At 43.9% G+C, this 57,671-nt stretch carries 47 protein-coding genes, 1 tRNA gene, 2 pseudogenes and 1 other annotated feature (1 of these 51 only partly in view); of the genes and pseudogenes, 7 read left to right on the top strand and 43 right to left on the bottom strand.

Translation table 11 applies throughout. The annotated features are described in order from the left end of the window. Nucleotides 1-161, top strand: the end of a protein-coding gene (ygeW, locus tag KQI91_RS14325; protein ID WP_216393440.1) for a knotted carbamoyltransferase YgeW. Its footprint begins 1,033 nt before the window's first position; 161 of the gene's 1,194 nt are visible here — the last part of the coding sequence; its start codon lies beyond the left edge, outside the window; the stop codon is at nucleotides 159-161. Between the two features lie 25 nt (nucleotides 162-186). Next, nucleotides 187-1,131, top strand: coding sequence for a carbamate kinase (gene arcC, locus KQI91_RS14320; protein WP_216393439.1), 945 nt, complete (start codon nucleotides 187-189; stop codon nucleotides 1,129-1,131). A 150-nt stretch (nucleotides 1,132-1,281) separates the two neighbouring features. On the opposite strand, the gene KQI91_RS14315 is transcribed toward arcC, so the two are convergent. Then, entirely contained in the window at nucleotides 1,282-2,643 is a 1,362-nt protein-coding gene (locus tag KQI91_RS14315; protein WP_216393438.1) for an MATE family efflux transporter, read from the bottom strand. A 313-nt stretch (nucleotides 2,644-2,956) separates the two neighbouring features. On the opposite strand from KQI91_RS14315, the gene KQI91_RS14310 reads away from it, so the two are divergent. Further along, complete coding sequence (locus tag KQI91_RS14310; protein WP_055055641.1) at nucleotides 2,957-3,256, top strand: BMC domain-containing protein; 300 nt, start codon at nucleotides 2,957-2,959, stop codon at nucleotides 3,254-3,256. A 38-nt stretch (nucleotides 3,257-3,294) separates the two neighbouring features. Further along, on the top strand, nucleotides 3,295-3,618 hold the full coding sequence (locus tag KQI91_RS14305; RefSeq protein ID WP_216393437.1) for a BMC domain-containing protein: 324 nt from the start codon (nucleotides 3,295-3,297) through the stop codon (nucleotides 3,616-3,618). 151 nt (nucleotides 3,619-3,769) lie between these two features. Here the strand turns inward: KQI91_RS14305 and yqeC are convergent, their stop codons facing one another. The 19 genes and pseudogenes from yqeC to KQI91_RS14210 form a co-directional block, all read right to left on the bottom strand. Further along, a complete protein-coding gene (yqeC, locus tag KQI91_RS14300) occupies nucleotides 3,770-5,062 on the bottom strand; it encodes a selenium cofactor biosynthesis protein YqeC (RefSeq protein ID WP_253288629.1) in 1,293 nt (430 codons plus the stop codon). Continuing rightward, a complete protein-coding gene (gene yqeB, locus KQI91_RS14295) occupies nucleotides 5,062-5,865 on the bottom strand; it encodes a selenium-dependent molybdenum cofactor biosynthesis protein YqeB (protein ID WP_216393435.1) in 804 nt (267 codons plus the stop codon). The genes yqeC and yqeB overlap by 1 nt, the downstream gene beginning before the upstream one ends. A gap of 49 nt (nucleotides 5,866-5,914) precedes the next feature. Continuing rightward, a complete protein-coding gene (gene xdhC / locus KQI91_RS14290) occupies nucleotides 5,915-6,409 on the bottom strand; it encodes a xanthine dehydrogenase subunit XdhC (protein ID WP_216393434.1) in 495 nt (164 codons plus the stop codon). After that, nucleotides 6,406-7,302, bottom strand: coding sequence for a xanthine dehydrogenase subunit XdhB (gene xdhB, locus KQI91_RS14285; protein ID WP_216393433.1), 897 nt, complete (start codon nucleotides 7,300-7,302; stop codon nucleotides 6,406-6,408). Before xdhB ends, xdhC begins: the two co-directional genes overlap by 4 nt. Before the next feature lie 18 nt (nucleotides 7,303-7,320). Beyond that, nucleotides 7,321-9,597 carry a xanthine dehydrogenase subunit XdhA gene (gene xdhA / locus KQI91_RS14280; protein WP_216393432.1) on the bottom strand — a complete coding sequence of 759 codons (2,277 nt, stop codon included), beginning with the start codon at nucleotides 9,595-9,597 and terminating at the stop codon, nucleotides 7,321-7,323. 283 nt (nucleotides 9,598-9,880) lie between these two features. Further along, nucleotides 9,881-10,372: a 4Fe-4S binding protein gene (locus KQI91_RS14275; RefSeq protein ID WP_216393431.1), complete on the bottom strand. Its 492-nt coding sequence runs from the start codon at nucleotides 10,370-10,372 to the stop codon at nucleotides 9,881-9,883. 1 nt (nucleotide 10,373) lies between these two features. After that, the gene (xdh, locus tag KQI91_RS14270) at nucleotides 10,374-12,956 is read right to left on the bottom strand and encodes a selenium-dependent xanthine dehydrogenase (RefSeq protein WP_216393430.1); all 2,583 of its coding nucleotides are present in this window, start codon (nucleotides 12,954-12,956) and stop codon (nucleotides 10,374-10,376) included. Between the two features lie 425 nt (nucleotides 12,957-13,381). Next, nucleotides 13,382-14,776, bottom strand: a pseudogene (locus KQI91_RS14265) (selenate reductase); the annotation flags it as partial. Nucleotides 14,777-14,826: 50 nt separating this feature from the next. Continuing rightward, nucleotides 14,827-16,158: a putative aminohydrolase SsnA gene (gene ssnA, locus KQI91_RS14260; protein WP_216393428.1), complete on the bottom strand. Its 1,332-nt coding sequence runs from the start codon at nucleotides 16,156-16,158 to the stop codon at nucleotides 14,827-14,829. A 273-nt stretch (nucleotides 16,159-16,431) separates the two neighbouring features. Continuing rightward, nucleotides 16,432-17,040 (bottom strand): histidine phosphatase family protein, encoded by a 609-nt coding sequence (locus KQI91_RS14255; RefSeq protein WP_216393427.1) that lies wholly within the window; start codon nucleotides 17,038-17,040, stop codon nucleotides 16,432-16,434. Continuing rightward, nucleotides 17,033-17,413, bottom strand: a complete 381-nt coding sequence (locus KQI91_RS14250) for a bifunctional adenosylcobinamide kinase/adenosylcobinamide-phosphate guanylyltransferase (protein ID WP_216393426.1) — start codon at nucleotides 17,411-17,413, stop codon at nucleotides 17,033-17,035. The genes KQI91_RS14255 and KQI91_RS14250 overlap by 8 nt, the downstream gene beginning before the upstream one ends. Before the next feature lie 16 nt (nucleotides 17,414-17,429). Continuing rightward, a complete protein-coding gene (gene cobS, locus KQI91_RS14245) occupies nucleotides 17,430-18,215 on the bottom strand; it encodes an adenosylcobinamide-GDP ribazoletransferase (protein WP_330654584.1) in 786 nt (261 codons plus the stop codon). Beyond that, nucleotides 18,187-18,759 carry a bifunctional adenosylcobinamide kinase/adenosylcobinamide-phosphate guanylyltransferase gene (locus tag KQI91_RS14240; protein WP_216393425.1) on the bottom strand — a complete coding sequence of 191 codons (573 nt, stop codon included), beginning with the start codon at nucleotides 18,757-18,759 and terminating at the stop codon, nucleotides 18,187-18,189. Before KQI91_RS14240 ends, cobS begins: the two co-directional genes overlap by 29 nt. Before the next feature lie 2 nt (nucleotides 18,760-18,761). Continuing rightward, complete coding sequence (gene cobT, locus KQI91_RS14235) at nucleotides 18,762-19,814, bottom strand: nicotinate-nucleotide--dimethylbenzimidazole phosphoribosyltransferase (protein ID WP_216393424.1); 1,053 nt, start codon at nucleotides 19,812-19,814, stop codon at nucleotides 18,762-18,764. A gap of 24 nt (nucleotides 19,815-19,838) precedes the next feature. Next, nucleotides 19,839-20,261: a GtrA family protein gene (locus KQI91_RS14230; protein WP_216393423.1), complete on the bottom strand. Its 423-nt coding sequence runs from the start codon at nucleotides 20,259-20,261 to the stop codon at nucleotides 19,839-19,841. Between the two features lie 12 nt (nucleotides 20,262-20,273). Then, entirely contained in the window at nucleotides 20,274-21,230 is a 957-nt protein-coding gene (locus KQI91_RS14225; protein WP_216393422.1) for a glycosyltransferase family 2 protein, read from the bottom strand. Continuing rightward, nucleotides 21,227-23,998 carry a YfhO family protein gene (locus tag KQI91_RS14220; protein ID WP_216393421.1) on the bottom strand — a complete coding sequence of 924 codons (2,772 nt, stop codon included), beginning with the start codon at nucleotides 23,996-23,998 and terminating at the stop codon, nucleotides 21,227-21,229. The genes KQI91_RS14225 and KQI91_RS14220 overlap by 4 nt, the downstream gene beginning before the upstream one ends. 68 nt (nucleotides 23,999-24,066) lie before the next feature. Further along, complete coding sequence (gene nifJ / locus KQI91_RS14215) at nucleotides 24,067-27,603, bottom strand: pyruvate:ferredoxin (flavodoxin) oxidoreductase (RefSeq protein ID WP_216393420.1); 3,537 nt, start codon at nucleotides 27,601-27,603, stop codon at nucleotides 24,067-24,069. Between the two features lie 152 nt (nucleotides 27,604-27,755). Then, nucleotides 27,756-28,160 (bottom strand): RrF2 family transcriptional regulator, encoded by a 405-nt coding sequence (locus tag KQI91_RS14210; RefSeq protein ID WP_216393419.1) that lies wholly within the window; start codon nucleotides 28,158-28,160, stop codon nucleotides 27,756-27,758. Between the two features lie 229 nt (nucleotides 28,161-28,389). Here KQI91_RS14210 and KQI91_RS14205 point away from each other — a divergent pair, with 229 nt between their 5' ends. Then, nucleotides 28,390-30,030 (top strand): ABC-F family ATP-binding cassette domain-containing protein, encoded by a 1,641-nt coding sequence (locus KQI91_RS14205; protein WP_216393418.1) that lies wholly within the window; start codon nucleotides 28,390-28,392, stop codon nucleotides 30,028-30,030. A 71-nt stretch (nucleotides 30,031-30,101) separates the two neighbouring features. On the opposite strand, the gene ybaK is transcribed toward KQI91_RS14205, so the two are convergent. The 10 genes and pseudogenes from ybaK to KQI91_RS14155 all read right to left on the bottom strand — a co-directional run. Continuing rightward, nucleotides 30,102-30,581, bottom strand: coding sequence for a Cys-tRNA(Pro) deacylase (gene ybaK, locus KQI91_RS14200; RefSeq protein ID WP_216393417.1), 480 nt, complete (start codon nucleotides 30,579-30,581; stop codon nucleotides 30,102-30,104). A gap of 34 nt (nucleotides 30,582-30,615) precedes the next feature. Further along, nucleotides 30,616-31,752, bottom strand: coding sequence for a TM7S3/TM198-like domain-containing protein (locus KQI91_RS14195; RefSeq protein WP_216393416.1), 1,137 nt, complete (start codon nucleotides 31,750-31,752; stop codon nucleotides 30,616-30,618). A 16-nt stretch (nucleotides 31,753-31,768) separates the two neighbouring features. Beyond that, entirely contained in the window at nucleotides 31,769-32,944 is a 1,176-nt protein-coding gene (locus KQI91_RS14190) for a transglutaminase domain-containing protein (RefSeq protein WP_216393415.1), read from the bottom strand. A gap of 140 nt (nucleotides 32,945-33,084) precedes the next feature. Further along, nucleotides 33,085-35,364, bottom strand: coding sequence for a C40 family peptidase (locus tag KQI91_RS14185; protein WP_253288622.1), 2,280 nt, complete (start codon nucleotides 35,362-35,364; stop codon nucleotides 33,085-33,087). 180 nt (nucleotides 35,365-35,544) lie between these two features. After that, nucleotides 35,545-36,138 (bottom strand): zinc dependent phospholipase C family protein, encoded by a 594-nt coding sequence (locus tag KQI91_RS14180; RefSeq protein ID WP_334300699.1) that lies wholly within the window; start codon nucleotides 36,136-36,138, stop codon nucleotides 35,545-35,547. A gap of 101 nt (nucleotides 36,139-36,239) precedes the next feature. Further along, complete coding sequence (locus KQI91_RS14175) at nucleotides 36,240-36,851, bottom strand: C39 family peptidase (RefSeq protein ID WP_330654583.1); 612 nt, start codon at nucleotides 36,849-36,851, stop codon at nucleotides 36,240-36,242. Further along, on the bottom strand, nucleotides 36,844-38,373 hold the full coding sequence (locus tag KQI91_RS14170; protein WP_216393414.1) for a Na+/H+ antiporter NhaC family protein: 1,530 nt from the start codon (nucleotides 38,371-38,373) through the stop codon (nucleotides 36,844-36,846). Before KQI91_RS14170 ends, KQI91_RS14175 begins: the two co-directional genes overlap by 8 nt. 69 nt (nucleotides 38,374-38,442) lie before the next feature. Continuing rightward, complete coding sequence (gene metA / locus KQI91_RS14165; protein WP_216393413.1) at nucleotides 38,443-39,384, bottom strand: homoserine O-acetyltransferase MetA; 942 nt, start codon at nucleotides 39,382-39,384, stop codon at nucleotides 38,443-38,445. 53 nt (nucleotides 39,385-39,437) lie between these two features. Further along, nucleotides 39,438-41,396, bottom strand: coding sequence for an NAD-dependent DNA ligase LigA (ligA, locus tag KQI91_RS14160; RefSeq protein WP_216393412.1), 1,959 nt, complete (start codon nucleotides 41,394-41,396; stop codon nucleotides 39,438-39,440). Nucleotides 41,397-41,484: 88 nt separating this feature from the next. After that, nucleotides 41,485-42,147 (bottom strand): annotated as a pseudogene (locus KQI91_RS14155) (pseudouridine synthase); the annotation flags it as partial. 121 nt (nucleotides 42,148-42,268) lie between these two features. On the opposite strand from KQI91_RS14155, the gene KQI91_RS14150 reads away from it, so the two are divergent. Then, nucleotides 42,269-42,862, top strand: a complete 594-nt coding sequence (locus KQI91_RS14150; protein ID WP_216393411.1) for an N-acetylmuramoyl-L-alanine amidase family protein — start codon at nucleotides 42,269-42,271, stop codon at nucleotides 42,860-42,862. Between the two features lie 76 nt (nucleotides 42,863-42,938). Here the strand turns inward: KQI91_RS14150 and KQI91_RS16150 are convergent, their stop codons facing one another. The 12 genes from KQI91_RS16150 to KQI91_RS14090 form a co-directional block, all read right to left on the bottom strand. Next, nucleotides 42,939-43,853, bottom strand: a complete 915-nt coding sequence (locus tag KQI91_RS16150) for an SH3 domain-containing protein (RefSeq protein WP_253288619.1) — start codon at nucleotides 43,851-43,853, stop codon at nucleotides 42,939-42,941. A gap of 55 nt (nucleotides 43,854-43,908) precedes the next feature. Then, nucleotides 43,909-43,980 (bottom strand) — tRNA-Arg (locus KQI91_RS14140). 151 nt (nucleotides 43,981-44,131) lie between these two features. Then, complete coding sequence (locus tag KQI91_RS14135) at nucleotides 44,132-44,971, bottom strand: hypothetical protein (protein ID WP_216393410.1); 840 nt, start codon at nucleotides 44,969-44,971, stop codon at nucleotides 44,132-44,134. A gap of 16 nt (nucleotides 44,972-44,987) precedes the next feature. Next, complete coding sequence (locus KQI91_RS14130) at nucleotides 44,988-46,049, bottom strand: DUF6077 domain-containing protein (RefSeq protein ID WP_216393409.1); 1,062 nt, start codon at nucleotides 46,047-46,049, stop codon at nucleotides 44,988-44,990. Then, on the bottom strand, nucleotides 46,046-48,364 hold the full coding sequence (locus tag KQI91_RS14125; protein ID WP_216393408.1) for a xanthine dehydrogenase family protein molybdopterin-binding subunit: 2,319 nt from the start codon (nucleotides 48,362-48,364) through the stop codon (nucleotides 46,046-46,048). The genes KQI91_RS14130 and KQI91_RS14125 overlap by 4 nt, the downstream gene beginning before the upstream one ends. A 2-nt stretch (nucleotides 48,365-48,366) precedes the next feature. Then, nucleotides 48,367-48,834, bottom strand: a complete 468-nt coding sequence (locus KQI91_RS14120; RefSeq protein WP_216393407.1) for a (2Fe-2S)-binding protein — start codon at nucleotides 48,832-48,834, stop codon at nucleotides 48,367-48,369. Continuing rightward, a complete protein-coding gene (locus tag KQI91_RS14115; protein ID WP_216393406.1) occupies nucleotides 48,824-49,642 on the bottom strand; it encodes an FAD binding domain-containing protein in 819 nt (272 codons plus the stop codon). Before KQI91_RS14115 ends, KQI91_RS14120 begins: the two co-directional genes overlap by 11 nt. Nucleotides 49,643-49,830: 188 nt before the next feature. Further along, nucleotides 49,831-51,486 (bottom strand): 2-isopropylmalate synthase, encoded by a 1,656-nt coding sequence (locus KQI91_RS14110; RefSeq protein ID WP_216393405.1) that lies wholly within the window; start codon nucleotides 51,484-51,486, stop codon nucleotides 49,831-49,833. A 78-nt stretch (nucleotides 51,487-51,564) separates the two neighbouring features. After that, nucleotides 51,565-51,857 (bottom strand) — a binding site (T-box leader). Between the two features lie 253 nt (nucleotides 51,858-52,110). Further along, entirely contained in the window at nucleotides 52,111-53,397 is a 1,287-nt protein-coding gene (locus KQI91_RS16335; protein WP_216393404.1) for a tyrosine-type recombinase/integrase, read from the bottom strand. A gap of 240 nt (nucleotides 53,398-53,637) precedes the next feature. Next, complete coding sequence (locus KQI91_RS14100) at nucleotides 53,638-54,342, bottom strand: hypothetical protein (RefSeq protein ID WP_216393403.1); 705 nt, start codon at nucleotides 54,340-54,342, stop codon at nucleotides 53,638-53,640. Between the two features lie 97 nt (nucleotides 54,343-54,439). After that, nucleotides 54,440-54,736, bottom strand: a complete 297-nt coding sequence (locus tag KQI91_RS14095; protein WP_216393402.1) for a hypothetical protein — start codon at nucleotides 54,734-54,736, stop codon at nucleotides 54,440-54,442. A gap of 57 nt (nucleotides 54,737-54,793) precedes the next feature. Beyond that, nucleotides 54,794-56,362 carry a hypothetical protein gene (locus tag KQI91_RS14090; protein ID WP_216393401.1) on the bottom strand — a complete coding sequence of 523 codons (1,569 nt, stop codon included), beginning with the start codon at nucleotides 56,360-56,362 and terminating at the stop codon, nucleotides 54,794-54,796. 170 nt (nucleotides 56,363-56,532) lie between these two features. Between KQI91_RS14090 and KQI91_RS14085 the strand changes: the two genes are divergently transcribed. Next, complete coding sequence (locus tag KQI91_RS14085; protein ID WP_216393508.1) at nucleotides 56,533-56,988, top strand: Uma2 family endonuclease; 456 nt, start codon at nucleotides 56,533-56,535, stop codon at nucleotides 56,986-56,988. 133 nt (nucleotides 56,989-57,121) lie between these two features. On the opposite strand, the gene KQI91_RS14080 is transcribed toward KQI91_RS14085, so the two are convergent. Then, the gene (locus KQI91_RS14080; protein WP_216393400.1) at nucleotides 57,122-57,634 is read right to left on the bottom strand and encodes a hypothetical protein; all 513 of its coding nucleotides are present in this window, start codon (nucleotides 57,632-57,634) and stop codon (nucleotides 57,122-57,124) included. Between the last annotated feature and the right edge of the window lie 37 nt (nucleotides 57,635-57,671).

The following is a 57,671-nucleotide window of genomic DNA, read 5'->3' as shown; positions in this document are numbered from 1 at the left end:
TAGATGGATCTGTATTCGATCGTTACAGAATCCCGCTTTACAAAGAAGCAAGCTTCAAACCATATATCATCGCAGCTATGATCCTGCTCTCCAAATTCGAAAAACCACAGGATATCCTGAAGAAACTGGAAGTAAAAGCTGCTCCGAGAATTTTCGAATAAAATACAGGTTGGGGTGGTTTTTTCAATGTATAAAAGAAAAAGAATCGTTATTGCTCTCGGCGGAAACGCACTGGGCAACACTCTTCCAGAGCAGATGAAAGCAGTAAAAACTACTGCAAAAGCACTGTGTGACCTGATCGAAGAAGGTCATCAGGTAGTCGTTGTTCATGGAAACGGACCACAGGTAGGCATGATCAACAATGCTATGGCGGCTCTTTCCAGAGAAGATGAAAATCAGCCAAATACTCCTCTCTCCGTCTGTGTTGCCATGAGCCAGGCATATATCGGATATGATCTGCAGAATGCACTTCGCGAGGAACTTCGCAAACGTGGATTTATGCGTACCCCGGTTGTTACTGTTGTGACACAGGTTCGTGTAGACGAAAATGACCCGGCATTCCAGAATCCCAGCAAACCAATTGGTCACTTTATGACCAAAGAACAGGCTGACCATGCCGAAAAAGCATACGGCTATGTCATGAAAGAAGATGCCGGACGCGGATACCGTCGTGTTGTTGCTTCCCCTAAACCGGTTGAGATCGTTGAACAGGATGCAATCAACAGCCTTGTGGATGCAAACAAGATCGTTATCTGCTGCGGTGGTGGTGGAATCCCGGTCACTCTCCAGGGCGATCATCTCAAAGGAGCTTCTGCCGTTATCGACAAAGATTTCGCAAGCTGTCTGCTCGCCAAAGAGCTGGATGCAGACATGCTGATCATCCTGACTGCTGTCGAAAAAGTTGCTGTAAACTTCGGCAAAGAAGACGAAAAATGGCTGGATGAAATGACTGTTGACGAAGCACAGAAATATGTGGAAGAAGGTCAGTTCGCACCTGGTTCCATGCTTCCAAAAGTACAGGCTGCTATGGACTTTGCCGCTTCAGGCGAAGGGCGTACTGCCATGATCACCCTTCTTGAAAAAGCAAAAGACGGTATCCTGGGTAAGACAGGAACAAAGATTCATATTTAATTTTTATTTATCTTAAACATCAATGCCATGAATAAAAAGGAGTATACCTTCTGGGGCGGTACACGGTACACACCAGACTATACTCCTTTTTCTATATATATATTATTCAATTTTCTCTATACCACGTTATGTCAAAAAAGCTATGAAAAACTACTTCTTTTCCCCCTTAAGTTCCGGCAGGATCGTCAGCAGCATCGTAAAAAAGCAGGCACATCCACCGACAAGGTTGGATATTGGTTCTGCCCAGAAAACCCCATCCACCCCAAGTCCTCCGATACGCGGAAGAATCACAGTCAGCGGTACAACAATGATAACCTTGCGGAAAATTGAGAAAAATGTCGCTCTCTTCGCCTTGCCAAGTGCCACAAACACACACTGCCCGGTAAACTGCAGTGCCATGAAGCAGAAGCCAAAGAAATAAATATGCAATGCCGGGACACCCTTTTCCAGAAGTGCCGGTTCGCTGTTAAATATCCGAATAAAAAATTCCGGTGCGATCTTGATGATTCCCCATACAAACAAAGCGTAGGAAAAGCAGACAACTGTCACGAACTTGATTGCTTTTTTTACTTTGTCGTAAGCCTTTTCTCCATAATTGAAGCTCATGACAGGAGATGCACCATTTGTCAGTCCATGTACCATCATAGTCGCAATATCGCGGACAGAATTGAGGACTGTCATGACTCCTACATAGATGTCGCCGCCGTAGATCTGTAACGTTGCATTGCAGAAAATCTGTACCAGTCCGTTTGTAAACTGCATCATAAAGCCAGAGATACCAAGTGCCATGATCGCTCTTACTCTCTTCCACTCTATCTGCATCGCTTCTTTCCTGATGCGAAGGGTGGCTTTTTTGCCTGTAAGAAATTTCAGTACCCACACTGCGGAACAGAACTGTGACAGGATCGTTGCAAGTGCTGCACCGCGGACACCCATGTGGAATACAAAGATAAAGATCGGATCCAGAACGATATTTAAAGCTGCACCGATCAGGATTGTCAGCATTCCCATATTTCCGAATCCCTGGCAGTTGATAAACGGATTCAGCCCAAGCGAGATCATCACAAACGGTGTTCCAATCAGATATATCTGGATATATGCCCCTGCGTAGACATAAGTCGTATCACTCGCCCCGAACGCATACAGGATTGGCTTATAAAAAAGATATCCGATCACCATCAGAACTGCACTTGTGACCAGAAGCATGGAGAATGTATTTCCCATCAATTTCTCCGCTTCTTCCTCATTTCCCCGTCCAAGTTCCATCGCACAGAGCGGACTGCCGCCATTTCCATAAAGGTACGTAAATGCCATGATCATCGTAATGATCGGAAAACAGATTCCAACTCCTGTCAGTGCAATCCTTCCCGTTTCGGGGATCCTCCCGATATACATCCTGTCTACCACATTATACAAAAGGTTCAGAAGCTGCGCCAGAGTCATAGGAATCGACAGCTCCAGGATATTCCGATATACATTTCCCTTCGAAAAATCTGTCTGATGTGTTTTCATTTTCCAGTTTCACCCTCTTTTTATGTTACTGTTCGCTCCGTTCACAGTAACTCCTTTATTTTGTATATTATAGCACTCTGCCCTCTCTGCTTCCAGTTGTTCCAACATATTCTTCATATATTCTCCTTTTTTCATTCTAATGCAACATAATCTCACTCTTTTTTCATTCTTTTTTATCACAAAACCACATTCTTCTCTGCTCAAAAGCCACAAAAATGCATAATTCTACCTTGTTTTTCTCACCAAAGCAGAGTATAATAAAGATAGTTTTTAATCGAAATATTATATTCTCAGATGAATGGATGGAGGTATTATGGCTGAAAATTATAATGGTATGGCAGTAGGAATCTTTGAGCTCGACAGTTTTGCTGCCTGCTTCGTAGCACTTGATGCTGCTTCCAAAGCAGCAAATGTAAAGATTCAGAATATCGAGCGTAACCGTCTTGGTGCCGGTGCATGCGTAAAGATGCGTGGTTCTGTCTCCGATGTAACCGCTGCAATGGAAGCTGCGATCCACGTCGCAGAGCCGATTTCCAAAGTTGTTTCACACACAGTGATCGCATCCCCGGCTCATGATACAGAGCCGGCCATGTATATGACTGCAAATAAATAAACTGCAATACGAATACATATTAAAGTGAGGATTATAGAATGAGATATGGAGCATTTGGATTAGTGGAAGTGGTCGGAAGCAGCAATGCTGTTATCGTTATCGACCAGATGCTGAAAACCGCCGATGTGTCTTTTCTGACCTGGAACGGCAAGTGCGGCGGACATGAAACTGTTTTTATGACAGGTGATGTATCTGCAGTTACTGCTGCTGTTGAATCCGTCAAAGAAAACCCACCATGCGAGATTGTTTTCGCAGCCGTAATTTCCAATCCATCCGAAGAGACGGTCCGTCTCGCGGAGGAGGATGCTGAGAAACACGGGTTTCTGAAGAAACCGGCTAAGAAAGCTGGAGCCAAGAAATAAGAGCCTGATGATTATCATTTCAGGAAATAAGTGGAGGAGGCACCGTTGGTATCTCCTCGATTTGTTCATATACGTGTTGACTAATGTTGTATTATAAAAGGAGTCGAAAATCCCTCTCTGTGGAAATCGACTCCTTCTTCATTATCTGCCATCATTCGTATGGCACATCCACATCCACAAGTTCCTTCGCATCTTCAATCTCAAGATACGCTACATCCTCGGGATGTCTTTTTATAATCTGTTTACCGCCTTTGTCGCCGGTGATCTCCTGTAGTTCCTGATAATATTTCTGTGAGAAGATACAGGGATTTCCGGTTTTATTTCCAAGAATGGTACATGCCATGCCTTTGTGTTCTGACTGGAACCTGTGCACCAGATGAACGATTGTCTCTGCTGTAAGCCAGGGCTGGTCAGATACGGTAAAGAGGCATGCTGATGATTCTTTTGCGGCGGCTAGTCCAATCTGCATGGAAGAGGAAATACCACGTTCCGGGTGTGGATTGATCAGGACCCGGGCTCCTGATTCTTGTGCTTTGGCGGCTATTTCTTCGTACTGGGTAACAACTATGATCTCGCAGTTTCCGAGTTCTGACGCTGCCTTTTGAAGCTTGTGCAATGTGCGCAGATACATCGGTGCTCCGTTGATTTCGTACAGCAGCTTATTGGAACCGAAACGACGGCTGTTTCCTGCCGCCAGCATGATGAGTGTGAGTTTTTCGACAAGATTATAATTTTCCTTCTGCAAGCTTCCCCAGACCGCACGAACTCCCTGCTCTTCCAGTTTCCCTGCGATTCTTTCTGCTGCTTCGGCTTTCCCCGGAATATCTGCCTTATTCAACAGTACGCGGTATGCTCGCTCATCCACACATTTCCTTAATGCATCCCCGGAAACAGCGATCTTCACGATATCATCCTCCGTGACCACCTCTTCCTTTCCTTTTCCAAGGAAATCCGCAACTTTCTCCGGTCTGTGACAGGTCTTCTGGATCGGCTCTCCAAGGGCATCCATGCCAACAACTCCGATAACCAGTTCCACAAAATCCGGGATCACCGGCTCCCATTCCCCCGGTACTTTGAGAGGCAGGCGTTTTGCTCCGTCTGCTTCTATCAGAAGAATATCCGCCAGTCCTCTCAGTTTCTCTAATTTCTCTTCTGAAAAACAGCCAATCTTTCCCTTGCTGCGGTCAAGACTGGCTGCTACTGTGTAATGATATGTTTCCAGATCGTGTCGGATTTTATCCGTATTTCCATCTTCTGCAAACGGACGCTCCGGCTCATATGCCATGTGCGTGGTCGTTGTCACGATCACTTTTTTTCCAGCTGATACAAATGATTCCATCATTCGAAAGATCAGGCTGGTTTTGCCGCCTCCGCCAACTACTGCGATCCCCCGACATTTTTCCAAATCTATCTTTAACGCATTCAGTAAAGCATTCATCTGCATCACGGCAGCACTCCATTCGCCATCAGGACTTCCACCACACTTCCGGCGATACAGCGGGCCTTATCAGAAATCGTATCACAGTTTTTCTTTTGTTCTTTACGTGGATCGATGTCTGCAATCTTCATTCCCTTCGGCACCTCATATCCATCACGGATAATGCCACGTAAAACACCCGTCAGAGATGCATAGACCGGAGTATCATCAACCATCGCTATGACCTGATTTTTTTCTACGATATCACCAATCTGCGAACGGTTGTGCATAATTCCTGCTGCCGGAGAGTGGATCACGCGTTCTTTTCCATATCCTGCAATCACACCCGGAATACCTGTATTTGGTGTTGCAGCCCCTTTTGAAATCACTCTTCCGAGGTTATGTCCTCTCTGCGTTTCTATGACAAAGTCTACGTCTTTTCCTGCTTCAAAACCCGGTCCAAGCGCCACAGTCAGAGGTGCCATCGCTCTTGTCGTTCCAAGATTTTTTTTCGCAAGAATCGCATCAATCAACGCATCCGGTTTCAGTTCTTTCACCACTTCCCCGGTTTCATCAACAAGAACCGGAATTTCACCTGCATCCCAGACCTTCTGGCATTCACTGACATCTCCGATCAATCGGCCGGTAACATTTTCCACACTGGATGTCCCGTCAAAAACAGCCTCTCCAAAAGATACTTTTCGCCGAATCGCACTTGGCTTCCGGCATTCCAGCACCAGTACCCGATAACCACATTTATAAAGTCTGTGGATTACACCACTGGCAAGATCTCCGCCACCACGAACGATCAATATTGTTTTATGTTCCATCTTAACTGTATTCCTCTCCTGCTGTCATTTTCAATGTTATATCTACCATTTACTTTTCTTCAGCTTTTCCTGCATTTTCATGCATGACTTTTTCCACTGCATTGACGATATTCTGATACCCTGTACAACGACAGAGATTTCCAGACATCTTTTTCTTTATTTCTTCTCTGGTCAGTTCTTTTCCCTGCTCCAGAAGGACCGTCGCTGACATAACAAAACCTGGCGTACAAAATCCACACTGAATCGCGCCTTCTTCGATAAAAGCTTCCTGGATCCTCGTCAGTTCTCCATTTTTTTCCAGTCCTTCAAGGGTACGGATATGTTTGCCTTCTGCCCAGACCGCCAGATAAATACAGGAATCGATTGTTTCTCCATTCACGATCACCGTACAGGCTCCGCATTCTCCTACTTCACAGCCCTTTTTGACAGAGGTAAGCCCCAGATGGTTACGCAGCATATCCAGAAGTGATTCTCTCGGATCTACATATTCCGCCACTTCTTCTCCATTCACAATACACTGAACAAGTACTTTTTCTTTTTTCATGCGTGCTCACCTCCCTGTTCTTCCTCTGCAAGTTCCACAGTCCTGATCAGCGCCCTGCGTGCGATCTCTCCACCGATCTGCAGACGAAAAGCCTTCGATGCTCTCCAGGAATCTCGCGGATGGATCTCACTTCGGATGCTGTTCTCAAGCTTCCGGTACAGTTCTTCTCCAAGTTTCTGTCCTTTCAGAAGTTCTTCTGTTTCTGTACAACGATAGGGTACTGGCGCTGCGACACCAAAGGTAATCCGCACATCCTCCAGAACCTGTTCCCCGATGTTTACTTTACTGACCACACTGCAGCTTAACGTTGCAATATCCATGGCATTTCGCATGGAATATTTGATGTAATGCCCATGATAACCTTCATATTCAGCGTGCGGGATTACCACATGTGTCAGCACTTCTCCTGGATGAAGGTCTACACGCCCCGGTCCCAGATAGAATTCTCTGACCGGTACGATTCTTCCTCCTTCCTCATTCGCAATATGAAGAAGTGAATTATAAGAAAAAACAGTCGGTACGCTGTCTGCACTGACGGCACCGTTGCAGATATTTCCACCGATCGTTCCAATATTTCGAATCTGTGGTCCACCGACCTGATCCACTGCCTCTCCAAGAACCGGGATGTATTTCTGAATGACCGGATCCGCTGTAATATGTGAAAACACAGTTCCCGCCCCTATATAGATATCTCCGTTTTCCTTTTTCTCAATTCCTTTTATTTCCGGGATATCGCGAATAGCTACAAGTGAAGTTCCCGCCATTCTGCCTTCACGGATCTTGATCAGAACATCACTTCCTCCTGATATGATCCTTGCATCCGGATGCTCTTTCAGAAGTGTCACTGCCTCTGAAACGGTCTTTGCATTATAGTATTTCTCAATATCATACATGATCTGCTCTCCCCCCTCTCAGAGTAATCCTTCTTTTTGAAATTCATCAATCAGTCTTTGCGGTGTCAGAGGAATCTCATGGAAAGAAATTCCTGTCGCGTGCAATACCGCATTTCGGATCGCCGGTGCACACGGAATAGCCGGCGGCTCACCAAGTGCCTTGTTTCCATATGGTCCCATAGGATCTTCCATTTCCACAAAATCTGCCTTGATGTCCGGTGTATCCAGCATAGTCATCAACTTGTAATCCAGAAGATTTCCATTCAGCGGACGACCTGTCTTTTCATCCAGGATCAGCTGTTCACTGATTCCATATCCCATGCCCATCGACATCCCGCCATGAACCTGCATCTCAGCAAGCTGCGGATTCAGAAGTTTCCCACTGTCATGCACATTGATGATATGAAGAATTTTGATCTTTCCAAGTTTGATATCTACTTCCACTTCTGCAAAACAACAGCCTGTAGCAATTGTATTTTTCTTCACCTGTTCTGACACTTCTGCAGTCAGTACAGAAGAATTTGTCAGACTGTAATAGCTTTCTTCTGCCAACGCTGCAAGTGAAATCGCCTGTTCGCCACCTGCCCAGATCCAGTTATCACGAAGTTCGAGTTCTGTGGTATCAATTTCCGGCAGAAGTGTTTTTGCATAGGCAAGAATCTTGTCTCTTAAAATTTCCGCACAATGCCGCACTGCAGTTCCTGTCACAAAAGACTGTCTGGAAGCATAAGCGCCTGTATCAAAAGGTGCTACATCTGTATCCTGCACCGTCTGGATATGTACATGTTCCATATCCGTCTGAAGTGTCTCTGCTACCATCTGCGAAAATACAGTATCGGCTCCCTGTCCAATCTCTGTTGCTCCAAGTGTAAGCTGCACACTTCCATCCTGGTTCAGCGAAAGTCTTGCACCTGCAATCTCCAGTGAAATCGGCCATACACCTGTCTTGTAAGAAAACAGTGCCATACCGACCCCTCTTCTTACATCTCCGGTCTGCTGCGCATATTCCTTTCGTTTTTCATCCCAGTGGATGTAGTCCGCACCTTTTTTCAGGCATTCAAAGATTCCATTGGTATTTGCAGCGATCGGTTTGAGATACGCATCTGCATAATACCCCTGTATCAGGTTTTTGCGGCGAAATTCCAGCGGATCCATATGGATCGCATGGGCAACATCATCCATAAAACTCTCAATAGCAAAACATACCTGTGGAATCCCATAGCCTCGCATAGCGCCTCCCACTGGTGTATTTGTGTAGATCGTATAAGCCTCCCCACGGATATTCGGACAGGCATACTGCAGTCTCCAGGAGGTCAGTCCATTTGCCGCAATCGCGTGGCCATGCGATGCATATGCCCCCTGGTTGGAATATGAGTGCATATCCTTTGCAAGTAATCTGCCTTCTTTATCGACACCTGCTGCCAGATCAAATTCAATCGAATGACGCGTTCTTGTATTACAGAAAGTTTCTTCCCTGCTGATGTCCATCTTGACCGGTCTGCCTCCAACCTGTGTAGTCAGAAATGCATTCAGCGGTTCATAGAGCACATCCTGTTTATTCCCAAATCCTCCACCGATATACGGTTTGATGACACGAACCCTGCCCCACGGGATTCCCAGTGCCTGACCTATGACACGACGAACAATATGCGGAATCTGTGTAGATGTCACGACCACGATCCGCCCTTTTTCCATATAAGCATAAGAAATCGGTGCCTCAATATGGCAGTGCTGAACGATCGGGGTCTTATAGGTCCCTTTTACAACGGTTTCAGCTTCTTCCATTCCCTTATCTACATCTCCGATAAAATAATTAGAGCGTGCAAGGACATTGTCTTTTTTATCAAAATGAATCGGTGGTCTGCTTCCGTACATGGATTTACGCGGGTGAATCTCTACCGGATATTCTTCATATTCCACTTTGATTTTTTTCAGTGCTCTTGAAGCAATGATCTCATCTTCCGCGATCACAGCTGCAATATCATCTCCGTAGTATCGCACACGCCCGGTCAGAAGATTGCGGTCGGCCACATCCTGATGTGCCGGTTCCACCGACCACGGATGCCCCGGAGTCGGATAACAATGATCCGGCACATCGTGGAAGGTCACAACTTTAACTACTCCTTCCATCTTTTCTGCTTCACTTGTGTCGATAGATGTTACGATGCCATTTCCAATCGTTGCATGCAGTACTTTTGCCACCAGACATCTGGGCGGCATCAGATCATCGGTAAATTTGGCTCTTCCGGTCACTTTCTCATATGCGTCTACTCGTGGCACACTCTTTCCTATCATGATCTCTCACCTTCTTCATAATATTTTTGAAGCAAATCTTTTTAATATAAACCTTTAAAGAATCTTTTTAGATACAAAAAACCGGACGCGTCCAATGAAACTTCTGTTCCCCTCTGAACTGACGTCCGGCTCCGAACCATGCTACTTTCCACTACAGGTATTTTGTTTGTATTTATTCCATAGTGTAACATATTTTATAGCTTATTTGCAATCTTTTCCTGCTATTTCACTATATTTTGCATTTACTTTCGTTTGTTTTATATTTAATTTTATAATAATTCTGTCATTTTATTTTTGTAAATATTCCACGCAGATCATAAATCGCATGACGTGGACATTTTACAGAACACATTCCACAGCTTAAGCACAGATCTTCCTGAATCAGCGCGTGGTTATCTGTGATTCGGATAGCTCCTGCCGTACAGGTCTTTTCGCAGATTCCACAGCCAATGCAACTTACCTCGCACTGTCTTTTTGCATCAGCACCTTTGCTTTTATTGGAGCACTTAACAACAATATAATTCGCGCACTCATGCAGATGAATAATCTCCTGCGGACAGACTTTTGTACATTTTCCACAGGCAATACATTTATCCTCATCTACTTCTGCCACACCGTATTCATTCAGTGAGATCGCGCCAAACTTACATACACTGACACATGCTCCACATCCGATACAGCCTTCACTGCATCCTGCTTCCCCCTTGACTGCCCTGCATCCACCATTACATGCTACAAGGGCTGCTCTGTATGGAAATCGTTTCTTTACTGCCATATCAACCCTTCCTTTCGTATGGTGTGTCTGAAAGCGGTAAACTGTATCTGCGGATTCCGTCATAGCGGAAATATGCATCTGCGATCGCCGGTGCTGTAGGAATCGAAGTGATCTCTCCGATACCAATTGCACCGCACGCTACTTTCAGGCCCGGCTTATCTACAACGATCGCTTTGATCTTCGGAACTTCATGAGAACGGAATAATCTGAGAGAACCATACTTCTGTATCGGTTTGCAGTTCTCATCGATCGGATACTGCTCCCTAAGGGCGTAACCCATGGACATGACCACACCGCCCTCGATCTGACCTTCACAGGACAACGGATTGACTGCCTTGCCGACATCATGTGCCGCTACGATGTGTTCTAATTTTCCGGTCTTTTTGTCCAGGACACACATCTGAGTCGCATATCCATATGCAACATGGGATACCGGGTTCGGCACATTTGCGCCAAGCGGATCTGTCTTTGCCAGGTACTCTCCGTAGTATACAATTCCCTTCATATCCTTAAGTTCCCTGCCGGCTCTTCTGTCTTCCATCAGTTTCTCGCAGGCTCTTCGACAGGCTTCCCCAGTGATCAGGGTCTGTCTGGAACCGGAAGTCGTTCCGGAATCCGGCGAGATCCAGGTATTGCTTCGTTCATATACAATATCCTCATGTTTCAGATCCGTATTCGTTACAACCATCTGCACGAGAACGGTTCCAAGGCCCTGACCGATACAGGAAGCTCCGGAATAAATATGAAGTTTCTCATCATCCTCCACGATCAGTTTCACACGACCAGTATCCGGAATACCAACACCGACACCGGCATTTTTCATTGCACAGCCGATTCCGACCGGTTTTCCTGCTGCCATCGCTGCATCATAATCTTCTTTGACGGCTTCCAGTGTTTCCACCAGTCCTGTGGAATCATCCACGATCTGACCATTCGGAAGTACCTCGCCCGGGCGGATTGCATTGCGGTAGCGGATCTCCCACGGTGTGATGCCAACCTTATCCGCCATCATATTCAGTAATGTTTCTGTTGCAAAACAAGTCTGCGTAACACCAAATCCCCGGAAAGCTCCTGCCGGCGGATTATTTGTATAGTAAGCAGTTCCCTCGATTTCAAAGTTTTCGTAATGGTACGGACCTGCTGCATGGGTGCAGGCACGTTCCAACACAGGACCGCCAAGAGAAGCAAACGCTCCTGTGTCCGAAGTGACGCTTGCTTTTACGCCCATGATATTGCCTTCTTCATCGCATCCCATCGTCATGTCCATATAAAATGGATGACGTTTCGGGTGAACCAGAAGGGATTCCGCTCTGGACAGCTTGACCTTGACCGGTTTCTTCGTCACATAAGTAAGAAGGGCAGCCAGATGCTGTACCGTCATGTCCTCCTTGCCGCCAAAACCGCCACCTACAAGTGCATTCTGTACTTTGACCTTATCTGTTCCAAGCACCAGGGAACATTCATGCAATGTCTGGTGTGCGGACTGATCTGTCGAATAAATAAAAACATCTCCGTCCTCATCATAAAAAGCAACGGCACATTCCGGTTCCAGAAAAGCATGTTCCGTCCACGGAGTCTCAAAATGATGAGAGATCACATATTTGGAATTTCGGATCGCTTCTTCTGCATTTCCCCTGCTGATATGCTTGTGTGCACAGATATTGTTTTCTTCTTCATCAAAAACCTTCGGTGCATCCGGTGCTGCTGCCGCCTCGATCGTATGTACATGAGGAAGCACCTCATACTCTACCTTGATAAGTTTGACCGCTTTTTCTGCAGTTTCACGGTCTTTTGCCGCTACGAGTGCGATCGCATCGCCAAGATAATGTACAAGAGAGCCGACCGGGATCAGGGTGTACTGGTCATGCTTCAGATGACCGATCTTGTTCTCACCCGGGATATCCTCAGCAGTTACAACCGCTTCCACTCCCGGAAGTGCTTTTGCTTTGGAAGTATCGATGGAAAGCACTCTCGCACGTGCATATTTACTTCGGAGAGCGACTCCGTAAAGCATGCCATCCAGATAAAAATCGTCCGGATATTTGCCGTATCCGAGGACTTTCTCCTCTACATCGATCCTTGCCACGCGATTGCCAAGTGTCCAGTTCGGGTCACCATCATCTGGAATTTCGCCTGCTTTTAATATCTTTGCTGCCAGACGGACGGCATCCATGATCTTTACGTATCCTGTGCAGCGGCAATAGTTATTGCGCAGCGCATATCGGATCTCGTCGTCCGTAGGCTCCATATTTTCATCGAGAAGTGCTTTCGTACACATTACCATTCCAGGAATGCAGAATCCACACTGTACTGCTCCGGCCTTTCCATATGCATAGGTGTATACCTGCTGCTCCCATCCTGTCAGTCCCTCTACGGTTATGATTTCTCTTCCGTCCAGGGAATCTGTATCCGGGACACATGCTTTGCAGGTTTTTCCATCAATGATCACTGTACAGGCTCCACATGCGCCCTCACTGCATCCGTCTTTTACAGATGTCAGATGAAGTTCATCACGGAGGAATCTTAAGAGTTTCTGATTCTTCTCCGGCTGAACACTTTGTCCATTTACTTTAAATATTGCCATAGTGGATTCTCCTTTTCCTGTCTGATGGTATCACGATACCACAGATGCTTTTCAGCAGGCTGTTTTCACATCAACAGGTAAGCATAGTCATTGATTACTGTGCAGATAAGCTGTGACAGTCCTCCTGTGAGAATGCCGGACGGCTGATCTGCTTTTACGATTTCTTCTTTGTCTCCAATACGTACTTTTACTTCTTTACTTTCTGCATTCAGTACAGTGAAACCATTGTTTGCGCTGTCTTTCATGTCTTCTTCTGTTGCAAATAAAGTGAATTTGTCCTTATATGGTGCTCCTGCATACTGGCAGAAGGAACGGCAGTTGCCGCATTCGTTGCACATATAGTCTACATGAAGGATCTGCAGAAGTTCCATCTCCGGTACTTCGATCAGGACATTCGCACGGTTCGGACATACGTCTGCACAGTTTCCGCATACACGTTTGTGTGCTGTGAACTCTTTTTTGTCCGGCGCATCTTTTTTCTTAAGGCAGTCAAGAAGCGGAGATTTCTCTTCTTTTCTCTTTCCTGCTGCTTTCTTTGCGCTCTTCTGGTAATGTGCATCGGCAAGAGAAGCTTCTGCAAGTTTCTTCACTTCTTCTACTTTGACTTTGCCGCATTCTCCAACTTCGCACTCATCTGCTTTCTCTGCAATGCGGGTCATCCATTTGTATCCGCCCGGTTTGAGAAGAACGGTTGCCACTGTGACCGGCCAGATGCCGCAGCCCACGATCTGATCGATATTCTTCTGGTCAGCTCCGCCTGAGAAGGACATTGGAAGCTCACCGTCAAAAGATTCTGCAAGACGTGCTGCCACTGTGATGGAAAGCGGGAACAGTGCCTTACCGGACATATACATCTCCTCACCCGGAAGCTCCTGGCGTTTGATATCTACCGGGAAGGTATTGGTCAGTTTCACACCGAAGGAAAGTCCTTCCTGTGCTGCTGTTTCTTTGAGACGTTTCAGCATCGGAACAGCATCCTCATACTGTAAATCATCCTTGAAATGGAAATCTGTAAATGCCATGTAGTCATATCCCAGATCGTCCATTGCCTTACGGACAAATTCATAACCGAGAAGTGTCGGGTTGCATTTTACATAGGTGTTGATGTGTTTTTCTTTGAGGAGATACATAACAATATTTTCGATCTCCTGCGGAGGACATCCGTGCATGGTAGAAAGTGTGATGGAATTACAGATTTCTGACGGAATTGTCTCAATATCCTCTTTTGTCACATGCTCAAAGAGGTCTGCATGATCGAGAAGCCATGTCTTACATTCTTTGAAAACTTCTGTATCGCGGGCATCTTTGAGCCCTTCGATAAAATCGTCGATCTTCTTATCCTTGATTCCTTCCAGGTTGTAGCCGCAGGACATGTTGAACTGAAATCCGTCCGGGCTTCCAAGTCCGAATTCTTTGGAGATCACGTGAAGTGCCATCCAGCCCTTGATATATTCACCCATCGCCTGTGGAACGTAAAGTTCTGTGGACCATTCGCAGTTATATGCCTCATCCTCTGCCACGATACACGGTTTTGGAATACATGCGGAAAGCTCCGGTCCGTCCATCTTCTGTACTGTCTTTAACTCAAAAAATCTCGCACCTGCATAGTAAGCTGCCACAAGATTCTGTGCAAGCTGTGTGTGCGGACCTGCTGCCGGTCCGACCGGATTCTCAAGTTTTCTTCCAAAAATCTCAACAGTTTTAGAAACATCTGCTACATAAGCCTTCTGAATGCCAAAAATCTGCCCGGTTTTTTTATGTTCTTCCAGAATCCATTCCATAAGCTGTCCAAATGGAATGCTTTTCATAATATCACTCATATTTTATTCCTCCCTGTAAGGTCCAATACAAAAATAGTAATTGTCAGACTTTATCTGTTGATGTCCTCTGCAAGTTCTTTTGCAGCCTGCCGGCAGTCTGCCATAACTTTGGCTTCATCACATACAAGCACTTCTCGATCTTTCATAAGCACTTTTCCGTTACATACCGTTGTCTGTACCATACTTCCGTTTACACCAAACAGAAGATGTCCATTGCAATTAGATGCATCCATCGGTGTCAGCGGATCATAATCAATAACGATCACGTCTGCTGCTGCACCTTCTTTAAGTACGCCGAGTTCCTTCTTAAAGTAACGGTTTGCAATCTTTGCATTTCCCTCAAACAGCATCTGCGGAACTTCGCCCCATGCGGCAGTCGGATCACAGAGATGATGCTTATGGAGAATGTTTGCCACCTTCCAGGATTCCATCATATCGTGTGTATAACCATCGGTTCCAAGTCCTGTCAGAATTCCCTTATGTACCAGTTCCATCGTTGGAGGACATCCGCAGGCATTTCCCATATTGGATTCCGGGTTGTGTACGACCATGGTGTCTGTCTCTTTGATCAGCTCCATCTCATGCTCATTGATATAGATACAATGTCCCAGCAGTGTTTTCGGTCCAAGTATATTCCAGTCATACAGCCGATCTACGATTCGTTTGTTGTGTTCTTTCAGACACTGGTGAAGATCATAGATTCCCTCTGCCACGTGAATATGATATCCAACACCTTCTGGTTTCAGCGCATTACAAAGTTCCATCGTTTCATCTGAAATCGTAAAGGATGCATGCATACCCATCATTGCTGCCAGCATATCGCTGTCATCCTGCTTCGCATGTTTGATGAAGTTTACGTTCTCCATCACGGATTCCCGGGATTTGTCCATGCCGTCTCTGTCTGAGATTTCATAACACAGACAGGTACGGACACCAAGATCCTTCGCAGCTTCCTCGATCGCATTCAGAGAACCTGTGATGTGACCAAAGCTTGCATGATGGTCAAATACCGTTGTCACACCGTTCTTGATCGAATCGATGTAAGTTGCATAAGCAGAAAGCTTCGTCTGCTCCAGAGTCAGATGACGGTCAATGTTCCACCACATACCGTCCAGAATATCCAGGAAGCCTTTCGGATTATATCCGTTGACATTTAACCCTCTCGCAAAAGCACTGTAGATATGTTCATGTGCGTTAATAAAAGCAGGCATAATGATTCCGCCGTGCGCATCTACAAACTCAGCATCAGGATAAGCTCTCTTTATTTCATCAGTTACCCCCACCATTTTAATGGTGTTACCATCCACTGCCACTGCTCCATTTTCAAGAAAAGCATTGGACGCGTCCCGTGTGATCATTCTTCCGTTTCCAATAACTAACATATCGTTCCTCCCTGCCTTGTGAAATTTTTCCAATTGATAGTGGGATTTTTCATAAGTTTTCGGTGTTTTATACTATATAATGTAACATACTTTGCATCGTATTTCAACCTGGTTAGCAATTTCTTTTTGGTATTCAAAAAAATTTTGTAGGCATAAACAAAAAAAGGACGGAACAATCCTCTGCTCCGTCGCTTCGCTCAGTATAGCATAGATTCTGCCATCTGAAAAGTAATTCCTGTTAAAAATATATGCCGGCATTTAACTTAAACCTGTTTATTCGATGTTCTTTCCATCCCTGCTCTCCAGTACCTGCAGTGCCCGTCGGTCCTTTTTCCACAGAACCGGGTCCAGTTCCACCAGATATCCGCATCCATTGCCAACATGCCACTCATAAAATTCTTTCTTCGGATACGCATATGCTTCCATTATATTCATGATCGTACCGCCATGAACGACCAACGCCGCCTCAGAAACATTTTCTCTGATGCAGGCTGTCACTGCCCTCTGGAAGCCTTCCAGATTACGTGCAGCACATTCCTCCTTGCTCTCACCACCCGGGAATGCCAGGATTCCATTGCTGTCGATCCATGCCTGATATCTTGGATCCCCTGAAAGTTCTTTATAATTTTTATTCTCAAAGTCTCCAAAATCACATTCCGCGAGCTGATCAATGATCCGCATCCTCTCTCCTGGAAAAAGAATCTCCGCTGTTTCCTGACAGCGACGGAGCGGACTTACAAAAAGCGTCTGCACATGCGGATAGCTAAATACTTTTAACCGTTCTCTGCCTTCCGGACACAAAGGCTCATCTGTCACTCCGATATATCTCTGATGACGGTTCCCCTCTGTCATCCCATGGCGGATCAGCCAGATTTTAAGCATGTTTGATCACCGTCCCGATTCCGCATACGACTCGTGTCACTTCACAACTGTATGCTGCAAGTTTTGTACAGATCCTTCCTACTGCTTCCCTGTATGCACGGTCAAATGCATCCATCGGCACAACACCGTATCCAACCTCATCCGATACCAGTATCACCTCCGGATTACAGTCGATCAGCCATTCTGCCAGCTCCCTGACATCTTTGCCTTCCTTCATCTCTCTTCGAATGAATGCATGAAAATTAAGGATTCCCTGTGCCTTTCTGACAGCAGCCCAGTCTGCCTCTTCGCCATTGACCCAGTCAATCTTCGGATATTCTTTTTTTGCAAGAGCTGACTTTCCCTGAAACGCTCCACCTATGATCATTTTCATATCTTTTTTCTTATCCTCACACTTTGTATACTACTGTAACAACTGCCACCACCAGCACGATCCATACCTCACAGAGACACAGGAAATATCCCGAAAGATCTCCTGTTGTCCCGCCAAAATATTTCATTGCTTTATGGATATAAAACCAGAATACCAGCAATGCTGTCACAAACGCAGCTATTCCCCACACCGGCTGAATCCAGGCCATAAAAACAGCCAGCAGAATCAGATAGACCACCAGTATATTCCGCACTCTTGTATCCTGTGCTTTGCGGGAAAATTCCGCAACCGTGCCATTTGCATTCGCCTTTGGCAGTGTGATCACGCCAATTCCTGACAGACACCGGGACACCATGCAGCCTGCTGCCAGGATATATAACATTTCGCGGTTGTCCTGTTCTACGATCTGACTCATTCCGCCATACATGGCAAGAAAATAAACACATGCCGTAATGACCGCAAACGCACCTGCATGAGAATCTTTCAGAATCTCCAGGCGTTTTTCCCTGTCTCTCCAGGAACTCAGGGCATCTGAAGTATCCAGCAGCCCATCCACATGAATACCGCCTGTTACAAACACCGGAACCAGCATCAATGCCACTGTGATAAATCCATTACTCATCCCCAAATATCGACAGATCCATTCCACAGCAAGCATTACTGCCCCGACCGCAGCACCGACAAACGGAAAAAAGCAGAGCATATAACGCATATTTTCTTCTGACCAGTCTGCCTGTGGCATCGGAATCTTGGAAAACATGGCAAATGCAATTTTAAAGCTGTTCCACAGGCTTTTCATCATCCCCACTTCCTTCCTGCCCTTCTGGAGCACACTCTTTATGATATATCGGTATCCCGTAAACCACTTCCACAACCTGCTCTGCCATTTCTGCAAGTTCCTGATTGATCTTTCCCAGATATTCCTGATATCGTTCCGTATCTCCCTGATAAGTCGCTGCCTCAGAAAAAATCTCATTCGTCACGATCACCAGATTTCCTGTCTGTTCCTTCAGTTGTCGTACTCCTCTGAGCACGGATGCAACTGTATCCTCATGTGCGCCATCTTCCTGAAACATCTCATTGGCAACAAGATTTGACATGCATTCCAAAAGCACGGTACTGTCCTCAGGCACCTGTACCCTCTCCAGCCTGGTATAACATTCTATCGTTTTAAATCCCTTGCCCTGTCGCATCTTACGATGACGCTGCACCCTTTTTTTGCTTTCTTCATCAAACGGATACATGGTTGCTATGTAAACTCTCTCTTCTCCTCCAAAAGAAACAACACAGTCTTCTGCAAAAGCAGATTTTCCGCTTCCGCTTCCTCCTGTAACAAGAATCATCATTTTTATATAAGCTCCTCATACTGTTCTACATGAATATCATCAAACGTGCTCATGGACTCATATACTGCGATTCCCATATCCAGAAACGGAAACAGAGCAACCGCACCACTTCCCTCTCCCAGGCACATTTCACCATGGATAACCGCGTCCTTGCCAAGTGCTTCCAGTATCAGATGCGCTGCCGGTTCTTTTGAAACATGAGATGCTATCATATACTCTTCCGCCATCGGACAGATTCTCTGTGCAACAAGTGCTGCCACACAGGAAATAAATCCGTCGATCACGACCGGAATGCCATAAGCCGCTCCTCCGAGAAACATTCCTGCCATGCCTGCAATATCAAAGCCACCAACCTTGGAAAGTACATCGATCGCATCCGTCGGGTCCGGCTGATTTAATTCAATGGCTTTTTTGATCGCATGGATTTTTCTGTTCAGGCCATCTCCCGATAACCCGGCTCCTCTCCCGGTCATTTCTTCCACCGGACGGTTCAGAAGTACCGCAGCTACCGCACTGCTTGTAGTAGTATTTCCGATTCCCATCTCACCGGTTGCCAGCAGTCCGTATCCTTCCTCTTTCAGACGGCGGACCATCTCAATGCCCGCTTCCAGTGCCTGTACGGCCTGGTCTCTGGTCATTGCAGGACCCTTGGTCATATTGGCAGTTCCATACGCAACTTTCAGATCTGTAGGAACTTTGGTATCAACCACCATTCCAATATCAACCGGAATGACTTCTGTTCCGCACTGGCGGCTCATAACACAGGCAGAAGTATCTCCGGAAAGAAAATTCTCAGCAACGATCGCAGTCACTTCCTGCCCGGTCTGTGTTACTCCTTCTTCTACAACCCCATTATCCGCACACATTGGCACCAGCGCACGTTTCTTCACCGTCATATCCGGACTTCCGGTGATACCGGCGATCTGAATCACCAGTTTTTCCATTTTTCCGAGTGAATGCAATGGTTTTGCTATACTGTCCCAGCGTTTTGCAGCCGTATCCATCGCTTTTTTGTCCAATGGCTTTATCTGAGCCAGAGTTTCTTCCAGTGTCATCTTATTTCCTCCAGATTTTTTCCTTTATTTTCCTGTCGTAAATACAAAAAACTTGCTGAAAATATAGTTCAGTGCAAGCACGATAAACTGTGTACAGAACTTTCCGACCATACCATTCAGCCCCATTTTTTCAACAAGCAGCCACACTCCGCCAACTTCAATCACCATGGTCAGAAGACGGGCACTGACAAATTTACAAAACGGGCGGATATGATCTGCAAATGTCTCGCATTTGTCCTGAAACACAAATTTTGAATTTACTATGTATGCAAAAAGAATTGCCACAATGATCGATATCACATTTGCAATATTCAGATTTACATGGCAGAGATTCCACAATACATAAAAACACACCAGATTTACCAGCGTGGTGCATCCTCCAAAAAACACATATCTGATCACATCATTGCTATAAAAATACAGGATCAGTTCTTTTATTTTTTTCATCGTATTCTCCCATCAGACATCATGTCTGGTATTTTCGGTCACATCATTCGTTCCACGGACAATCTTAGAAACAATATAACGCGGACGACGTTTGACTTCTTCGTAAATCTTTGCGATATAATATCCAATCACGCCAAGGCTCAACATGATCGCACTGCCAATCAGCAAAAGCAGCAGTATCGTAGTTGTATACCCTTCAATCGCGCGCCCCCGGAAATACTGCACCAGCGAATAAATGATCATGATCAGAGAACAGCCGAAACAGATTCCTCCACCTACAGTCACAAACTGCAGCGGTGCTGTCGTAAATGCCACAATATTAGTGAATGCATATTTCACTAACGACCAGGTCGACCACTTGGATTCTCCGGCCTCGCGCTCATGCACCTCAAATTCTACCGAAGTTGTCCTGAATCCAACCCATGAAGAAGTCGCACGGAAAAACATATTTCTCTCCGGCATGGAAAGAATACTGTCCACCACTTTGCGATCCATCATTTTAAAATCTGATGCATTCTGCATATCCACTTTTGTCGCTTTGGACATAATGCCATAAAAGAAGCCGGCACTTTCCTTATGGAGAAAGCTTTCTTTTCCACGACTCTTTTTGACTCCCTCAATGACTTCGTATCCCTCTTTCCATTTCTCATACATTTCAAGCAATGTCTCTGCCGGATGCTGCAGATCACAGTCCATAACCGCTACCACATCACCAGAAGCCTGTGCCAGTCCGGCAAAAACAGCCGCCTCTTTTCCAAAATTTCTGGAAAAATGCACCCCAAGAATATTAGGATCCTTTTCACCTGCTTTTAAAATCTCATTCCATGTTTGGTCTCTGGAACCATCGTTCACAAGAACCAGTTCATAGGATATTCCGGCTCCGGTCAGCACTTCGTGAAGTACTCTGCAGGTCTTGCCAACCATCAATTCTTCATTATATGCCGGAAGTACGACTGATAGTGTACTCATCCTTTTTTATTTCCTCTTTTCTTTCTGAAAATTAACACGACACCAATGTAGCACAACAGTCCTACACAAGTCAAGCAAAGGCCTGTATACAAATATGGTGTGTGATAAGTAATCCGGATCGTATGCTTGCCCTTCGGCAATTCCAGTGCCATATACATTGTATTCGCCTGCTTTAATTCCGTCTCTTTTCCATCTACATAAGCGCTAAATCCAGTACTGTATGGAAGCGCGATCACCAGTGCTTTTTTCTTTGACAGGGTGATTTCTCCCATCAGTTCGTGGTCTTTGATCACTACCTTCTCCAGTTTTTCCTGTGCAAGCCTTTCTGTCTGACTGTCTACTTCTGTCATTGGCTGGCAGACTACTTTCAGGCTATCCCAGGAATACACTCCTGTATTTTCAAAGGTCAATGTCACCGAATTCTTTCCCATTTTGCTGTAACCTGTATTACACAGGAAATCATGCTTTCCACTGTATGCATTATAACGATCCGTAAAAATACTGATTTTTTTGTTCAAAAAGTTCCCAGAAACACTGACATACGCTTTCTGACTTTCTTTCCAGTAACGCCAGCTGCTGTTTTCATGCAGAAGCTGGTTTTGTTCATACAGCGTCATATTTTCCCACTTTTTGTCACTGACCATCTCCCGCGGTGAAAGCGCATCATAATCCATTCCCTCGGTGATCAGATAAGTTTCACTATTGTTTTCTCCGTCAAACACCAGCCTGACCTGTGCATTTTCTTTGGTAACGATCAGCTTTCCATCTTTTTCCCGGCATCCCTGTCCTGTAATGATCTTGTACGGAACTTCACGGTCATTGAATTTCACCTCGGTCTCTGGAAGTGTACTTTCCTCCAGCACAACTCCCTGGAGAAGCGCCTGCTGTTTTTCGATTGCAGACATTTTTTCATATTTTTCCCGTGAAATACAGGTATCGTATGTATAGCCAAACGGAAGCGTCTGCTGACAGGTATATGCCCGATATGTTTTTCCATTTTTTTCCGCTTCACCAGCCAGTTTGTTATAACCATAAGGCAGATATTCCTCTTCTCCTGCCCGAACCACAAAATATTTCACAGCTGCCAGTCTGTCCAGAATTGTCCGTCCATCCAGATTTTCATAATGCTGTTCCCACGGAGTGTTCAGATAAATCTCATCAAAGAAGTTTCCGATACTCGCACTTGCCACACTGAAATAATAAGCCGTGCTGTTCGTTCCTGTCTGCATAGAAGAATTTTCACAGGAATTTGCTCCCATCTGATCATAACGATACAGCGAAGCATCCTCTGTATCCAGTACTGCCAGATCGGTTCCTGTTTCCAGTTTATCCAGTGCCTCCCCCTGATCAGAAAATTCTGACAGATAATCCTTTTCATAGGAATACTGGTAATAAATGTTAAACAGAATCCCCGCAACCAGAAATCCGGATACCATGATCGTCAGATTTCTTCTTCTCACAAAAAGAGAGCCGAAAGAAAGAACTGTAAACGTAGCGGCAACCAGAAAGATCACTGCCATCATATTTCTCTGTGTACGTGCAGCATCCGGAAGCAGAGCCAGTCCACAATAAACAAGGAGCATAACGAAGACTGTTCTTTTTTCTTTCAGTGTTAACGTAAACAATTCCGGATATATTTTTACAAAGATGTACGCGATCAGCATCCCATATGCCCAGATCCAGCGATTTGATACATAAGAGAATCCATTCAGCACATGTCCTGCATATGGCAGAAGCAGAAAAAGATTCACCATCACAAAGCCGGCCTTCAGAGTTCTGTATTTCTTTCTTTTTGCAAATAATACAAATACTCCTGTCAGAGAAACTGCAGTAAATCCCGCAACTCCCCACTGGATCATGTTTTCTCCGATCAGACATCCCAGATATTTTTCGTAGTAAACTTTATCATATAATAACGGAACATAGTTTTCGGCTTTAAACCGGTCTGTTCCAAAAACCGGTAAGATCACCGGCAGAAGAATCACGGCAGCGATCAGAACTGCGATCACAGAATACACTGCAAAAACGGCAATCCATCTTGCGATATTTTTTACAGATCTGTCCGCAAATTCTTCAAAATATCGAAAAACCGCATACAGAATCATAAAGATTCCAAGCATATAAAAGAAATAAAAATTTGACAGTCCTGCAAAAGCAACCGACCAGATAAAAATATATGGTTTTTCTTTTTTGTATATTTTATCAATTCCCATGAGAATAAATGGCAAATAGATCATCGGATTTGAAAAATACGGATGTTTCATTGCCGCATAAATAGTCCATCCTGCAAAGATATAGATCATGGTTCCCATAAAAACTGCCTGTTTGGAATTTTTATGGTAAAAACTGTATCTGCTGAATGCAATTCCTGCCAGATAAATTCTCAGAAAGATCAGTATCTCATACAACAGTTCTGTCTGTGCCGGTTTAAAAAAAACAGAAAGAAGTGTCAGAGGATCCCCAATGACATAGTAATGCAGCGTAGTCAAAATATCCGATCCATATCCAATATTCAGATCCCACATCGGAATGGATATTCTGTGTTCTACAAATAACGTATGAAGGATTCCCCTGAGATATTTTCCATAATATGCCAGAGAATTCAGATGCTGTGGTATTCCATCATGACTCCACACCAGAGATTTTCCGTTCAGATAAAATCTCATATACAGAAAAAGGGCTATTCCTGCAAAAGCAAGTGTATAAAAGAGATAAAAGTCTGCATTTTTCCAGTTGCTGTGTTTTTCTTTATTTTTTATTTTACTCATGCTGTTCCTGTCCTTTTATTTAAAGAAAAAGCCGCGGTACATAAAGTACCGCGGCCAATGATTCTGAATTATTCTTCTTCGCCGTACATAGCTACGAGTTTATTCAGATATGCATATCTAGCTTTTGCTTCAGATTCGTTCTTAGCAAACAGTCTTGCTGCTTTTTCAGGATTCTGACGCTGTAAGGAGTTGTAACGAACCTCACCATTCAGGAAGTCCATGTAGTTCTCCATATCCGGTGTCTTGGAATCCAGAGCAAACTTCTTGTCTGCTGCCGGGTTGAAGCGGAAGTTGTGCCAGTATCCGCACTTAACTGCCAGTTCTTCTTCTGTCTGAGCTTTTGCCATACCTTTCTTGATACCATGGTTGATACATGGAGCGTATGCAATGATCAGAGACGGTCCCGGATAAGCTTCTGCTTCAGCGATTGCTTTAACAGTCTGGTTGAAGTCAGCACCCATAGAGATCTGTGCTACGTATACATAGCCATAGCTCATTGCGATGGAAGCCATATCTTTCTTCTTGGTTTCTTTACCGCCAGCTGCGAACTGAGCGATTGCACCTGTTGGTGTAGATTTAGAGGACTGTCCACCTGTGTTGGAGTAAACCTCTGTATCGAATACCATAACGTTGATGTCACGTCCGCTTGCGAGAACATGGTCAACACCACCGAATCCGATATCGTAAGCCCATCCGTCACCACCGAAGATCCACTGGGATTTCTTGGACAGATAGTCTTTCTGAGCAAGGATTTCTTTTGCTGCGTCACATCCGCAAGCTTCCAGAGCTGCGATCAGTTTGTCTGTTGCTGCACCGTTTGTTGCGCCAACTGCAAATGTATCCAGCCATTCCTGACCTGCTTCTTTAACTGCTTCGTCTTTTCCTTCTGCTACAACAGCTTCAACTTTTGCTTTGAGGCCATCACGGATAGCTCTCTGAGCAAGAAGCATACCATAACCAAACTCAGCGTTATCTTCGAACAGTGAGTTAGCCCATGCCGGACCCTGTCCCTTAGCGTTGGTTGTGTATGGTGTAGACGGTGAAGAGTTACCCCAGATAGAGGAGCATCCTGTAGCATTTGCAATGTACATTCTGTCACCGAACAGCTGTGTGATCAGTTTAGCGTAAGGTGTTTCACCACAACCTGCACATGCTCCGGAGAACTCAAGCAGAGGCTGTTTGAACTGGCTTCCCTTAACTGTTGTTTCTTTGAATTTAGCAACAACATCTTCTTTGATCGGAAGTTCTCTTCCGTAATCGAAGAATTTCTGAAGTCCTGCGTTTGCTTCCATGTTTTCCATAGCAAGGGCTTTTGCACCTTTCTTGCCTGGGCAGACATTTGCACAGGAACCACATCCTGTACAGTCATAAGCTGATACAGTCATGGTGAATTTGTAATCTTTCATACCTGTCATCGGAAGAGTAGCCATTCCTTCTGGAGCGTTAGCTGCTTCTTCTTCTGTCAGTGCTACCGGACGGATTGCTGCGTGTGGGCAGACATATGCACAACGGTTACACTGGATACAGTTTTCTGGCTGCCATACCGGTACGTTTACTGCGATACCACGTTTTTCGTATGCAGCTGTTCCGGATGGTGTAGTACCATCAACATATTCTGTAAATGCAGATACAGGAAGTGTGTTACCTTCCTGTGCATTGATCTTGCACTGGATGTTGTTTACGAAGTCCTGAGCTTCCTGAGCGCCGTGAGTTGCATGAGCCATGAAGAGACCTTCATCTTCTGCATCTTTCCAGCTTTCCGGAACTTTAACTTCTACAACCTGTTTTGCACCGGCATCGATAGCTGCCCAGTTCTTCTGAACAACGTCGTCACCTTTACGTCCGTAAGTAGCTTTAGCAGCTGCTTTCATCAGTTCGATTGCCTGCTCTTCCGGAATGATTCCTGTAAGTTTGAAGAATGCAGACTGAAGGATTGTGTTGATACGTGTTGGTCCCATGCCAGTTTCAATACCGATCTTCACACCGTCGATGGTGTAGAATTTGATATTGTGGTTAGCGATGAATGCTTTTACCTGTCCCGGGAGATGTTTTTCAAGACCTTCCATATCCCATGCACAGTTAAGAAGGAATGTACCACCATCAACAAGTTCCTGAACCATGTTGTACTTATTTACATAAGACGGATTATGACATGCAACAAAGTTTGCTTTGTGGATCAGGTATGTAGATTTAATCGGTTTCTTACCGAAACGAAGGTGAGACATTGTAACACCACCGGACTTCTTGGAGTCATAATCAAAATAAGCCTGTGCGTACATGTCTGTGTTGTCACCGATGATCTTGATGGAGTTCTTGTTAGCGCCTACAGTACCGTCAGCTCCAAGACCCCAGAACTTGCAGTTTGTAGTTCCTTCTGGTGTTGTAACAAGCGGAGCGCCTGTTTCCAGAGAAAGATGTGTAACATCATCGTTGATACCGATTGTGAATTTTTCTTTTGTTGTGTTCTCATATACTGCAACGATCTGTGCCGGTGTAGTATCTTTGGAGCCAAGTCCGTAACGTCCTGTAAAGATCTTGACATCTTTGAACTTGCTGTCCTTTAATGCAGCAACAACGTCAAGGTACAGAGGCTCGCCAAGTGCTCCTGGCTCTTTTGTTCTGTCAAGAACGCTGATCTGTTTAACAGTTTCCGGAATAGCATCGATCAGTGCCTGTGCGCAGAATGGTCTGTAAAGACGAACTTTAACAACACCTACTTTTTTGCCTGCTGCTGCAAGGTAATCGATTGTTTCTTCGATTGTATCGTTTACGGAACCCATAGCGATGATGATGTGTTCAGCATCCTCTGCTCCGTAGTAGTTGAACAGTTTGTAGTCTGTTCCGATCTTTTCATTTACTTTGTCCATGTATTCCTGAACTACTGCCGGAAGAGCATCGTAGAACGGGTTACATGCTTCTCTTGCCTGGAAGAAGATATCCGGGTTCTGTGCAGAACCTCTCTGACATGGGTGGTTCGGATTCAGGGCATGATCACGGAATGCCTGGATAGCTTCCATATCTGCCATATCTTTCAGATCTTCATAGTCCCATGTTTCGATCTTCTGGATTTCGTGAGATGTACGGAATCCATCGAAGAAGTTGATGAACGGAACTTTGCCTTTGATTGCTGCAAGGTGAGCAACCGGTGTCAGGTCCATAACTTCCTGTACGGATGATTCGCAGAGCATTGCGCATCCGGTCTGACGACAGGCCATAACGTCGGAATGATCTCCGAAAATGGAAAGTGCGTGAGAAGCAAGTGCACGAGCGGATACGTTGATAACGCCCGGAAGCTGCTCACCAGCGATTTTGTAAAGGTTCGGGATCATCAGAAGAAGACCCTGGGATGCAGTATAAGTAGTTGTCAGAGCACCTGCTGCCAGAGATCCGTGTACTGCACCTGCAGCACCTGCTTCAGACTGCATCTCTGTAACCTGTACTTCCTGTCCAAAGATGTTCTTTCTTCCCTGAGTTGCCCACTCATCTGTTGCTTCCGCCATAACAGATGAAGGAGTGATCGGGTAGATAGCAGCTACATCTGAGTATGCATAAGAAGCATGAGCGGCTGCATGGTTACCATCCATGGTTTTCATCTTTCTTGCCATAGTTTGTTTTCCTCCTTAAAGGTATGATGAAAAGTTTAATTTATTTCAGACCACTATACGGGTCTAAAAGTCCATTGGTTATTATAGCATAGACAATCCCGAATGTCCAATCGGGATTCCTCATTTTCTGTATCTATTTACATACAAAAAAGTTAGACATTTATAAGTTTTGCAAGGGACTGGCTCTTCAGCATCCGGCCCAGTTCCCTCTGAATCTCACAGAGTTCACGATGCACCAAACAGGCATCCTCACCCGCACCGTTTCTGGCGCAGTCATACCCCGGTTCCAGACAATCAATAATGAACAATTCAGGATCGATCGTCGTATAGACATCATAAAGTGTCACCTTGTCCAGATCACAGTTCAGCGAATATCCTCCATGGACTCCTCGGTATCCTCTGACAAGTCCCGACTTCTGAAGCTTTTTCAGAATCTTATACGCAAAAGGTGCTGTGATCAGTTCTTTTTCACAGATTTCATTCACACTGACTCTCTTTTCTCCAGCCATCGCACGCAGTACGCGCACAGCATAATCACATTCTCTGGTTATCAACATATCTCGATTCCCCTTGTTTCTCCTGATTCCTCTTCCTGCTGTTTGTGCACAGCCGACTAACTATTTTAAATTATAGCAACTCCTATAGGTAAATTCAACGTTTTTGTGATTTAAGGCTTGCAAAATCTCTACTTTACTGTAAAATGGGAATGAACGGCAAAAATAAGCCACTTAACATTTACTGATCGAAACCATAATTCGAAACCATAACGAAGAAAAGAGGTACCTTATGATTTCAGCAAATAATATCACATTACGTGTTGGCAAAAAAGCTCTTTTTGAGGATGTCAACATCAAATTTACCGAAGGCAACTGCTACGGTCTGATCGGAGCAAACGGTGCCGGTAAATCTACTTTCCTGAAAATCCTGTCCGGACAGCTCGAACCAACCAACGGTGATATCGTGATCACTCCTGGCCAGAGACTTTCTTTCCTGCAGCAGGATCATTTCAAATATGATGCATTCAATGTACTGGATACCGTTATCATGGGTAATGCCAGACTGTATGAGATCATGAAAGAAAAAGAAGCCATCTATGCAAAAGAAGATTTCACTGATGAGGACGGCATCCGTGCCAGCGAACTTGAAGGTGAATTCGCAGAAATGAACGGATGGGAAGCAGAGTCTGACGCTGCAACTCTTCTGAACGGACTTGGTATTGAAACAGAACTTCACTATACACAGATGGCTGACCTTACCGGTAGTCAGAAAGTCAAAGTCCTGCTTGCTCAGGCGCTGTTCGGCAACCCGGACATCCTTCTCCTTGACGAGCCTACCAACCATCTGGATCTCCCGGCAATCGAATGGCTGGAAGAATTCCTGATCAACTTCGACAACACTGTCATCGTTGTCTCTCATGACCGTTACTTTCTGAACAAAGTCTGCACTCATACAGCCGACATCGACTACGGCAAGATCCAGCTGTATGCCGGAAACTACGATTTCTGGTTTGAGTCCAGTCAGCTCCTTATCAAACAGATGAAGGAAGCCAACAAAAAGAAAGAAGAAAAGATCAAGGAACTGCAGGAATTTATTTCCCGATTCAGCGCCAATGCATCCAAATCCAAACAGGCCACTTCCCGTAAGCGTGCCCTCGAGAAGATCCAGCTTGATGATATGCGTCCTTCCAGCCGTAAATACCCATACATCGATTTCCGTCCAAACCGTGAGATCGGCAACGAAGTACTTATGGTCGAAAACCTTTCCAAGACCATCGACGGCGTAAAAGTTCTGGACAACATCAGTTTCACACTTGGTCATGATGACAAGGTAGCTTTCGTTGGTGCCAACGAGCAGGCAATCACCACTTTCTTCCGTATCCTTACAGGAGAACTGGAACCGGATGAAGGGACCTACAAATGGGGCGTTACCACTTCTCAGGCTTACTTCCCGAAGGACAACACGCAGGAATTTGATAACGATCTGACGATCACCGACTGGCTGACACAGTACTCCGAGATCAAAGATGCCACTTATGTACGTGGATTCCTCGGAAGGATGCTTTTCCCTGGTGAAGACGGTGTCAAAAAAGTACGTGTCCTTTCCGGTGGAGAAAAAGTACGCTGTCTGTTATCCAAAATGATGATCTCCGGCGCAAACATTCTGATTCTGGATGAGCCTACCAACCATCTGGATATGGAATCCATCACCGCACTGAACAACGGACTGATCAAATTCCCGGGAGTCATCCTTTTCACCTCACACGACCATCAGTTTGTACAGACCACAGCCAACCGTATCATGGAAATCCTTCCGGACGGCAAACTGATCGACAAGATCACAACTTATGACGAATATCTGGCAAGCGATGAAATGGCGAAGAAACGTCATGTCTTCCAGGTTAACGAAGAAGACGCTGCAGATAACTAAAATTATTTCAGATAGCAAAAACTCCTGGTTTCTGTTGAGATTCCAGGAGTTTTCTTTATGTTCTGCTGCAATTATTTCATTGTGATATCTTCCAGTTTGCCATTTGTCACTTTGAGCAGATCTTTCAGTGGAACTTTCAGCGTCAGTCCAATACGTCCGCCACTGACATAAATTTCTTCGAACTCACCTGCCGACGCATCAAACACGACCGGATAGGCTTTCTTCATGCCAAGCGGACTACAGCCACCTCTTACATAACCTGTAATCTTCAGGATGTCTTTCACATGGATCATATCAACTGCTTTTTCCCCAACTGCCTTAGCTGCCGCCTTGCGGTCCACTTCTTTTTCGATCGGTACCACAAACACATAATACCCACCGCTCTTTCCTTCCATAACCAGCGTCTTAAAAGACTGTGCGTATGGTGCGCCGATCAGGTCCGCACTGTGCAGTCCGTCAATAAACTCATCACACTCATACGGAAATGCCTCATATTTTACTTTTTGTCTGTCCAGCATTCTCATTGCATTGGTTTTTGCTTCTTTTGCCATGTTGTCCCTCTTTCCTGCCTTTTGCCCGGCATCTCTATTTCTTTTTCTTCCGTTTCTTACGTGTGTCATCACGGCGGGAGATTTTTTTCCAGAGTTCTTCTCCTTCGCGATCATCTTCTTCCATCATTTCCCGCAGGACTTCCTCATCCAGTTCATCTTCATCGATCATCACCGGTTCTTCGTATGTATCTTCTTCCGGTATATAAGAATCTTCATAATCAAAAGATCCAAGCGGAAGATCTATCTCTTTCTGTCTGCTCTTCCTCGGGCGATACGGAATGGTTTTCTCTGACTCTGGTGCCACATCATCCATTCTGTTCTTTCGAGTTTTATTTTTTTCAATCCTGAAATCCACCGGCTGCTCTCTCCTGGAATTCTTTCCAGAATCTTTTTTCCTCGGTGATGTTCCTGTCGACAATGTGGTCTTCTGTTTCCGCACCTGTGTTTTTGTCTTTTTTGTTTCTTTCTGTGCTTTTCTGTCTGCTTTCTGTGGCATATAATCACGAAAATCTATATAATCCGAACTTTCTTCTGCATCACCATGAATATCCTCATCGTCATACTCCTCATCCTCTTCCGTTTTATGACGATTTGTCGCAAACTGTACCAGCATTCCAAGCAGTGCAAAGCCTACGCTCATCCCTGCACCATACGGAATATCTGCAAGCCCGCCAAGCTTTGCAGCCGAAAAACCTGCCATCGCGCCACCAAGGAGACTGGTCCCCACGATCAGGACCTCTCTTGCCTGCCTCATGGCAAGCACACCAAGTCCGACTCCCAACAGCAGGCAGAAGAAAAATACCAGTGAAGTTGTCGGATGAAAAACATAGATTCCAAGCCCGATTCCGATTCCTGCTCCAAGAATAAAAATACCAATCTTATAGCTCACAAAAGCAACGATTGCGACAACTGCACCGATTCCCACCATAATCGCAGCATACATATATGTTTCGGTGATTCCACTGGAATACGCGACGCCGAATCCCACACCAGCTCCGATCGCGAATCCGCAAAGCATCATCCAGAACCTCAGAAGACGATATCCCAAAATACAGTTTACCGCGCCAAAAACAAACAGCACTGCAAATCCGATCATAGACACACTCGAAATTGCTGATACCGACCGGGTATTCTCGATCATACTCATTATCTGCTGCAAAATATCTGTCATAACTGTTCTCCTTCATTTAAAACATAAAATACATGGTCTTCAGATTATCCAGAACTCCATAATGATACTCTACCGCATTTTTTCCATACAGTTCCAGATAATATCCTGCCACGTTCTGTATATATTCCTCTTTGATCCACTGTTGATAAGCACTTTCAAAATCGTCCTGTGACTGGAATTTAAACCGTACCACTGCTGCTCCATTGTCCAGTCTCATACAACAGAAACGATAAATCTCCTGTGGATCATAGGAAGCAAAGCATGCCTGATTCATCACATAAAAATTATAATCACATGCAGTGCACTCCGGTACCGGAAACTCTTCTGATGCAGCATACACCTGTTCATATTCATCCGGAAACGGACACAGGTAATCATAAATGATCGTCTTATGTTCTGCAAGTTGTACCGCATCTCCCTCCAGGAAACTTGGCTGATCCCCATTTGTCGCATCTACATAATAATACTTTCCGTCAATCTGTACAATATCCCATGCATGTCCGTCATCGCTTCCCTCTGCACTTCCTTCCACATAAATACAGGGAATATCCAGTTCTTCCAGCAAATACTGTACTGCCCGTGCATATCCTGCACATACTGCTTTCTTTTTCCAGAAAATACCCGCGATATTCTGGTCATCCTCTGACGCTTCATACTCTGCCGTATCGATCAGATATGTATATACTGTTTTTACCGTCTCATACGTATCGGCTCCTTCCGGAATCTGTTTCCTTACTTCCTCCAGTGCTTCCTGCATCGCCTTCGTGATTTCTTCTACCTCTTCATCCGAATACGTATAGCCAGGCGAAAATCTGCAATATTGTGCATCCTGATAAGAAGTTGTGTAGACTTCCTGACGATTATGGACCCAAAACAATTCCGCATGATCCCGCAACAATGCATGATATGCTTTCCCGATCAGAGCCTCATCCGAAGAGGTAAGGTAAAAAGCATCCCGTCTGTTCCGGATACCTTCCAGCATTTCCCGATAGATCCGTTTTTCTTCTCCCTCCAGAAAACCGAAATAGTATTCCTGATGTCCTTCATCCGCCTCCTGAATTTCTTCCTGGCGAAGTTCTGTGACTTCGCCTGGCTCCTTTGGAAGCTGTTTTACCCACATAATAGCGCCAGCCACCAGTAAAACTGTCAGCAAAAGAAAGATTTTCCAGACGGATTTTCTTTTTCTCTTCATCTGCTGCTCCTTTCAGATCACCTGTTTTTATCTGCTGTCATGCAGAATGTCTGTTACAAAAAGCCCGAACGACTCTCCTCTGAATCGTCCGGGTCTCTTATTCTAACCTCTGCTTTTATGTCAACGTTCGCTCACAGCGGTCAGTCTTCAAATGTAACCTCAATGTCGCTGTTATCCGGCATCTGCGGGAAAATTGCCGGCATCTGGTCAGATACGAAAAGATTCTGTTCCAAAATGCCCTGAAGTGTATCTGTCATCTCCACACTTCCGAATACAGACGCTTTTTTCTCGGAATTCTTTTTATTTTCTGAATCAGTAAAAACATCCAGTTCATCCTCAGTTGTTTTGTCCTCTCCGTCTCCGACTGCCTCTGCGGTTTCTGTCGTTGCAAAATCTGCTGCTTCTGTAACTGTCGCTTCTGCATCATCCTCTTCCGTATCTACAAAAGAAATATCTACATCGATGACATCCTCTGCATCTTCCGTTGTGGAATCCTCTGTATTTGCTGTATCTTCTGCAGCACTTACAGTATTTTCAGGTTTCTCAACATCAGCCTCGTCCTGACTGTCTGCTGCATTGTCTGTCTCTGTTATAACAGTTGTATCCTCTGATGCATCTACTGTCAGAGTATTATCTATTTTTTCTTCTGTAGCCGGTGTCAATGTCGGAGTTTCTGTCTCTGCCGTCGCATTGCTTGTATTTTCGCCTTCTTTTTCCATCTCCGCAACTTCTGCCTGCGTCGGATAGAAGGATGGCTGACGGATATAACGGAAACTTGCCCCATAGGCTTCTCCTACCGTCACACCATTTTTGCTGGAAGAGCAATGTACTGCGATCCAGTCTCCCGCATCCGTCTTTCCGCAGATAATGCCAACATGGTTATTACTTCCTGCTTCTGGTCCATTCTGGAAAACAAGATCGCCAGGCTGTGCATCCTGTTCACTGACTACATTGGCATTTTCCCACTGTTCAGAAGTTCCGTCTCCAACGGAACCCTCCATGCCCTGATTCAGATATCCATTAATCACAGACCATGTAACAAATCCACTGCAATCCAGACCATACGCACGCACCGTTCCGCTGCTCGGACTTCCTTCTGCAGAAACTTTTTCTGCGGATCCCCAACTCGCATTTTTGCCAATCTGATTAGATTTTCCACCCCAGAAATAGCCGACTTCACCTACCAGTGAATACGCTGCCGTAATAACATTTACACGTTCCTCAGACACATCGTCTCCAACACTCTGGCGTACAAATCCTTTGGCATCCGTAACGATCGCGCAGAGAAGTTTACAATCTGTCTCTACGTATTTTTTGAGTACACTTCTGTCCTCCTGTGCAATGTTATTCTTTTTGATGTAATAATTGATGTGATAATTTCCATAGGAAACATGTGTAATATTTTCTTTATCACGTACTACCGGGTTCATCTCTGCAAAAATCTTCGCAAGATCATCTTTACAGGATGCATCCAATGTAAACTCACTTACACCCTTCTGACTCTGTTCATACACATATACAGAAAGGATATCCTGCCAGTTGCGCACAAGCAGGGAATCCGCAGATGTCGTCAGACCATTTTCACTGCTGTCACTGGTATCTGTAAGTTTATTCTTGGCTTTATATTCTGCCTCAATCTGATCCATCACAGACGCAAAATCATCCGAAAAAGTAAGCTGATAATTTCCCTTCAGGCTGTCCAGGTAGAATTCCTTACCGGCATGAAGATTGGAAACATAATAGACCGGCGTTCCAACTACTCCTGTGTCTGTTGTATTTTTGTCTCCATCTGTAAACTCATCTTTTTTGTCTGTGTCTTCTTTTTGTTTCTGCTCAAGTTCTGCAATCTTTTTCTCAAATCCGGTAAGAAGCTCATAATTTGTCACCAGCGCTTTTTGTTCCGCCGGAAGGCTCTCGTACTCTGCACGAAGCTCTTTGACTCTTGCAGCATGATCTACTGTAAGGGTCTCATCTGCAAGCGCATTGATCTTTGCAATCAGTGCCTTAACTGCTTCTGATGCAGTCAGAGCCGGTGTCACAGTCGGTGTCGCGGTAGGCTCCGGTGTTGCAGTAGGCTCCGGTGTTGGTGTATCCGGAGTTGTGGTAGGCTCCGGTGCAGTTGTCGGTTCCGGAGTTGGCGTATCCGGGGTCGTGGTAGGCTCCGGTGCAGTTGTCGGTTCCGGTGCCGGTGTATCCGGGGTAGGTGCAGTCGTCGGTTCTGGTGCTGGTGTTTCCGGTGCAGCAGTAGGCTCCGGTGCCGGTGTGCTCTCGCTGACAGCACTTTCCCCGCTGCTTCCATCATCAAAATCACTAACTGTCGCGGTATCATCCTCTGCCGCAAGTACAGACAGCGGACTGGACAAAACCATCGCAGATAATATCGTAATACATAAACTTCTGGTCAGATATTTGTTCTTCATTCTGGTAAACTGCTCCCTTCTTTCAAGAACATATCTTTATTCCCCTATAAAGGTATGTTTCTCACTACTAACTTACTCACACAATAACTGCGGTCATTTTATCATATAGTTCTCCAAAAATCAACCGCCGGAGCTTATACCCCGGCGGTTTTTGGATAAAATTCACATTTTTTTCATATTTTATACTGCCATAACATGTTCTGCCGTATTGGCCTTTCCACATAACTGAAACAACCCCTGAAATACCTGATAACATACACTGAGAATATAGCGGATATCATCATCAATATTTCTTTTTCGGTTCAGATATCTTCTGTGATGTTCTTTAATATATTCCAACAACTGATTGGATGTCTCAAAATGAATCTGATTGACGGCATACTCATCGGCTTTACCCGCCAGAACAAACGCTTTCAACTCATTCTTGAGATACTTTTCGTATGTATTATGCTGGCGAAGGGTACCCTCAAAAGTCTTATTATGCGGGAATGTAAAATAATCTGCAATATAATGCATCACTTCCCCCGCACGTCTCCAGAATACTCTGTCATTGTATTCCGCTCCTGAGCGGACAAGTCGTCTGATCTTCCCCTGTACATCCTCAAAAGTCCCGAAATATTCATGTCGCCTGGTTACAAAAGAAGGCTGTATGTCCGGAAGGATATTTCCCAGACAAAATGCTTTTCTGTGTGACTGTAAACTTTCATTGGCTGGCATCTGGTCTGCCAGATATCTTGCTAATAATATATGTGATTTCTTTCGCAAAATAGACACTTCTTTCTTTACATGAAAACTGTTTACCGTAACCAACATATACTATAGCAGATTCATCTCTGTTTTTCAAATAAAGTTTTTATAAAATATTTATTTTTTGATTATTTCTGTTGTTTTGCGCGAATGCCAAGTGCCATACCATACTGCGCGGCATGACGTTTTTCCACCAGTGCTTTGGGATATCCAATCACACCATGGTTTTCATAAGGATCATTAAAGTAATATTTTTCTTCATCATATCCCACCAGAAGCATGCAGTGCTCATTGGAAATCCAGCAGAAAGTTTCTCCTGTGTCCAGTAATCTCCACTCCGGTCCCCGGATTTCTTCTCTCATATTGATACATGCCCAGAACACTACCGGCATCCCCTGATCAATATAACGCTCCAGAAGGATTGAAATCGCAGTTCCCGTCTCATCAATAAACAGATACTGTTCTCCTGCCGCCCTGGTAAGAGCCTTCTGAAGTCCGCGCGCATAAATCCCAAAAGAATCCGCATCATAAGGACTTCCGCAGAAGAATTTGTTCGGATCCGGTCCATACAGATGCCCATCCCGTATCTCCATAGCACGGCATTCCAGATAATCATGAATAAATTCATCTACCGTGAGCTCATATCCCAGATACTGCAAAAGCATTACAGCAGAAACACTCTCACAGCCAGTGGGATATTTCACGCTCTGATCAATATAAGGGACCTGAATTTTATGCACGATCTCCTACTCCTTCTTTTCCTTCACTCATCTTCCTGATCACAGTCAGTGTGACAAGCAGCAGAATCAGGCTGATGCCAAGAACCAGCCACCAGATATGTACAAATCCGGCAATGATATATCCCACAAAAGAAACCACTGCTACAACCGCTGCATACTGCATCTGTGTAGTGACATGGTTGATATGGTTTGACTGTGCTCCTGCCGAAGACATAACTGTTGTATCCGAGATCGGAGAAATATGATCTCCGCATACTGCCCCTGCCAGAACTGCTGATACAGAAATGATCATCATTTCAAGATTATCCGATCCCGGAAACATTGCGATCGCGATCGGTACAAGAATTGCAAAAGTTCCCCAGCTGGTTCCTGTTGAAAATGAAAGAAAGATTGCTACAACAAACAGAATTGCCGGAAGGATCACACTTGCAGATGTATTGCTTCCCACAATGTTTTTTACAAATGTACTGATTTCCAGTGCATCTCCCATTCCTTTCAGTGACCATGCAAAGATCAGGATTGCAATTGCCGGAATCATCATCTTGAATCCCTCTACAAAGCTGTCCATAAATCCCTTAAACGTAACAACTTTTCTCGGAAGATAAAGAATCATCATAAAGAATACGGTAACCATTGTAGCAAAGATCAGGCTGGTCTCTGCATCACAGCCGGAAAATGCTGTCACAATATCGCTTGCACCACCCAGAAAACCGGTATAGATCATCGCTCCGATTGCCGATACGATCAGCACTACAACAGGGAGAACCAGATCCATTACTTTGCCGTTTGCTGAAATCTCTTCTTCTTTTACCTGGTCAAATTCTTCTCCTCCTGAAGTAAAAAGATCTCCCCTTGCAGCATTCTTTTCATGAACTTTCATCAATCCAAAATCAAACCCTGTTATAATCACAAATATCACCATCACCAGAGTCAGAAGTGCATACAGATTATACGGAATCGTTGATAAAAACAGCTGAAATCCCGTAATTCCCGCATCATCCGGCACATAAGAGTTTACTGCTGCTGCCCAACTTGAAATAGGTGCGATAATACACACCGGAGCTGCCGTTGCATCAATGATATATGCCAGTTTTGCTCTGGACACTTTATAACGGTCTGTAACCGGCCTCATAACCGAGCCAACAGTCAGACAGTTAAAATAGTCATCCACAAAGATCAGAATTCCCAATCCCGTTGTTGCCAGCATGGCACTTTTTTTTGTTTTGATCTTGCTGCCCGCCCATTTGCCATAAGCAGCCGAACCGCCGGATTTTGACATCAGTACGATGATCATTCCCAGCAACACATCAAAAATCAGAATATTCAGATTCATACTGTTTTTCATAATATCAAAGAATGCAACAAACGCATTCCATGGATGAAAGCCCGTATACAGCAGAGCTCCCGCAGCCACTCCGATAAAAAGCGAACTGTAAACTTCCTTTGTTACCAGTGCCAGCACGATTGCCAGCAACGGTGGCACCAGTGACCACCATGTTCCAATAAACATTGAACCATCCATTTGCTTTCCCCCGCATTTATTTTTTATGATTATTTTATTACCTCGTATTATCCCTGCCGTTTCTTTTTCTCAGTCAAACGAAATACTGTCAAAATCAGGAGTTCCCATAAGATTGAACGGCGTGCTCTGGTATACGTAGTAATTCAGCCAGTTTGTATATAAGTTATTGGCATGCGCTCTCCAGAGCAGCAGCGGTTTATTCTCCGGATCATCATCCTTATAATAATTCTTAGGGAGATCGATCGGAAGCCCTTTTCCCATATCCCGCTTATATTCTCCATCCAGTGTCACACGGTCATATTCCGGATGTCCCATAACAAAAATACGACGGCCACCCTGTGCCATTGCCAGAAACAGTCCTGCTTCTTCCGACTCAGCAAGGATCGTAATCTCTTTGCACTTGCGAATATCCTCAATCGGCACTTCCGTATGTCTGGAATGTGGTGCCAGAAAAGCATCATCAAATCCTCTTACCAGCGGAATCTTACGATTCAGAACTTTGTGCCAGAAAAGTCCAAACATCTTGTGATCCAACTGGCGTTTCTGAAGTCCGTAAAAATGATACAGGCTCGCCTGTGCTGCCCAGCACAGGAAAATCGTAGACGTTACATGGCTCTCTGTCCAGTCCATGATCTCCACCAGTTCATTCCAGTAATCCACTTCTTCAAATTCCATCTGTTCTACCGGTGCACCTGTTACGATCATTCCATCAAATTTCATATCTTTTAACTCAGAAAAAGTCTGATAAAATTTGTTCAGATGGCTGACCGATGTATTCTTTGCCTGATGGCTCTCAACTGCCATAAATGTCACATCTACCTGCAGTGGAGTATTAGACAGTGAACGCAAAAGCTGCAGCTCTGTTTCTTCTTTCAGTGGCATCAGATTCAATATCAGAATCTGAAGTGGACGAATATCCTGATGAACTGCTCTTCCCTCGTCCATAACAAATATATTTTCTCGTTCGAGAATCTCTTTTACCGGTAAATCCCCCTGTATCTTAATAGGCATTTCCTGTTCCTCCTTTATCTGTTTCCATATTTTATCCTGTATTTATAGCATTTCTATTTTTCTGTCATTTTCAGGAAATCCTCTTCTGACAAAATCGGAATTCCCAGCTCTCTGGCTTTTTTGTTCTTTGATGAATTTGATGTCACATCATTATTGATCAGATAATTCGTCTTTCCGGTAACAGACCCTGTCACCTTTCCACCAAGGGACTCTATCAGATTTTTTGCCTCACCGCGGTTGCCAAAATGCTCCAGGCTTCCGGTAATGACAAAATTCATCCCTGCAAAAATCTGTTCTTCTGAAATCTCTTCTTTATAAATATGAAGATAACTCAACAGATGATCTACTTTTCTGTTATTTTCCGGATTTTCAAAATATCCCGTCAGACTTCTTGCGATCACCGGCCCTATACCGTCAATCGCGCTGATTTCTTCTTCATCTGCAGTACGGATCCGTTCCAGATCATCATCAAAATACCGGCAGATTACTTTTGCATTGGAAAGTCCGATATTTGCAATTCCAAGACTATAGATCACTTTTGCAAGAGTGGTCTCTTTTGCTTTTTCGATGCTTTTCATCAGATTATCAAACGATTTCTCTCCAAACCCTTCCATCGTCACAATCTCATCCCGATGTCTGCCAATTTCAAAAATATCTCCAAAATCATGAATAAATCCCTTTGCGATAAATTTCTCCAGAGTTGCCTCTGACAGTCCATCTATATTCATGGCATCCCGACTTACAAACAAAGTAAATGCCTTGATTTTCTTTGCAACACAATCCGGATTCATGCAATACAATGCTTCTACATCATTTTCTCTGATCACTCTGGCTTCCTGACCACATACCGGACAACTATGCGGAATTTCAAGCCGACCGCTTCTCGTAAGATTTTCCGCTATCTGCGGAATGATCATATTCGCCTTGTACACCTGGATCGTATCTCCAATCCCCAGTTCCAGTTCCCTGACAATACTCACATTATGCACACTTGCCCGACTGACTGTTGTTCCTTCCAGCTCCACCGGATCAAACACCGCGATCGGATTGATCAGTCCAGTCCTTGACGGACTCCATTCTATCTCACGTAATATTGTCTCCCTGATCTCATCTGCCCATTTGAATGCAAATGCATTTCGTGGAAATTTTGCTGTACTTCCAAGCGAGTCACCATATGCAATATCATCATACAGCGCAACCAGTCCATCCGATGGAAAATCATTCTGCTCAATCGCATGTGCAAAATATTCCATCGCATCATCCAGATCTGCTGCTGTGACCATTCGATATTCAACAATCTCAAATCCCTGTTTTTTAAGCCATTCCATCTGATACACTCTGGAATTATGCATATCCTCGTCCTGTGCTGAAACCAGCGCAAAAGCATAAAAACGAACGTTTCTTTCTGCCGTGATCTGATTATTAAGCTGACGGACTGAACCGCTGCACAGGTTTCGCGGATTTTTGTATCTGGCATCTACATCTTCAATCGTCGCATTGATTTTTTCAAAATCAGAATACGTGATGATCGCTTCTCCTCTCAGAACCAGTCTGCCCTGATAGGCGATCTTCAGAGGAATATTTTTGAACACTTTCGCATTGTTGGTAATAACTTCTCCGACAATTCCATTTCCCCTGGTGACTGCCTTCTGCAATTCTCCATTCTCATAAGTAAGAACAATGGTAAGTCCATCCATCTTCCAGGAAAGCAATGTCGGATGTGTCCCGATAAAACTCCTTAACACCTCCCGGTCTTTGGTCTTATCCAAAGAAAGCATCGGAGATTCATGTGTTTCTTTTGGCAGTGCATCAACCGCTTCATAACCCACATTAACAGTCGGACTGTCTGCCAGGACGATGCCTGTTTCTGCCTCCATTTTTTCCAGTTGATCGTACAGAGCGTCGTACTCTCTGTTGCTCATGATCTCCCTGTCTTCCTGATAATAAGCTTTCGCTGCTTCGTTCAGTTTTTTTACCAGTTCTTTTATTTGGTTTACAGCTGCTGTTTCCATGATGCCCTCCTGTTCTTATTACTGTCTCACTGGATGAATTTCTGATCTGCTCATTCAGCTCTTTCCATTCTTCTTCCCGGATCTCGCGATATTCTCCGCATTTTATATTCTCCAGTGTAAGGTTCATGATTCGTACACGTTTCAGTGTGCGTACATGATACCCCAGATATTCGCACATTCTTCGAATCTGACGGTTCAACCCCTGTGTCAGTATGATCGTAAAACTTTTTTCTCCTGTTTTTATGACCCTGCACGGACGCGTCACTGTATCAAGAATCGGCACCCCACTGCTCATTCTCCTGACAAATGCTTCTGTAACCTCCCTGTCTACTGTCACTTCGTATTCTTTTTCATGGTAATTTCCTGCCCGCATGATCCGATTGACCAGATCTCCCTGATTTGTCAACAAGAGAAGCCCCTCTGAATCTTTGTCCAGTCGTCCGACCGGATAAATTCTCATCGGATAGTCCAGATACTCTGTCACCGTCATCTCCTGACGCTGTTTTCTGGTACTGCACACAACTCCTCTTGGCTTATAAAAAAGAAGAAGCACCTGTTTTGTTTCCGGTCTCACCGGTTTTCCATCGAGGCACACCACCGCATCTTCTGCTATCCGTTCTCCCGTGCCGATCACTTTACCGTTAACCGTAACTCTTCCTGCTTCCGTAAACTGATCCGCTTCTCTTCTTGAGCACACTCCGGCACTGCTTAAATATTTATTTATTCTTATAGTATTCTGACCTTCTGTCATCTTTTTTTCACTCATTATTCCATTATATAGTTTTTTCTTTTTGTCCGCAACCGAGAGCTTGTTTTTTTTTAACATATACGGTATTATTAAATCATTGCAACCAGATAAAGGAGGAAAAACTATGTCAGAACAAACCAGACGTACCAATCCCCTGTTGCTTCTTGTCATGATTTTATTGTGTCTGTGTGCCGGATTCTTCTTCCGTCGTTCTTCTTACGATCCGGAGTATTCCAGCCAGCAGACCAAAGATACAAAAACTTCCGCTGTGGATTCTGCCAACAGTTCCAACAGAAGCAGTTCCGATTCCAGTAAAAAAGCTTCCGCGAAAGCAACTGCCACAGCCACACCGAAAGCAACCGCCTCTCCTGCTGTCATCAAGACACCGGTCTCCGTTCAACCCGAAACCGCTTCTGCCAGCCGTGATATTTCTGCCGAAGCAGCTTCCGGAGTCTGGACTTCCAATGGCAGCACCTGGAGTTTCATGGTCGATGGGCAGCCTTACACCGGATGGCTGGTTGATACCGATGGAAAACAATATTTCTTTGACAGTGACGGTATCATGCAGACAGGATGGATAGACGATGACGGACACCGTTATTATATGGATCAGGACGGCATTATGCAGACAGGAACCGTCAACATCGACGGAAAAGATTATACCTTTCTGGAAGACGGCACGCTTTCAGATAATTCCAAAAAGAAATCTTCCAAATGATCTCCCGGAGATTAGAAGAAAAAAGACACAGGACATTTCATTCAATATCCTGTGTCTTTTTTATTTCTCTGTTTACTTACTGGAGCAGTCCGCTATATACATAACCGGTCTGACCATCATATTCAATCTGGATCCAGTCACCTTCCTGACCCAGTTTCTGAACCTGATCCCCTTCGTCAAGACCACCTATGATATCACCGTCACTGCTTGCCGCATCCCTGACATTACAGCCTTCTGTAACTGTCAGCATTGTACCGTCTGCACTCGTTCCAGAAGAGTCGGCTTCTTCACCAAGTCCATCCAGAAACTGTGCCAGTGCTGCATCGTTCTTTTGCGCTTCTTCATAAGCAGCCTGAACTTCTGCTGTCAGTGCCTGCACATCCGCATCAGACTTCAGTGAATCCATATAATTGGAAACTTTTGTATTCTGTTCCAAGTCCCCTAAGATTTTGTAATTGCCATCGCTGTCTTTTACAATATAAGAACTCCACAAAGAAGGTGCCGGTGTATCAATCCCCTTACAGATGAAACTGCCCTTCGTATATACTACATACGAATTATCATCCAGACCTTTCTTTGTATACACATTACTGACCTGATAACCTTCTATGTAATCTTTTGCATTTGCAATCCTTGATTCATCAGATGGTGTCAGATTACTTACCAGAGTCCTTAATGTTGTAATATCTCTTTCCCCTAAAGCCTTATAATAGCTGTTTACAAACGCAGTAATCTCCTCACTGCCATCCTCCAAGGGATTCGTGTCTTCTTCTTTCTTCCCGTCGTTTGTCTCCCCATCATCTTCCGGAGAAGAAGGATCATTTCCCTGGCTGTTGTCCTGTGCTGTAGTCTGTTCTTTATCAGAAGTACCCTTCCCACTTCCGGTACAGGCGCGAACGCCAACGAACAATACAGCTACGATCACCAGAATCGCCCCGCCAAGCATAAAATAGCGAAGGTTATCCGATAACCATTCCCTGAAATTATCCAAGTTCTTGTCCTCCTTAACTTACAACGCAACGAGGCAGACCCATTACCTCGTGCAGCACACCTGAAGGGAATCGAACCCCCGCACATGGTACCGGAAACCACTGCTCTATCCACTGAGCTACAGGTGCGGACAACGTTGAGCATTCTTTGTCTTCAAGACTCAGTAGCATCAACTTATCATAATATTAGCATACTTTTCAAAAATTGTAAAGTTTTTATTTTGTATAGACAATTACATCTATATCCAAAATACGAGAGAGAAAACCAGCGGTTTTCTCTCTATTCTCCCAGTTCTACCCGGTACACATAATGTGATTCCGTCTGTGCGATCAACACACACCCTGCATTTACCAGAAATTCATAATTCCCGGCATCTGTGGATGTTACTACAAATTCTGTCGTTGTACTCCGCAGTGCTCTGCGGAATTTGTCCGGTTCCTCGTACATATGATAATCGATCACATCCAGCAGTGCTTTCTGAATTTTATAATAATTGCTGTCTTCTTTGAACTTTCCCGCCACTGTACTGCCTGCCCTGTAGATACTGACATTCCGGTTAATGACCGGACGGATTCCTGCATCATACTGGCGTACCACATTGTTCAGGCTGCTCTCAAACACCACATGTGGAAGAGTCCCCTCCTGATTCTGATGAATCACATCACAGACCGCTCTGAGATCATTTGGAATCTTGTAAATATTTTCTGCCCGTGCAAAGTCTGTAATGACACCCTGCAAAGGATTTCCCAGCACGACTAATGCCGCTGTCACAAGCAATGCCATAAAAAACTTCAGCCACTTTTTCCCAGGTGCAGATACCAGTCGGACCGCATAATATGCAACTGCCGGAATCACCGGAAGAATCCAGAAAAAACGGTAATATTCTGTTTCAAATTTCACTCTGGAAAGTATATATTTTACAACGATCGGATTGTACACCGTCAATGCAAGAAATGCCGTATAACCAATAAATACCATTGCATTCTTTTTGCGTCCCCAGATCAGTGTACAGAGCACTCCGATCAGAAACAACAGCGGATACCAGCAGGATCCCCAGTAGGTTTCCATGCATACCTTTACAAACTGCAATCCAAGTTCTTTCAGTGTTACTCCTGCCATTCTCTCACCTGCCCTTCTATGATGCCGCCAGCGTCAGCCACTTCAGCTTTGTAGCAAAAAATACGATTGCGTATGCCACAGAAGGAAGCATGCAGAGTCCACAGTAAAACAATCCCGAAAATTTCCGATTCCAAAGCACGACCGGAATCATTCCGGCTGCGATCGCTACCGGAAAAATAATCGCTGAACCGGAAAAAGTCAATGCACTGACTGCAGTCAGAAATAACACTGCCCACACATTTCGAGATGTCTTTTCTCTAAGCAACCACAGTGCACATAAAAGCACCATTGGAATCGCAATGTTCGCAAGCAGGGTTTTTCCCTCATAACTCCTTGTAAAGAAGAAGGTTCCCGCTGAATAGATCGTTCCACTGAAAAGCTGCATGATGCACACGAACACAACCATCAGATCTGCTTTTTTGCGATCATCCTCAAACATTTTTTTGCCGATCTGATAGATAATCAGATTAGCAGTAATAACATTGATACAGGACATAACTGTTTTTGTCTGTACAAGTGGATGGATTCCCAGAAGCCGGCACCATACAGCATTGTTCATCGGATATGCTGAAAAGATATATCTGGCCTTAAATTTTTTCAGGATCACCCCGTTATACGGATTATATCTGGCAAGTGTATCTGTATATACAGAGGTACTGACATTCCCTACATAATAAGTAGCATCCAGTGTCGTATCCTGATAAAAGATCACGATCAGGCATTGTACCACAATTGCAATCCCCGCTACAGCCAGCATGATCGAATGATTTTCCCATACTTTCTGTAAATTCGATCTCCATTTGTCTTTTTCGTTCTTTTTGCCCAGAAAGAATGCTGCCATTACACAAAGTACCATAAGCACTGCCCAGATGCGGCCAGCTGTCGTAAGAGATACCCACTTGAGCGTCATTGGAACGATCATCAACTCAAATACTGAAAAATATGCAAGATAACCAACAATAAACGTCAGTGTTCTGTCTGCTTTCAACTTCAGGATTCTGGATACCACACTGCCAGCCGCATAAAAGACTACGCCCTCTATCACAAAGCCTGCACAGGCAAGAATCAGCTCTTTCATCCGTTCTCTTTCTCCTGCTTCTTCTCTTTCATCTGATTTTTCAGAATTCCCATTGCAACTTTTTCCGGAGTGATCGGAAGTTCTCTTATGCGTACACCAGTTGCGTTATAAACTGCCTCTGCGATTGCCGGACACGGTGTATCGATTACCAACTCCCCGATAGACTTTGCTCCAAACGGACCACTCTCTTCATAGCTGCATTCAAAGTCAACACGAATGTTCCCGATATCTTCTCTGGTTGGAATCTTGTACTGCATAAAAGAATTGTTGCGGATTTTTCCCTTGTCCGTATACTGAACATCTTCAAAAAGTGCCATTCCCACACCCTGTGCGATCCCACCTTCCGTCTGTACCCGGGCAAGATTTGGGTTGATCGGTGTTCCACAGTCAACTACCGCCACATAATCTGTCAATTCTATGCCACCGGTCTCTGTATCCACCTCAACCTCTGCCATGCCAACCATAAACGGCGGTGGAGAGAGCGGAGAAGAATGCTGCTTTACAACCTGAAGCTCTCTGTTGTTGAAAAAGGTACTCTTTAGAGCAATCGCTTCAAGTGAAACCTTTTTCTCTTCCGCATCTTCTACAAACACGTAAGTACCGTCAAAAGCAACTTTATCCACTTCTGTTTCCAGCATTTCCGCACCAAACTCGCAGATGTTCTTTCGCAGCTCCTGGCAGGCCTTCATAACTGCCATACCGGTTGTATAAGTCGTTGCAGACGCATAAGATCCGGAATCGTATGGAGAAATATCTGTATCTACGCTGAACACGACAATATTTTCCATCGGGGTTTCCAGACAGTCTGCCGCAATCTGTGCCATAACCGTATCACATCCGGTTCCCATATCTGTACAGCCAAGTGCCAGCGTATAGGAACCATCCTCATTCACCTTGATGTCTGCGCCTCCAACATCTACTCCGGCAATAGAAGATCCCTGCATCGCCATTGCCACACCGACTCCGCGCACTTTGCCATTGCCCATATCCCTAAACGGATATCTGGAATCCCAATGAAACATTTCTTTTGCTCTCGCCATGCAACGGTCCATTGAGCAACTCTGTGCATAAGGAACATCATGATATCCCGGAAGCGGACCACCTTCAACTGGCATATTCAGCTCTTTTACTTTTACCGGATCCATTCCCATCTTGTGTGCCAGTTCATTTACTGCAGACTCCACTGCAAAAATTCCCTGTGTCGCCCCATAACCACGGTAAGCTCCTGCCGCCTGCACATTCGTATAGACAACATCAAAGGCAAAACGATAGGCTTCTGTATGCCTGTAAAGCGCAATTGATTTGTGTCCGCTCAGCCCCACCGTTGTGGAACTGTGCTCACCATAAGCCCCTGTATTGGAAAGCGTATATACATCAATCGCTTTGATGATACCATTTTCGTCCGCACCGGCACGCACTGTAATCTCCATCTCATGACGCGGCGAAGAGCAGATCATAGATTCATATCTTGAAAAGATCAATTTGGACGGGCGTCCTGTCTTCCATGTCACGATTGCCGGATAAATTTCACTGACAGAGGTCTGTTTTGCTCCAAATCCTCCACCAATCCTTGGTTTGATGACTCTCACTTTAGATGCCGGAATATCCAAAGCCCTTCCGACAATTCTTCTCACATGGAATGGAATCTGAGTAGACGAAAGCACGATCAGTCTTCCAAAATGGTCCATATAACACGCTGTGCGGAAAGTCTCCATCATGGTCTGCTGGTTCGCCTTGGTATGGTAAGTATGCTCTACCGTATATTTACATTCACGGAGAACTTTGTCTACATCTCCCTGCTCCTCCAGTGCGTTTGCACATAAATTTCTCTTGTTGTCTCCGCCGAGCGGGATTTTGAGTTTCCAGTCCTCTTCCGGATGGATCACAACAGAATTATCTTTTGCCTGATGCATATCCAGAACCGGTGTCTCCACTCGATACTGAACTTTGATTCTTTTAAGTGCCAGATCTACCGCAGCCTCTGTCTCGCCCGCTACGATCGCAACCGTATCTCCGACAAAACGAACATGGCGGTCAATGATCAGTCTGTCATCCGGGCTCATTTCCGGGGCTGTCTGTCCTGCCAGTGTAAAACGTTTCTGCGGGACATCTTTATAGGTAAGAATACAGGCTATCCCCGCAACTTTCATGGCATTTTCGGTCTTGATCTCCTCTACCCATGCATTGGCATGCGGACTCCTCAAAATCTTGACGATCAGGCAGTCCTTCGGTGCCAGATCATCTGTATAAACAGGTTTGCCGGTCACCAGTGCCATCGCATCTGTTTTCTGTACAGGTTGATTTACATATTTCATCTTTATGCTTCCTCCTGTGCTTTTTTATATTCTAAAAACTTCAGGATACTTGCAGTCTGAGAAACAAATCCGGAACATCTGCATAAATTTCCTGCAAGATATTCTTTGATCTGTGCTTCTGTCGGCTCTTTGATCTCACGAAGCATGGCAAATACATTCATAATAAATCCCGGATTACAGAACCCACACTGCTCTGCCCCTTCATTTGCCAGAAAAGTTCCAAATTCCTTCGCTTCCTCCTGCATCCCTTCCATAGTGACTACTTTTTTGCCGTCGATTCTGACAGCCAGTGTAGAACAGGAAAGAATCGGTCTGTCATCTACCAATACTGTACAAAGTCCACAGTTTGCAGTCTCACAGCCTCGTTTTACACTGAAGCAGCCCTTCTCTCTCAGAAAATCGATCAGGAGTAGTCCCGGTTCGATCTCTTCCTGTCTGCGAACACCATTCAGCCAGAAACTAATATTCATCCTTCATTCCTCCTACTGCTTCCCATGCTCTTTTCGTCAGTACCTTCACCAGAAGTGTTCTGTATTCTTCAGATGCTCTCATATTACCCGCAGTATTTACGTTCTCTGCCGCATACACCGCAAATTTTTCGATTGCCTCTGTTCTCTGTTCATCTGTCATATTTCTGAAGTCTTTTAAAAACTGCTGTTTATCTTCTACTACCATAGCTCGCCCCGGTCTTGCTCCGATCACGGTTCTTACTTCTTCCCCGATCAGAGATGCCGCACAGGTCAGTACCGGAAAATCTGTTTTTGAGTTTCTCTGGCTCATATAACAGACAGACAGCGGCTTTTTTTTGACAATGATATTTACCAGAATATCATTGTCTTTTTTGCGATTCACAAATTCAGTCAGTGGAATACGCCCCGCATCATACAGTTCCACCCATGTATCCATGGCAAGAAACATGGTCAGAACATCTGAAAATCCATAGCGTCCCCAGATACTTCCGCCAACAGTTGCACAGTTTCGAAACTGCACGCCGACAATATGACGAATGCTCTCTCTGATCGCTCCCTGCGTATATGTATTCAAATTTTTATGTATTTCAAGCTCTCTTAACGGCGTCATACAGCCAATCACAAATTCATCATCCAGCTCCTGCACCGTATCCAGCCCCAGGCCTGAAAGATCAATTGCTGTGGAGATATTTCTGTTTCCCATCTTCAGCCATACCATTCCACCAAGAACAAGTGCTGTTTTTTTCTGATTCAGTTCATATGCTTCTGCAATGCTTTTTACTTTCACATAGCTTTTAATCTTTAGCATCTGTGTACCGATTCCTTTCTCTCATCAATAACTCATATATGTATAGACACACGTTATTTAATTTTAGCAGAATTTTTTTCATTTTTCCATAGCGTCAAATTTTTCTGTGAAAGATGCATAAAAAAGCCCCTTTCATACCAACAGTTTTTTCAGTAACTGTTGAAAAGAAAAGGGCAATTTTTATTAATTTAACGATTATTGATGGCAGTTACCAGCGCATCAATGGATGCACGGATGATATCCGGATCCACACCAGCTCCCCAGGAAAGTGTTCCGTCCGGTTTCTGGATTCCTACATAAGCAATAGCTTTGGAACTTGTACTCTTTTCCAGTGCATGCTCCTGATAAGTCACCAGAGTAAACTTCATCTCATATGCTTTCTTCAGTGCATTGCTGACTGCATCCAGACGACCGTTTCCGGTTGCTTCTGTAGTGATCGTCTTTCCGTTAAATGTAGAAGTTACCTGTGTGGTAATACCACCGTCTTTCTGCTGGAAATGCACTTCATTGATGCTGTACGGTTCCACAACGTTTTCAAAGGTAGCTTTGAACAGTCCGAAGATTTCATCCGGATGAAGTTCTTTGTGGCTGTGATCAGATACTGCCTTGGCCGCATATCCCATTGCCTCACGCATCTTAGGCGGCAGATTCAGACCATACTTTGTTTCCAGAATATAACCAACGCCACCCTTTCCAGACTGACTGTTGATTCGGATAACATCTGCATCGTAGTTTCTTCCAACATCAGTCGGGTCAATTGGCAGATACGGAACAGTCCAGCGGCTTGGATCTTTTTCTTCTCTCCAGTGCATACCTTTGGCAATAGCATCCTGATGAGAACCGGAAAATGCAGCAAATACAAGAGCTCCGCTGTATGGGCTTCTCTCATCTACTTTCATTCCGGTGCATTCCTCATATACTTCACATACATGTGGCATATTGGAGAAATCCAGTTCCGGATCCACTCCCTGAGAGAACATATTCATCGCCAGTGTGACGATATCCACGTTACCGGTACGTTCGCCGTTTCCAAACAGCGTTCCCTCAATTCTGTCAGCACCTGCAAGCAGTCCCATTTCAGAATCTGCCACTCCGCAGCCACGGTCATTATGAGGATGAAGAGAAACGATCACGTTTTCACGATATTTCATATTCTCACACATATACTCGATCTGGCTTGCATATACATGCGGCATAGAATGCTGTACTGTAACAGGCAGATTGATAATTGCCTTATTGTCTGCAGTCGGCTGCCATACATCAAGAACTGCATTGCATACTTCCAGCGCATATTCTGGTTCTGTTCCTGTAAAACTCTCCGGGCTGTATTCAAACTGGAAATTTCCCTCTGTCTGATCTGCCAGTTCTTTCAAAAGTCTTGCACCGTCAACTGCAATTTTCAGAATCTCTTCTTTGGATTTTTTGAATACCTGTTCACGCTGTGCCACAGAAGTAGAATTGTATACGTGAACGATTGCCTTTGGTGCTCCTTTTACTGCCTCGAATGTTTTGCGGATGATGTGTTCTCTTGCCTGTGTCAGAACCTGAATAGTAACATCATCCGGAATCAGATTCTGTTCGATCAGTGTACGGATAAAGGTGTATTCTGTCTCAGATGCAGCCGGGAAACCAACTTCGATTTCTTTAAATCCAATCTCTACCAGAAGTTTGAAAAATTCAATTTTCTGTTCCAGACTCATAGGAATGACCAATGCCTGGTTTCCATCTCTCAAGTCTACACTGCACCAGATCGGTGCTTTGTCCACATATTCTTTCTCTGCCCATTTCATGCATTTCACTGGCGGCATAAAATATTGTCTTTTGTACTTTGTTACGTTTTTCATGATCATTCCTCCACTTTCTCCAAAAGTATCTTCGTCCGGTTCAGGACAAAAAAAAATCTCTCATCTCTACAGACTACTGTAAGAGACGAAAGACAACTGTCTTCGCGGTACCACTCTTATTTATGAACGGTTCATACACTCATGGGATACGGAACTTCCTTATGATACATTCTATATGTGCTATCATGTCCTGCGAAATCCTTATATCCTCTCCATATAACGGTGGATACCGTCTGCGCCTACTGGCTGCTCCTGCAACGTTCGGACAGATGCTCCAAGGCGAGTTCCATGACTTCTTTCCACTGCCTCACACCACCCGGCAATTCTCTGTGCTCCAGTCCTCATGTACTATTCCTCATCAAAGCATTTTGCATATTTTGTCGATGAGTAAAGACTAACATGTCCTCTGCTCCTTGTCAAGAGCAAATTTATCTCTTTACTCTATGATCTGTAATGTATTCTGATCAATTTACTGTAAATATCATAAACAGCAACATAGTATCTCAGTCGGGGCAACAGGATTTGAACCTGCGACCTCACGGCCTTCAAATGTTTCCACAATGTATTGATTTTACTGGTTTTTCTACACATCATTTCAAAAAGGTAATATAAAAGGTAATAGTTTTACCCAAGACGAGCATGTGCATCTTTCACGATTTTGGTTTTATCCTCTAACGATGTCGTATCAAATGTGTAATACTTCTTATTCACATCTGGTGAATGTCCCAATAACGAAGCAGCAACTACTTCTGATACCCCTGCACATCTCATATTGGAATTAAACGTTTTTCTAAATGCATGTATTCCTCTGTCTGGGATTCTTAACTGTTTGCATTTATTTTTAATGCAAGATGAAACAACCGGAGCATGAATCCTGCCCTCTTCATTGGCGAAAATCCACTCACACAAATACCCTTTTGCAAACTCAGCCTTTTTTACCTTTGTAAATAATGCCGTTATTTTTTCATCCAGTGGAAAATTTCTTACCTTTTTATTTTTCGTTTTATCAATAAAATATTCTTTTGTTATTCTATCAAACTTTTCTGATCTTTGTATTATAAAGTATCCTTTTTCATTATGGATATCTTCCCACTTCAAAGCTACAATTTCCCCTACTCGCATTCCTGTTAAACTCGCAAGCTCCACAGCATAATGCGGTATGTAAGAAGGATTTTCTTCATATTGTTTATGTAGCCATTGTGTAATCATTTCAACTTCTTCATCTGTATACACTTGTTTTGACAATGGTTTATCAATTTCTTCACAATATCCATAAAATTGTTTTCTCAAAAGATATACCATTGGATTTTCAGGGATTACTTTTTCTCGAAATGCTTTCTGGAATGTGTTATCAATATATCCATATGCCTTTTTAAAAGCTCCCTTACTCAAGCCATTATCCACAATCATATCATGAAAAAACAGCTTCAACATATCTGTTGTAATTTCTTCTATTGGAATTTGCATAAATGTTTTATCTTTGAAGAATCTATTGTAATCAGTAGTATACTTATATACTGTGTTGTCAACTACCAAGCAATCTTGTACTTCTCGCCACCGCCAGTACATCTTATCAAGTGTGACTACTTTTTCTGTCTCAGCTTTTTCTTCTATTTTGTAATATTCAACTAATGCATCATCCAATTTTTCTCTGGTGGATTTCTTAATTAATCTGTATCCACTTTCTTTACTGTTGTCCTTAACGTATGTTCTCCACTTACCATCCTTACCCTGCGTGATTTTATAAGGATGCTTGTCTAAAAGTTTTCGTCTCTCCTTCATTTCAATAGCATCCTGTACATCTGACAGATTAACCTTACCACTCTCTTCAAGATATTTCAAGATTTCTTCTGCCTTAAGTTCTTTTGTCCCCCGGACTACATTTTTAACGCTCTTATCATTTTTCTTCACTTATTCCTGTTATTCCAATTTTACAGAAATGACACCCCGAAACAGGGTGTCACTCCTGCATCTTTTTATACATTTCAATCAAAAATCTAAGGGAGTGAAATTTTACTCCCTAAAAAATCCAACATTTATAATGGTTTTCTGGTAACTACATTCTTCACTTTTCAGGCTGCATTACCGGTTATATCATCCTTTACATCTGATCAGGTGAAATTTCACCCATCACAACTCAAGCAATTTTCATCATTTCTCAAACTTCAATGGATGTGCTTCCGCTTCAATCTCAGCTGCATCATCTGTTATCGAGGTCATGTAGATCACCGGCTGCAATCCATTTGCAATACAATTCTGTATGTTCCACTTAATAACAGCTTCGAGCATTTCTGGTGTATATGCATACATCGGACAGTCTGCTTCTTTAACTTTCTGTTCCAGTTCTTTATCCAGTTCCGCATTCGTCTTGCTTGCATACCGTGTCAATTCCTTATGGATTTCTTTTGGCAGCAGCTGTAAATTCTCAGCCCGGTTACACACCTTTCCATCATTCGGTTTGTATCGTAGATTCTTCCTGATGTGATGTACTTCAGTTTCTTCAGAACCAAACTCATTTTTTCCAAAATGTTCACTCATGATCTTGTGCATTGGAATATGCTTGTTATACGCTCCCTCAATGGCATGTTCGTAATACCAGTCTTGACCGGTTCTGACTCCATTCTTATTCATCGTTCCTATATATCTATGGTTTGCTTTCAGTATTCTGAGTTTTCCTGCATATACTGAAAACAGATAACCTTTATTCGAGATAAACCAATACTCCGGGTATGGTGCTTTGCACTGAACGATCTGCTCACCATCCTGCATGATGTAATTAAACACCTGCATCTGCTCATTGAATTTCTCTTTGTATTCTTCTCTTCTTGTGGTTTTCTTCATTCTCTTTTTGCTCATATGAAAATCTCCTTATCTTCCTTATTTTTCATTAAAATAGGAGTGCCATACACAGCACTCCCTCATGATGTATCATATTCAGTTTTTATCGGTTGTCTCAGATACCTTTTGTCATTGTCTGGATCAGTTCATCAAATTTCTTCTTGTGTTCCTGCTGCATCCGTGTAGCTTCCTGAATCCTGTTATCAAGGTTTTTCTTTAACTTCCGGGCTTCTTTCAGCAGTTCCTGATAATCCTGAATCGTTTTCCGGGATATCCTCACAATCTCTTTGTCAACCTCCCGTTCCTGCATCAGTCTCTGATTTTCTTTCTTCAGTGCAATATTTTCTTCTCGCAGCTGCTGTACAATATCTTTTCTGCTGTCACCTGATATTCTCTTATTTCGTATCTGCATTCCTTTTCCTCCAAATTTATATAAAAAGGGATGTCCAAAACAGACACCCCTGTAACATCACCAATTAAATTTATTCTTCGCAAGCTTGCTTCCACCTGCCAGACGATCAGTTGTCATAGACTGTATCATCTTTTCGAATTTATCATCTTTCTTCAGCTGATTCATAAAGTCTTCGTAGTTCTCCACATGGTCGATTGGAATATTGAACTCATAGTTTGCAGTCACCTGAACATTCTGTTTGACTGTTGCACCCTGAAGCTGTTTTATCTGATTAGCAATACCATCAAAAGCAGTATTCGCAAACATGGATGTATTCATATTCGGTGTAAAATCGAATCCATCCCTCAATGCATCTCTCAGCTTTAAGAAGTTTTCAGTATCCACAGAATTCAACACAAGCTCCGGTTTGCTTGGAGTACCATCCAACTGAGCAAGTCCGGTATAATCAACCAGACCGCCTGTCTTATAACCTTTCAGCTGGGCTTTTGTAACCCATCCTAAGTCGCCGGAACCAAGTTTCTTACCAGTAGAGATATGATATGGCTTCTTAGCACCTTTCTCGATCTTGGTAACATATACTTTCTTACCTCTGTTCTGACTTCCGGCTCCACCTCCACCGGAAGAGTTTCCGGTATAAGAACCACTTACAAAAGTAACCTTGTCACCAACTTCAACTTTACCGTTACCCTGTTTGCTTCCGGTATTGGTTTTAGTTTGCTGACTGTTGGTATTTCCGGTATTTTTCTTTTCCTGCGGGAGATCAGTGTCTTTTTTAGCATCGTTATTAACCTGAGTGGACTGCTTATCACTGTTTGTCTGCATTGCCTGAACTTTGGTATTGATAGCATTAAGCACTTCATTAACACTTGTTACCTGACCAAGGATGCTGCCTTTGTTATCAGCAGTACCAAGAACAGTTCCTGTGGTTCCCCAGATATTTTTCATTGCATCTGATAAAGTGGCTCCAACTTTTGTCGCTTCAGTCTGTAAAGTCTGATTGATGCTTTCCTTATTGGCATTTGAATCATCAATCATCTGCTGCACAAGAGCATCCACATTATCCAGTCTTGTATTCAGAGTTTCTTTATACGTATCAGAAAGATCGCTCAGGAGTTTCTTCTGTTCAGAAATATATCTGTCATATTGAGTATCCTGTAATTCTTCCTGTGCATCCTTCAGATCTTCTTTAAGTTTCTGGACAGTAGCTTTTGACTCTTCAGAATCATCACCAGAATAAGCATTCAGCTGTTTCTGGATCTTGGATATCTCTTCAGTCTGATCTTTGACTTTCTTCTGATAATCATATAAATCCTTTGCAGAATCTATAGAATCTTCATACTCATCAATCAGATTTCCAAGAGCATCAATCTGCCTGTTGATGCCTTCCTCAATAAGATCAGCCATCGACTGTTTCTCATCTTCCGCAGATTTGATGTTATCTCTCTGAGCTTCAAGCAGCTCTTTTCTACGGTCAATAAGTTTGGTATTATTTGGATCTTTCGCAATCTCAGCATTCAGCTTCTTGATCTCTTCAGCATACTGATTTGCCTGTGCCATATAAGTGTTATAGTTCTGACCATGCAATCCCATAACAGCCATACCGGTATCAGTAAGTTTACCTGTCACATCAGCATTCTCAACTTTATCTGTATTCCTCTTGGTGTCTTAGCCAATAGGTCTGCAAAATACATGTTGGATGTAAAAGACTTTCTTGACATGATTTTTCTATCATTTATAATGGAATCAAAGAAGGAGGTGCATCCTATTTGAATATTGCATTACCTCTGGAACACTCCATGGTCATCAACAACTTCGTTATTAAGATTGGCAGCCAGATAAAAGATAGCCTGTGCCGTGTTTTCGGTGACAGCGTTCAGTATGAATGGCATGAAAACGATGATAAAGTCGTTATCCCGGATGTATCAATCATCTGTAACCTCAGAGATCGTAAGAATGTATCTTTCACCGGAATCCCACGTTTCGTTATGGAAGTTTTGTCAAATGCCACAGAAGATTACGACCGGCACGAAAAAATGAACATCTACTGCAAGGTCGGTGTATCCGAATACTGGATCGTTGACTGGCGAAAAAAACAGGTTGAGATTTATCTTTTTGACTTCAAAGACGATGGTGAAAGTTATCCGTATCTGTACAAAACCGTAACTTCAGCCAACAAAGAAGAATTGCAGATGGTCATGTTTCCGAATCTTCACATAACCTTTGACGAATTATTTGATATCGGTGAATACTAAAAAAGAGGGCAGACATCTGATCTGCTCTCTCCTGATTTTATAAACTCAAAATTTTCTTTTCTGATTTTCCGAACCGGCTTTCTTCCTATATAAAGAGTTTCCTGCGTAAAGTTGTAAGTACCCCGGGGCAGCGTTACTGTTCAATGGTTTCTGCTGCATTACCCATATTCATGATATCATCTCCGACTTGTTTCATCTGTATATGCATTTGTTTTTGTAGTTCGTTGGCTTGCTCACGAAGTTTTTCATCCACACAGTTTGACTCATCCTGCAATATCATAAAAAATCGAATGAGTTCAATTTTTTCATCATAATCCAACTCTACTTTGTATTGCTTATCTGAGGTACATCTTCTCTGAATAGTGTCCCAAATCATGATTAACATAATCCGTTTAAATCCTTCTTGAATCATCTTTCTCTCATTTTCATCCGGTTCGAAATTTAAAACATCAGCATAATCCTCCGCACCAATAGTAATCTTGTTCACCTTCTTAACATCAAACTTTTTGTCTTCAGCTCTGTTTTCGAATTCATTTTTTATTGCTTCTGTGATTTCAAAATATTTCCCGCTTCTTACTGCTGCACACTCCGACTTCAATTTATAAAAATCAAGGAACCACTTCATATAGATGTTATATTCTTCCAACAGTTCATCATCAGGAACAGTAGAATTAATTGGCAAT

Origin of the sequence: Blautia sp. MSJ-19, from assembly GCF_018918125.1 — a bacterium.
Taxonomy (GTDB): Bacteria; Bacillota; Clostridia; order Lachnospirales; family Lachnospiraceae; genus Blautia_A.
This window is presented reverse-complemented; position numbering and strand designations above follow the sequence as displayed.

Bases quoted from the DNA above. Each gene is read 5' to 3' on its own strand.
- arcC (WP_216393439.1), top strand. From the start codon at position 187: ATGTATAAAAGAAAAAGAATCGTTATTGCTCTCGGCGGAAACGCACTG.
- KQI91_RS14315 (WP_216393438.1), bottom strand. From the start codon at position 2,643: ATGAAAACACATCAGACAGATTTTTCGAAGGGAAATGTATATCGGAAT.
- KQI91_RS14310 (WP_055055641.1), top strand. From the start codon at position 2,957: ATGGCTGAAAATTATAATGGTATGGCAGTAGGAATCTTTGAGCTCGAC.
- KQI91_RS14305 (WP_216393437.1), top strand. From the start codon at position 3,295: ATGAGATATGGAGCATTTGGATTAGTGGAAGTGGTCGGAAGCAGCAAT.
- yqeC (WP_253288629.1), bottom strand. From the start codon at position 5,062: ATGCAGATGAATGCTTTACTGAATGCGTTAAAGATAGATTTGGAAAAA.
- yqeB (WP_216393435.1), bottom strand. From the start codon at position 5,865: ATGGAACATAAAACAATATTGATCGTTCGTGGTGGCGGAGATCTTGCC.
- xdhC (WP_216393434.1), bottom strand. From the start codon at position 6,409: ATGAAAAAAGAAAAAGTACTTGTTCAGTGTATTGTGAATGGAGAAGAA.
- xdhB (WP_216393433.1), bottom strand. From the start codon at position 7,302: ATGTATGATATTGAGAAATACTATAATGCAAAGACCGTTTCAGAGGCA.
- xdhA (WP_216393432.1), bottom strand. From the start codon at position 9,597: ATGATAGGAAAGAGTGTGCCACGAGTAGACGCATATGAGAAAGTGACC.
- KQI91_RS14275 (WP_216393431.1), bottom strand. From the start codon at position 10,372: ATGGCAGTAAAGAAACGATTTCCATACAGAGCAGCCCTTGTAGCATGT.
- xdh (WP_216393430.1), bottom strand. From the start codon at position 12,956: ATGGCAATATTTAAAGTAAATGGACAAAGTGTTCAGCCGGAGAAGAAT.
- ssnA (WP_216393428.1), bottom strand. From the start codon at position 16,158: ATGTTAGTTATTGGAAACGGAAGAATGATCACACGGGACGCGTCCAAT.
- KQI91_RS14255 (WP_216393427.1), bottom strand. From the start codon at position 17,040: ATGCTTAAAATCTGGCTGATCCGCCATGGGATGACAGAGGGGAACCGT.
- KQI91_RS14250 (WP_216393426.1), bottom strand. From the start codon at position 17,413: ATGAAAATGATCATAGGTGGAGCGTTTCAGGGAAAGTCAGCTCTTGCA.
- cobS (WP_330654584.1), bottom strand. From the start codon at position 18,215: ATGATGAAAAGCCTGTGGAACAGCTTTAAAATTGCATTTGCCATGTTT.
- KQI91_RS14240 (WP_216393425.1), bottom strand. From the start codon at position 18,759: ATGATGATTCTTGTTACAGGAGGAAGCGGAAGCGGAAAATCTGCTTTT.
- cobT (WP_216393424.1), bottom strand. From the start codon at position 19,814: ATGACACTGGAAGAAACTCTGGCTCAGATAAAGCCATTGGACAAAAAA.
- KQI91_RS14230 (WP_216393423.1), bottom strand. From the start codon at position 20,261: ATGAAAAAAATAAAAGAACTGATCCTGTATTTTTATAGCAATGATGTG.
- KQI91_RS14225 (WP_216393422.1), bottom strand. From the start codon at position 21,230: ATGAGTACACTATCAGTCGTACTTCCGGCATATAATGAAGAATTGATG.
- KQI91_RS14220 (WP_216393421.1), bottom strand. From the start codon at position 23,998: ATGAGTAAAATAAAAAATAAAGAAAAACACAGCAACTGGAAAAATGCA.
- nifJ (WP_216393420.1), bottom strand. From the start codon at position 27,603: ATGGCAAGAAAGATGAAAACCATGGATGGTAACCATGCAGCCGCTCAT.
- KQI91_RS14210 (WP_216393419.1), bottom strand. From the start codon at position 28,160: ATGTTGATAACCAGAGAATGTGATTATGCTGTGCGCGTACTGCGTGCG.
- KQI91_RS14205 (WP_216393418.1), top strand. From the start codon at position 28,390: ATGATTTCAGCAAATAATATCACATTACGTGTTGGCAAAAAAGCTCTT.
- ybaK (WP_216393417.1), bottom strand. From the start codon at position 30,581: ATGGCAAAAGAAGCAAAAACCAATGCAATGAGAATGCTGGACAGACAA.
- KQI91_RS14195 (WP_216393416.1), bottom strand. From the start codon at position 31,752: ATGACAGATATTTTGCAGCAGATAATGAGTATGATCGAGAATACCCGG.
- KQI91_RS14190 (WP_216393415.1), bottom strand. From the start codon at position 32,944: ATGAAGAGAAAAAGAAAATCCGTCTGGAAAATCTTTCTTTTGCTGACA.
- KQI91_RS14185 (WP_253288622.1), bottom strand. From the start codon at position 35,364: ATGAAGAACAAATATCTGACCAGAAGTTTATGTATTACGATATTATCT.
- KQI91_RS14170 (WP_216393414.1), bottom strand. From the start codon at position 38,373: ATGGATGGTTCAATGTTTATTGGAACATGGTGGTCACTGGTGCCACCG.
- metA (WP_216393413.1), bottom strand. From the start codon at position 39,384: ATGCCTATTAAGATACAGGGGGATTTACCGGTAAAAGAGATTCTCGAA.
- ligA (WP_216393412.1), bottom strand. From the start codon at position 41,396: ATGGAAACAGCAGCTGTAAACCAAATAAAAGAACTGGTAAAAAAACTG.
- KQI91_RS14150 (WP_216393411.1), top strand. From the start codon at position 42,269: ATGTCAGAACAAACCAGACGTACCAATCCCCTGTTGCTTCTTGTCATG.
- KQI91_RS14135 (WP_216393410.1), bottom strand. From the start codon at position 44,971: ATGGCAGGAGTAACACTGAAAGAACTTGGATTGCAGTTTGTAAAGGTA.
- KQI91_RS14130 (WP_216393409.1), bottom strand. From the start codon at position 46,049: ATGAAAGAGCTGATTCTTGCCTGTGCAGGCTTTGTGATAGAGGGCGTA.
- KQI91_RS14125 (WP_216393408.1), bottom strand. From the start codon at position 48,364: ATGAAATATGTAAATCAACCTGTACAGAAAACAGATGCGATGGCACTG.
- KQI91_RS14120 (WP_216393407.1), bottom strand. From the start codon at position 48,834: ATGAATATTAGTTTCTGGCTGAATGGTGTTCGCAGACAGGAAGAGATC.
- KQI91_RS14115 (WP_216393406.1), bottom strand. From the start codon at position 49,642: ATGCTAAAGATTAAAAGCTATGTGAAAGTAAAAAGCATTGCAGAAGCA.
- KQI91_RS14110 (WP_216393405.1), bottom strand. From the start codon at position 51,486: ATGAAAAACGTAACAAAGTACAAAAGACAATATTTTATGCCGCCAGTG.
- KQI91_RS14100 (WP_216393403.1), bottom strand. From the start codon at position 54,342: ATGAGCAAAAAGAGAATGAAGAAAACCACAAGAAGAGAAGAATACAAA.
- KQI91_RS14095 (WP_216393402.1), bottom strand. From the start codon at position 54,736: ATGCAGATACGAAATAAGAGAATATCAGGTGACAGCAGAAAAGATATT.
- KQI91_RS14085 (WP_216393508.1), top strand. From the start codon at position 56,533: ATGGTCATCAACAACTTCGTTATTAAGATTGGCAGCCAGATAAAAGAT.